Origin of the sequence: Nocardioides speluncae (genome assembly GCF_003121585.1) — a bacterium.
GTDB classification, from domain to species: domain Bacteria; phylum Actinomycetota; class Actinomycetes; order Propionibacteriales; family Nocardioidaceae; genus Nocardioides; species Nocardioides speluncae.
Genome location: NZ_QEOO01000028.1, coordinates 55,314 through 111,865 on the forward strand (window position 1 = coordinate 55,314; position 56,552 = coordinate 111,865).

The window sequence follows — 56,552 nt, forward strand, 5'->3', positions numbered from 1 at the left end:
TACGCAATCGAGACCTCACTCAGGTGCATGTCGTCGATGCACCGCTTCATCACCTCGACCGGGCACGGCGAGCCGGCCATGATGCCGGTGCGCAGCGAGGACAGGTCGTAGTCGGCGAAGCCCGGCGCGTTCTGCATCGCGATGAACATCGTGGGTACGCCGTACACGCCGGTGCAGCGTTCGTCCTGGATCGTCCGCAGCGTGATCTCCGGGTCGAAGCCGGGCGCCGGGATCACCATCGTCGCACCGTGGCTGGTGCAGCCGAGGTTGCCCATCACCATGCCGAAGCAGTGGTAGAAGGGCACCGGGATCGCCAGCCGGTCCTCCTGGCTGAACCGGATAGTCTCGGTCGTGAAGTAGCCGTTGTTGAGGATGTTGCGGTGGCTCAGGGTCGCGCCCTTGGGGAAGCCGGTGGTGCCGCTCGTGTACTGGATGTTGATGGGGTCGCCCGGCGCGAGCTCGGCCATCCGCCCGGCCAGGTCCTCCTCGCCCGTCGCCGCCGCCAGCAGCGCGGACCAGTCCGGCGTACCGAGGAAGACCACGCGCTCCACCGCAGTCTCGCCGACCACCTCGTCGACCATGGACCGGTAGTCACTGGTCTTGAACTGAGTCGCCGAGACCAGCAGCCGGACGCCCGACTGGTTCAGCGCGTAGGCGAGCTCGTGGGTCCGGTACGCCGGGTTGATGTTGACCAGGATCGCGCCGATCTTGGCAGTCGCGAACTGGGTCAGCGTCCACTCCGCGCAGTTCGGCGCCCAGATCCCGACCCGGTCGCCCTTCTCGATCCCGGCGGCCATCAGGCCGCGGGCCAGCGCGTCGACGTCGGCGTTCAGCTCGGCATAGGTCCAGCGCCGGCCGCTGGCGACCTCGACCAGCGCCTCGCGGTCGCCGTACGCCGCGACCGTGCGCTCGAAGCTGGCACCGATGGTCTCCTCGAGCAGGTCCGGGCTGGTCTCGCCGCGAGCGCAGGACTCCATGCCCCGAGACTAGTGACGCCCGGCCTCAGCCGAACAGACCGACGAAGCCTTCCAGCAGCCGCTCCGGCTCGGTCACCGTCGCGGCCGCCGCCATCGCCTTGAGGCCTTCGGCTTCCGACGGGTCGAAGTAGCCGTAGTGCTGGTACACGTCGACCCGCGTGCACAGGCCGTCGCTGTCCAGCTCCGGGTGGAACTGGGTGGCGTAGACGTTGTTCCCGAAGCGCAGCGCCTGCACCGGGCAGGTTGCCGACGAGGCCAGCACGACCGCGCTGCGCGGCATCCGCGAGATGCCCTCCTTGTGGCCGAGGAAGGCGTCGAAGTAGTCCGGGAGTACGCCGAACAGCGGGTCGGCCCGGCCCTCGTCGGTGAGCTCGATCTTCACCGCGCCGACCGGCTCGCCGTACGTCCGGTCGACCGCGCCGCCGTCACGGACGCCGAGCGCGCCGATGCCGTAGCAGGCGCCGAAGAACGGGAAGTCGCGGGCGACGACCTCGTCGAGCAGAGCCTGCGTCTCGGCCTCGACCCGGACCTGGACCGCGCCCTTGGACTCCGCCGGGTCGCTGACGTTGAACGGCCCGCCGCCGACGATGATCCCGGCCCAGTGGTCGAGGTCGACGTGGCCCAGAGGATCGCGCTCGAGACGGTGCCGGCGCAGCCTGGACTCGTCGAGCCCGGCGTAGGCCAAGATGGCGTCGTACTCGTTGTCGGCGGCCTCATCCTCGGCCCGAGTCGCGAGGAGCAAGAACGGCTTCATAAGGACATAATGCCCAATGTGACCTGGGTCACTCCACGGGCAGTCCCAGTCCTCGGGCAATCAGCATCCGCTGCACCTCCGAGGTGCCCTCGCCGATCTCCAGAACCTTGGCGTCGCGGTAGAGGCGGACGACCGGGTACTCCTCCATGAAGCCGTAGCCGCCGAAGACCTGGGTCGCGATCCGGGTGGCGGTGACCGCCGACTCGGTGGCGTAGAGCTTGGCCACCGACGCGGCCTGCTTGAACTCCTTGGCCGACGGCCCGCCCGCGCCGTCCATCGCGTCCTTCATCGCCGCGGCCTTGTAGGTCAGCAGCCGGGAAGCCTGCAGCATCACCTCGAGGTCCGCGATCTGGAACGCGACGCCCTGCTTGCGGCCGATGGGTACGCCGAAGGTCTGCCGCTCGCCGGCGTAGGTCACGCAGTGGTCGAGGCATGCCTGGATGCAGCCGACCGCTAGCGCCGCGATCGCGACCCGGCCGTCGTCGAGAGTGGCGAGGAACTGCGCGTAGCCGCGACCCCGCTCCCCCAGCAGGTTGCCGGCCGGGACGTGGGCGTCGGTGAAGGTCAGCGGGTGGGTGTCGGAGGCGTGCCAGCCGAGCTTGTCGTACGCCGGCTCCGCGACGAAGCCGGGCGTGTCCGCCGGCACGATGATCGTGGAGATCTCGGCCTTGCCGGAGTCGCTGACTCCGGTCCGGGCGGTCACGGTGACCAGCGAGGTGTTCGAGGCGCCGGAGTTGGTGATGAACTGCTTGCTGCCGTTGACCACCCACTCGCCGTCGACCAGGTCGGCCTTGGTGCGGGTGGCACCGGCGTCCGAGCCGGCGCCCGGCTCGGTCAGCCCGAACCCGGCCAGCGTCTTGCCGGCCACCAGATCCGGCAGCCAGGTCTTCTTCTGCTCGTCGGTGCCGTAGGTCAGGATCGGGTTGATGCCGAGGCCGACCGCCGCCTCCAGCGTGATCCCCATCGACTGGTCGACCCGGCCGATCTCCTCGATCGCTAGACATAGGGATGTGAAGGCGCCGTCCTCGGCTGTTCCACCGAGGCCGCCGTACTCCTCGGGCGAGGTCAGTCCCATCAGCCCGAGCTGGCCCATCTTCTGGACCACGTCGACCGGGAAGTGGTGGTCCTTGTCCCACTGCGCGGCGTGCGGCGCGATCTCGGCTTCCGCGAAGTCGCGGACGCTCCGCCGGAACTCCTCGTGCTCACGGCTCAGCTCGAACGACATGGGTTTCCTCGTCTCTGGTGACCTACGCTTACGTGCACGTCAACGGTAGTTCGCTTACGTAGCGTCAGGGCAAGGTCAGCGTGTCGGGGACGGCGAGGGAGGTGTGTCGATGGAGTGGTCGATCCGCGACCTGGCCCGTGAGTACGACGTCACGCTGCGCACGATCCGGCACTACGAGGCGCTCGGCCTGCTGACCCCGGAGCGCCGCGGCCAGACACGGGTCTTCCACAACCGGGACCGGATCCGGCTGGAGCTGGTGCTGCGCGGGCGTCGGCTCGGGTTCCCCCTCGACGAGATCGCCCGGATCGTCAACATGTACGACGACCGGCCCGGCGAGGAGGGGCAGCTGCGCTACCTGCTCGACCAGATCGGCGTACGCCGTGCCGAGCTGGCGCGGATGCGCGAGGACATCTCCCGCACGGAAGCGGACCTCGACGCCGTCGAGGCCCGCTGCCGTGAGGAGCTGGACCGGCTCAGGTAGCCGGTCGGATACGCGTTAGGCGCGGTAGGCCGCCCAGGCGTTGTTCATCCGGGTCGACTGGCCGGGGGTGAACTGGTTGTAGCAGTCGTCGTAGGAGTAGTCCATGTAGTTGTGGATCGGGTCGAGCCCGGGCAGGTTGCAGGAGTCCCGGCCGGCCGGGCAGCCCGAGGTCGAGCTGGACTGGGCCGGGGTGTCGGCGACCTCGTCGTTGGTGGTCGTGCAGCCGCCCTGGAAGGTGTGCCACAGGCCCATCCAGTGACCGACCTCGTGGGTCAGCGTCTTGCCCTTGTCGAAGTTGGTCGCGCTGCCGCCGGGGACCGAGGTGTAGTCGATGACCACGCCGTCGAGCTCCGGGTCGCTGGAGTACCACGACGGGAAGGTCGCGAAGCCGAGCCCGCCGATGTCGACCGACCAGACGTTGAGGGTGCCCGCGTCGCCGACCCGGGTCTGGGACTTCATCTCGGACTCCACGTTGGGGGTGTCGGTCCGGGAGAACCAGCGGGAGTTGTTCCAGCGCTTGGTCTGCTGCAGGTGGAAGGTGAAGCCGGTGTTGGCGGCGACGCCCGGGTTCTCCACGCCGGCGAATCCGGCGTTGAGCACGTCGATCTGCTCGGCGATGGTGGCGTCGCTGACGTTGCCCACACCCTTGCGGCCGGTGACCACGTGGAAGACCACCGGGATCGAGGCCCCGGCGGTGAGGCTCGCGCCCTCGCCGTCGGCGCGGATCTCGGCGACCTTGTCGCGCAGCTCCTTGTTCATCCGCTTCGCCGCGGCCTGGCTGACCTCGTTGCGCTCCTGGCCGGACGAGCCCGGCTTGCCGCGAGCAGCGGAGAACGCGCCGTCGGCGCACTCCTCGGCTGCGCCGGCCGGGGCAGCGGTCGTGGCGACCAGAGCGGGCTGGGCAAGCACGAAGCCGGCCAGAGCGACTGAGGCGACGGTCGGTGCGATCAACGCGCGACCGAGCTTGGGCAGAGCCATGGAACCCTCCAGTGATGAAGCCGCGCGCAGGGTCACGCGGATTGCGGCAGATCTTGCGATGAGATCACGATTCAACGCAATAGTTGGCGGCGATTTTCTTTTTCTGGCTGCCGACGTCCTGTCGTCCGTGATATAGGCACCACAAGAAAGGACGGCCCCGGCCTTAGCGGCCGGGACCGTCCTTGTCGTACGGCGCGAACCTCAGCAGGTGAGGTTCGCAGTCACCGACTGGCCACGGTCGACGGTGACCTGCTTGGTCTCCAGCACGGTGCCGGTGGCCGACTCACAGGTGAGCGTCCATGCCTCGGTGCCGCCGTCCTGCTCGACCTCGGGCCGGGTCGACGGGTTGGCGTGCCAGGTGTAGGACCCACCTGCGGGGACGACGAGGGTCGAGTCCAGCGTGTCCTGGAAGGTCGCCCCGCTCCAGGTAGCGGTGGCGAAGGTCTTCTTCAGACGCAGGGTGACCCCGGCCGGCGCCGTACCTGAGATCACCGCGTGCCGGGTCTCGTTGACGGTGCTCTCGGCGGCGGTCAGGAAGGCCTCGCGAGCCCCGCCGGTGGCCTTCTTGCCGCCCTTGTACATCGACACCACGTTCGAGAACGTCGGGTGGAAACTGTTGCCGCCGTGCTCGAAGGTGAAGCCGAGCCCGCCGGTCGCGAAGTACGACCAGTCCTCGGTAGTGCCGGTGGTGTCGTAGAGCTGGTAGCCGTACTGGCTGGTGTAGCCCATCGGGGCGGCCATCGCGTCGCCGAGCGCCTTGTAGACCGCCTCGTCGGGGGTGAGCCCGGCCGCGGCGTAGCCCGGCGGCCGCAGCACCAGGTTGGAGTAGGTGTGGTTGGTGATCAGCGTGACCACCTGGCGCGACGACACGAGCTCCTGGATGTTCTGGGTCTCGGGCTCGCTGAACGCCCCGGAGCCCCGGTAGGTCTCGCTGGTCTTCGAGGTCGAGGCGCCCGGGCCGCCCCAGAAGCCGCCGTAGTTGCGGTTCGGGTCGGTACCGAGAGAGAAGTTGGAGCTGTTCTGGCACTCACCGGCGCCGGGCAGCACCAGGTCGGTGATCCGGCAGTTCTTCCGCTTCATCTCGTAGGTCTGGGTGCGGCTCACATCGAAGCCGTCCGGGTTCACGATCGGCACGAACAGCACCCGCGACTTGTCGAGGATGTTCTTGATCCGCGGGTCCGCGGAGTTCTTCAGCAGGTCGTAGGCGAACTCGATGGTGAGCTCGCCGGACGGCCATTCGCGCGCATGGTGCACGCCCATCACCAGGAAGGTCGGCTTGCCGTCCTTGGCAGCGACGTTGTTCGAGACCTCGAGGGCCTTGACCTGCCGACCCTCCAGGCTCGGGTGGTTGAGGTTGAACAGCCGCGTCTGGCTCGGGTACGTCGCGGCGAGGCTGGCCAGGTCGGTGCCGTAGTCGGCCAGCGTCCGGTACGCCGTACGGCCACTCGGCAGTCCCGCACCCGGCGGCCTCGCCGCCCGTGCGTACTCCTTGTCGGCCTCGACGCGCAGCCGCTCCGCCTCGGCGAGGTCGGCGACCACCACCCGCCAGCTGAAGCCGGCATCACGGAGCTTGGCCCGGTCGGCCCGGCCGTAGGACACGAGGTCGACGGTCGTGCGGGTGCCGTGCTCGGTCAGGTCGAGGTCGAGCGCCTGCAGCCTTGCCTTGTGGACATGGCTCGGCGTCGAGACCCGGAGAATCTGCACTGCCTCGGGCTTGGCGACCGAAGCAGGGTCGGCTTGGGCGCCGACATTGGGGGCGACGGCAGTCGCGGCGGCAAGCGAGACGAGCGCGGCGGCGACTGCCCACCGACCGGCTCGGGCACGGACGTTCGGCACAGATCCTCCGGGGGTTCGGGGTTGAAAGTGGCTGGACCTTAACCGCGACGAGTCCCGGACCGGAAGAGTTCCGACCTGGCTTTACCGGATGGTGCGGGTGATGAAGCCGTGGATCGAGCGGTTGTTGACCTCGGCGTACACACCGGGGAAGAGCGGTACGGCGCAGCCGAGGCCGTAGCTCACGATGCCGACCTGGACCCGGCGGCCGTTGGCGAGCCTGCCGAACAGCGGCCCACCGGAGTCACCCTGGCAGGAGTCGCCCAGCAGCGCCTCGGCACACATCTCCGAGCCCGGCTTGAAACCGACCAGCCCGTTGGTCACGCAGCTCTGGTCGGCGACCGCCCTGACGTCCACAGCCTTGAGGTGCGCCGGGATGGTCTGGGACATGAAGAACTCGGTGCCCCAGCCGGCGACGGTCAACGCGGCGCCGCCGCGCTCCAGGGAGTTGTTGGTCGCCGGGACAAGCCCGATCGGAGGCGACTTGATGTCGGCCTTCACGTGGATCAGCGCGGCGTCGTACGTGCCCGTGCTGGCGTACGACGGGTGGACGACGATCCGGTCGACGAGCAGCGTCTGGCCGGTCGTGCGGCGGTCGATGTTGGTCCGGCCAACGGCGACCTGGATGTCACGCGGCTTGGTGTCGACCATGCAGTGCGCGGCCGTCAGCACCCAGCGCTTGGCGATCACCGAGCCGCCGCAGAAGTGCCCCTCGGTGCCCGGCTTCCCCTTCGTCTGGATCGACGCCATGAATGGGAACTGCCCGCTCTTGGCTTGGTAGCCGCCGACGATGCCGGAGGCCGGGGCCGGCCCGAGGGCGGCGACGAGAGACAGGATGGCGGCGGCAAGGAGAAGTTTGCGCATGTCCAGGCCAACGAGGCGGGAGTGCGCGTCGTTATGGCCGGACCGGGTCGCCGACCCGGATCGTGCCCGGGCCGCCGTCGCCAAGCAGCGGGACGAGCCGGATCCCGAACCAGGTCTTGCCGTCCCACTTGCGGTGCCTGGCCAGGGTCCGGATCGGCTCCGGGCCGCGGGCCAGTGTGTCCGGGTCGATCGTGGTGAACACGCACCGGTCGCAGATCTGCTGGAACCGGAAGTCGACCTCGCCGATCCGCACCCGCGACCAGCCGTCCTCGGCGAACGGCTCGTCGCCGTCGATCACGATGTTCGGCCGGAACCTCCGGATCGAGATCTCGACAGGCTCGATCGGCGAGGAGGTCTCGGCAACCCACTCCTGGAGCTGAGCGAGCGAGGCCCGCGAGGCGAGCAGCAGCGGCCCGGCATCGGCCAGGCTCAGCGTCTCGCCGTCGAGTCCGCCGTTGCCAGGGTTGACCGAGCGCGCGGTCGGGTCCGCCTGCCAGACCAGGCGGGCTTCGTGGCCGATGACGTCGGTGACGAACGCCGCGGCGTCGTCACCCGCGTCGGTCGCCTTGGGCAGCCGCGAGAAGTTCACCTCCACCAGCGGCCCGGCGGCGGGCGTGGGTACGGCGAGCCGGCGGCCGGCGTACTCCAGCTCGATGCCGCCACCGTCGATCGGCACCGCCGCCACCCGCAGCAGCTCGGGCGCCTCGCGCCCGGTGACCTTCTTGCCCTCCGCGCCGATCACCGCCCAGCGGCGGTCACCGACCGCTCCCCACGGCTCGAGCTCAAGCTCCGAGCAGGCCAGACCGCGACCGGACTTCAGGGGGTAGCGCCACAGCTCCTCGATCCTCACAACCGCGACGTTAGCCGGGCCCGCGCAGCGCCGCGGCGGCGTTCCCGGGACAGATCCCACAGGAAATGGTCGAAGTCGACCTCCATCGTGTGCCGGGCGGAGGCGTAGAAGCGGCGCTGGTACGCCGCGTGATCGCGCGCCGACTGCTTGCGAACCACGGCGTCGCTGGGCGGGGCGTAGTCACCGCGCAGCAGCTCGCTGATCCAGACGCTCTGCGCCTCGGCCAGCGGCATCACCGCGCCGACCGGCTGCATCAGGCCGACGAAGAACAGCCGGGGCAGATCCGGGTGGATAGCCCGCTTCCACAGCGGCAGCTCGTTGTCCTTGACCGCCAGCAGGTCGTCGTCGAGGAACGGGAACGACACCCGGTAGCCGGTCGCCCACACGATCAGGTCGGCGGGCACGCTGGTGCCGTCGACGAACACCACCCGATCGCCGTCGAGCCGCTCGATTGCCGGCTTCGGCGTGACCCGGCCGGACTTGAGCGCGTCCCGGATGCCCTCGGACTGCACGGGGTGCGACTGGCCCGGCCGGTGCGGCGGCTGCGGCAGTCCCAGCTTGGCGACGTTGCCGGAGAGAAGGCGCCCAGCCGGAGTCGCGCTGCGGTGACCCACCACGGCAGCCAGGCCGGCAGCGAGATCTGGTCCGACGGCTTCCCGAGGAGGAACTTGCGCAGCACCCACTGACCGCGCCGCTGGGAGAGCGTCGCCGTGCGGGCGTGCTCGGCGGCGACGACGGAGATGTCGAGCGCCGAGTTGCCGGAGCCGACCACGACCACGTCGCGACCGGCGAGCTGGTCGGCGGTGCGGTAGTCGTGGGCGTGGATCTGCTCGCCGGCGAAGGTCCCCGGGTAGGCGGGCTCCGGCCAGCGGGCGTCCCAATGGTGGCCGTTCGCGACGATGACGGCGTCGAACTCCTCGGTGCGCTGCCCGTCGGGCCCGGTCACCGTCACCAGCCAGCCGTTGCCGGAGCGGGCGACGTGGTCGACGGTGGTCGAGAACGTGATCCGGTCGCCGAAGCCGAAGTGCTCGACGTACGCCGCGAAGTAGGCGGCCACCTGGTGATGCATGGCGTACGGCGGGTAGTCGGCCGGCATCGGGAAGTCGGAGAAGGCCATCCGCGGGCACGAGGTGTTGATCTCCAACGTGTCGTAGCAGGCGGAGCGGCCGTTGGGGTTGTCGTAGACCCAGTTGCCGCCGACCACCGTGCCCGCCTCGTAGCACTCGAACGGGATCGCGGCCTCGTAGAGCGCCTTCGCGGCGGCGATCCCGCTGGACCCGGCGCCGATCACGCAGGTGCGCGGCAGCGCGGGGTCCGGGGCGACCGGCGTACGACGCGCGGGGGCCCGATGCTTCTCCTTCACCAGGTACGACATGCGCGACATCGTGCCAGCCCCCGGGCTGAGAGAAAGATCGCATCCGGGGTTCGCCGGACAGGGGCCACGCATTCTGGCGGCGTACTGGCCCTAGACTCCGGAAGAGTCGTCCAGGGTGCAAGGGAGCGTCATGCCCGTCAAGCCGTTGCAGAAAGTGCTCATCGCCAACCGTGGTGAGATCGCAGTCCGGGTGATCCGTGCGTGCAAGGATGCCGGCATCGGCAGTGTCGCGGTGTACGCCGACCCCGACCGGGACGCGCTGTTCGTCCGGCTCGCCGACGAGGCGCACTCGCTGGGTGGCGCGACGCCGGCGGAGTCGTACCTGTCGATCGAGAAGATCCTCGCCATCGCGGCGAAGACCGGCGCCGACAGCGTGCACCCGGGCTACGGCTTCCTGGCCGAGAACGCCGACTTCGCGCAGGCGGTGATCGACGCCGGGCTGATCTGGGTCGGCCCCTCCCCCGCGGCGATCGAGGCGCTCGGCGACAAGGCGAAGGCCAAGCACATCGCGCAGAAGGCCAACGCCCCGCTGGCCCCCGGCACCAAGGACGCGGTCCAGGACGCCGACGAGATCGTGGAGTTCGCGAAGGCCAACGGGCTGCCGGTCGCGATCAAGGCAGTCTTCGGTGGCGGCGGCCGCGGCCTGAAGGTGGCCCGCACCCTCGAGGAGATCCCCGAGCTGTACGAGTCGGCGGTGCGCGAGGCGGTCACCGCGTTTGGCCGCGGCGAGTGCCTGGTCGAGAAGTTCCTGGACCGGCCGCGCCACGTCGAGACCCAGTGTCTGGCCGACCAGCACGGCAACGTGGTCGTGGTCTCCACCCGTGACTGCTCGCTGCAGCGGCGGCACCAGAAGCTGGTCGAGGAGGCGCCCGCGCCGTTCCTCACCGACGACCAGATCACCCGGCTGTACGAGTCGTCCAAGGCGATCCTGCGCGAGGCCGGGTACGTCGGCGCCGGCACCTGCGAGTTCCTGGTCGGCCGCGACGGCACCATCTCCTTCCTCGAGGTCAACACCCGGCTCCAGGTCGAGCACCCGGTCACCGAGGAGGTCACCGGCATCGACCTGGTTCGCGAGATGTTCCGGATCGCGGCCGGTGAGGAGCTCGGGTACGACGACCCGGAGATCCGCAGCCACTCCATCGAGTTCCGGATCAACGCCGAGGACGGCGGCCGCAACTTCATGCCCGCCCCCGGCACCCTGTCCCAGTGGAACCCGCCGTCCGGGCCCGGCATCCGCGTCGACGGCGGCTACGAGGTCGGCGAGACCGTCCCCGGCTCGTTCGACTCGCTGGTCGCCAAGCTGATCGTCACCGGCCGCGACCGCACCCAGGCCCTCGAGCGGTCCCGCCGCGCGCTCGACGAGTTCAAGGTCGACGGCATGCCGACCGTGATCCCGTTCCACCGCGCGGTCGTCGACGACCCGGCGTACATCGGCGACGGCTCGAAGTTCGACGTCTACACGACGTGGATCGAGACCGACTTCGACAACCAGATCGCGCCGTACGACGGTGACGCGGCCGAGGCCCCCGAGGCCGCGGAGCGACAGACGGTCACAGTCGAGGTCGGCGGCAAGCGGCTCGAGGTCGTGCTGCCCGGCGGGCTCGGCGGCATCGCCGTCGGCGGCGGCGCGGCGTCCGCGAAGAAGCCGAAGCGCGCCGCCGGAAAGAAGGCCGGTGCCGCGGCCAGCGGCGACGCCGTCGCCTCGCCGATGCAGGGCACCATCGTCAAGGTCGCGGTCGAAGAAGGCCAAGAGGTCGAGGAGGGCGATGTCATCGTCGTACTCGAGGCGATGAAGATGGAGCAGCCGCTGAAGGCCCACAAGGCCGGCACCGTCACCGGCCTGGCTGCCGAGGTCGGCGCCACGGTCACCAACGGCGCCGTACTCTGCGAGCTCAAGTAGCCACTCTTGGCATTTGTTTGAGGGCTGCTTGGGCTTGGGGCTCGGTCAGCGAATTACGTGGTCACTGTCTGCTGTGGTCCAGTGACTTGGTTTCGGTAGGCGCCCGGCTTACGGCTGTTGGTGGTCAACGTTCATTTGGTTGCGGTTATCCACAGGCCGACGATTTTCCTTGAACCGCCTTTCGAACACGCCTATAATTGAAGACATCCAGCTGATCGCTGCGCTTCGGGGGAGGTGCCGGAAGAATGCTCGTCAATGCGCCGCATCCGGTGCTTGCCTGTGCCGCCGCTATTGAGGCTGCATTGAGTGAAGTGGTCGATACCAATCCTGCTTTCATGCCGACCAGCGCGAAGGCCGATGCCCTGCTCGCGCTGTCTCGACTGGAGGTCCAGCTGACCGCGCTGCGGCTGAAGGTGATGGCCGCCGCCGAGGACGCGGCCGTCGATGCCGGTGCTCGGGACGTGGCGGCATGGTTGGCGCATGAGTCTCGCGAGGTCCCCACTGCGTGCCGGGCCGAGCTGCACCTCGCGGTGGCGCTCGATGCCCGATGGACCCGCCTCGGCACGGCGGTCGCCGACGGCGTGGTGAACCTAGCCCAAGCCCGAGTGATCGCTCGCGCGCTGGATGAACTGCCCGGCGATCTCGACCCGGCCCTGCTGGTGCAGGCGGAGAAGTATCTGGTCGAAGCCGCCAAGGAGTATCGGCCCGATCAGCTGCGGGTGCTGGGTCGGCGGATCCTGGACGTGATCGCGCCCGAGATCGGCGAAGCCGAGGAAGCAAAGCAGCTCGCGCGCGAGGAAGAACGCGCCTGGGAGACCGCGAGCTTCACCCTGACCAGGCGCGGAGATGGCACCACCCGACTCAGCGGCCTCCTGCCCGACGCCGCGGCGACACGACTAGCGACCTACCTCGACGCGTTCACCAGCCCCCGCCAACAGGCCGCGCCGACGCCACAACACCGAGCCCGCGGGCACGCGTTCATCGCGCTTCTCGAACACCTCGACCCGGCCAAGCTTCCAGCGCACGGCGGCGACGCCACCACCGTCATGGTCACCATCAACCACGACGCCCTGACCCGCGACCTCGCGGCCGCCGGGTTGGTCGGCACTGACGACAAGATCACCGCCGCCCAGGCCCGACGACTCGCCTGCACCGCCCAGATCATCCCGGTCGTGCTCGGCGGGAAGTCCGAGATCCTGGACCTCGGCCGCACCCGCCGCCACTTCTCACCCGCCCAGCGCAAAGCGCTGCGGCTCCGCGACCAGAATTGCCGCGGCGAGAACTGCACGATCCGGGCGCAGTGGTGTGAGGCCCACCATTGGCAGCCATGGTCGAAGAGCGGAAATACCAACCTCGCCGACGGAATACTGCTCTGCAGCCATCATCACCACCGAGCCCACGACACACGTTATTCCACGGAAAGAATGCCCAACGGCGATATCCGATTCCACCGCAGAACGTAAACAAACCGCAACCATAGAACGACGACCGCAGCGGCGCGCAAGGCACACGTCTGGATTGAGTTGTACCGCAACCAAACGCCGACAGTGACCACGTAACTCGGTACTCACCGATAGCCAGGAGGCCCAGCCAGGGCGTCAGCTCAGCGGCCACCGGTGCGTCGCGTGCAACCGGTGCGCCGAGGCGACGGCGGTGAGGTCGCGGCGCGGGCTGGCGGTCGAGCCAGGTGGCGGCACCGCTGACCACCGACCCCGTCGAGCGTCCGTGAGCGCTGGATGAGGGCTCTCTCATCCGATCCGGGTTCAAACGGGAGGAAACAGCCGTACGACGCGCCAGGCGACGCAGTCGGACATTCCGGCAACATCCCGGAGCCGTGATGCAACAATGGCCACCATGCCAACGCTCCGGCCTCGGCGTACGCAACAACAGCGGCGCGAAGAAACCATCGGTCGCCTCCTGGATGCTGCCGGTGAGGCGCTCTTCGAGGTCGGCTACTCCCACACGACGGTGCAGGAGATCTGCAGCCGCGCCGGCCTGAGCCAGGGCGCGCTGTTCCGGCATTTCCCGACCCGTCGGGCGGTGCTCGCCGCGACCGCAGCCCGGGTGGCCGAGGAGCAGGTCCAGTCGTTCCGGAACCGCTTCGAAGGCGTGGTCGCCTCACCCGAGACGATGCTCCCCGCGCTACGGGAGCTGCGGGACCTGACCCGGTCGCACAACAACCAGGTGTGGCACGAGCTGGTGCACGCCGCCCGCACCGACGAGAAGCTGCAGCACGAGATCCAGCCGGCGCTGCGCGACTACCGCCGGCGCAGCGCCCAGGCCCTCATCGAGTTCGCCGGAGCGATGTTCCCGAGCGAGGAAGAGCTGCGAGCCGTCTTCCGGGTCTGCTTCCACTACTTCGACGGCGAGGCGTCGGCGAGCGCGGTGCTGAGCGACCCCGAGCGCGAGGAGCGGAGCCTCCAGATCCTGGCCGACCTGGTCCTCGCTCGCGCCGGTGTCCCCGCGCGCTGACCAGGGCTAAGCCTTCTCGGCGACGGCGCCGGACTCGGTGAGGGTCTGCCGCAGCCAGTCCTCGACGCCGGCGACGTGGACCGTCGACCACGAGCGAGCGGCTTCGGGGTCGCGGGACTCCAGCGCGCGGGTGATCGCCCAGTGCTCGGCCATGGTCCGCTCGAGCGCGCCGGTCTGGGTGAGCCCGCGCCAGGTGCGCGCCCGCTGGGTCCGGCCGGAGAGCGAGTCGAGCAGCGTGCAGAGGAACGGGTTGCCACTGCCCGCGGCTATCCGCCGGTGGAACTCCAGGTCGTTGGCAACCAGCTCGGTGACGCTCGGCTGGTCGGGCAGCGTCTCGAGATGCGCACCGAGCGCGGCGAGCTCCTCGTCGGGCATGGTCAGCGCGGCCATCGCGGTGGCCGCCGGCTCCAGGATCCGGCGTACCTGCAGGATCTGCAGGATGGTGTCGTCGCGGTGGAAGTCCACGACGAAGCCGAGTGCGTCCATCAGCAGCGACGGGTCCAGGCTGGTGACGTAGGTGCCGTCGCCCTGGCGGACCGTGAGCACGTTGATCACCGCCAGCGCCTTGACCGCCTCCCGCAGCGAGTTGCGGGACAGGCCGAGCCGGTCGGCGAGGTCCGCCTCCCGCGGCAGTCGGTCCCCCGGCCCCAGCTCGCCGGTCAGGATCATCTGCTTGATCGCCTCGATGGCGGCATCGGTGACTGACATGTCTACTTCCCCGTCTCGCTCTGCTTGCTGTCCAGCTGGCCGACCAGGCTCCAGAGGAAGGGCAGCCCGGCGTCGTCTCCGCTGTAGTCGTCGGCGCGCTCGAAGAACGGCGCCACCGTCTCCTGCCAGGCCAGGTTGGCAGGCAGGCCCCGCAGTCCCTCGCGCATCCGCGCGTAGTCATCCACGTCGACGAGATGGAAGACGTCGCGGCCGCTGCGCCAGATCCGCCAGTCGTGTACGCCGTGTGCGCGGAGCGCGGTGGCGACATCCTGCGGGATCACCTCATGCACCGCGTCGTACTCGCCCTCCCGGCCGGCCTTTAGCACCGTGTGCAGCGCGATCTGGGGCATCAGCGGCTTCCTCTCCGATCTTGGTGGACGCATTCTTGCGCGGCGGGTCAGCCAGACGCGGCAGGCGGCCGCAGACGCAGGTCGTTCATGCCGCCGTCGACGGCGATCGCGGTGCCGGTGGTGGAGCCGGAGCGCGGGCTGGCGAGGTAGGCGACGGCGGTCGCGACCTCGTCGGCCGAGACCAGCCGGCCGTGTGGCTGGCGGGCCTCCAGGGCCGCTCGCTCGGCCGCCGGATCGTCGGCGGAGTCGAGCAGCCGGCCGACCCACGGCGTGTCCGCCGTGCCGGGGTTCACGCAGTTGACCCGGATCCCCTCGCGCAGGTGGTCGGCGGCCATCGCCTTGGTCAGCGCGAGCACTGCGCCCTTGCTCGCGGAGTACAGCGCCCGCTGCGGCAGTCCGGCGGTCGCGGCGATGGAGCCCGTGTTGACCACCGCCGCCGCGGGCGACTGCCGCAAGTGCGGCAGCGCCGCTCGGGTGACCCGGACGATGCCGAGCACGTTCACGTCGAGGACCCGGCGCCACTCGTCGTCGCCATTGGCCGCGATGTCGCCCTGAGCGCCGATGCCGGCGTTGTTGACGAGTACGTCGAGCCGGCCCCACTCCGCAACCACGGCCTCCACTCCAGCCCGGACCGAGGCGTCGTCGCCGACGTCCACCTTCACCAGGAGTACGCCGTCGGGCGCGGCCGAGGGGTCGAGATCGAAGGCGGCGACCCGGGCACCGCGCGCCGCGAGCTCGGCGACGATTGCGGCGCCGATGCCGGACCCGCCGCCGGTGACCACGGCGACCAGGCCGTCGTACTCGCCGCTCACTGAGCACTCGCTGACTGGGCGTCCCGCTCGTGGGCGAGCATCACCTGGCGCTGCCGGCCGAGGCCGTCGATCTCGACCTCGACGACGTCGCCGGGCCTGAGGTACGGGAACCGGCCCGAGAGCGCGACGCCCTCGGGTGTCCCGGTGAGGATCAGGTCACCGGGCTCGAGGGTGAGGTACTGGCTGAGGTGGTGCACGACCGTCGCGACGTCGAAGATCTGGTCGGCGGTGTCGGAGTCCTGCCGCGGCTCGCCGTTGACCCAGCTGCGCAGCCCGAGCTTCTGGTGGTCGACCTCGTCGGGCGTCACCAGCCATGGGCCGAGCGGGTTGAAGCCGGGCGCGCACTTGCCCTTGCTCCACTGGCCTCCGGAGACCGCGAGCTGGTAGTCCCGCTCGGAGAGGTCGTTGGCCAGCACGAACCCGGCGACATGGTCCAGCGCCTCGTCGGCGCTCTGGAGGTACGACGCACGGCGGCCGATCACGACCCCGAGCTCGACCTCCCAGTCGGTCTTGGTGCTGCCGGGCGGGATGGTCACCTCGTCGTACGGTCCGGCCACGGTGTTCGGGGTCTTCAGGAAGATGATCGGGACCTCGGGCGGCTCGGCGCCGGACTCGGCGGCGTGCGCGGCGTAGTTCATGCCGATGCAGATCACGGCGCTGGGCCGCGCGATCGGTGCGCCAACGCGCAGGCACTCCCAGCCGGCGACGGCTTCGAGCCGGTCCGCTGCGATCGCGTCGCGGACCTGCTGCACGCCGTCGCCACTCAGGAACGCACCGTCGATGTCGGTGGTGAGCGGAGTCAGGTCGAGGGCCGCTTCGGCGCCCTCTCGCTCCACGATCACGACCGGTCGCTCCTGACCTATCGGGCCCAGTCGGGCGAATTGCACAGTGCTTACCTTTCGTCAAATTATCGGGTCAATCACCGCCCAGAACTGGCTGAGATTGCGGCGTTCCGCCATCTTGACAGTGGAAACATCGGATGTCTAGCCTGTGACCGCAGTCACCGCCCGACTCCGATCACCGAGCCACCAGGAGCCCCACCTTGAGCCGCATCATCGCGATGCACACCCACGATGTGCGCTTCCCGACGTCGATCACGCTCGACGGCTCGGACGCGATGAACCCCGACCCCGACTACTCGGCGGCGTACGTCGAGCTGGTCACCGACGCCGGCGACGGGCACAGCGGCCACGGCTTCGTGTTCACCATCGGCCGCGGCAACGACGTCCAGGTCGCGGCGATCGAGGCGGTGCGCGAACGGGTCGTCGGCCGCGAGGTCGAGGCGACGCTCGCCGACCTCGGCGGCTTCTGGCGGGACCTGGTCCACGACTCGCAGCTGCGCTGGCTCGGCCCGGAGAAGGGCGTCATGCATATGGCTGTCGGCGCGGTGGTCAACGCGATGTGGGACCTCAAGGCCAAGCGCGCCGGGCTTCCGCTTTGGCAGCTGCTGGCCCGGATGAGCCCGGCCGAGATCGTCGAGCTGGTCGACTTCCGCTACCTCAGCGACGCGCTGACCCGCGACGAGGCGCTGGAGATCCTGGAGAAGGCCGAGCCCGGCCGCACCGGCCGCGAGCAGGAGCTGCTGGATGCCGGCTACCCGGCGTACACCACGACCCCGGGCTGGCTCGGGTACGACGACGCCAAGCTGGTCCGGCTCTGCCGGGAGGCGGTGGACGCCGGTTTCGCGCAGATCAAGCTCAAGGTCGGCGCCGACCTCGACGACGACGTACGCCGGCTCCGGCTGGCCCGCGAGACCGTGGGACCCGACATCCTGATCGCCGTGGACGCCAACCAGAGGTGGGAGGTCGACGAGGCGGTGAGCTGGATGGCCGCGCTCGCGCCGTTCGACGTGGCCTGGATCGAGGAGCCGACCAACCCCGACGACATCCTCGCCCACGCCGCGATCGCCCGCGCGGTGGCGCCGATCCCGGTGGCCACCGGCGAGCACATGGCCAACCGGGTGATGGCCAAGCAGTTCCTCCAGGCCGACGCGCTGACCGTGCTGCAGATGGACGCCACCCGGGTGGCCGGCGTCAACGAGAACATCGCGATCCTGCTGCTGGCCGCCAAGTTCGGCGTCCGGGTCTGCCCGCACGCCGGCGGGGTCGGCCTGTGCGAGGCGGTCCAGCACCTGTCGATGTTCGACTTCGTCGCGGTCTCCGGGACCACCGACGGCCGGATGATCGAGTACGTCGACCACCTCCACGAGCACTTCGTGACGCCCGTGCGGATCGACGCCGGCAGCTACCTCGCCCCGACCGCGCCCGGCAGCGGCGCGGAGATGCTGGCGGCCTCGATCGACGAGTACAGGCACCGCAATGAGTGATCTTGGCTACGGCTGCGCCGGCATTGGCAACCACCGCCTGGCGATGACCGACGAGCAGGCGCGGGCGCTGCTGGACGCCGCCTGGGAGAACGGGATCCGGCACTTCGACACCGCTCCCCACTACGGCCTCGGGCTCTCCGAGCGCCGGCTGGGCGCGTTCCTGGCCACCAAGCCGCGCGACGAGTACGTCGTGTCCACCAAGGTCGGCCGGGTGCTGGTCGACAACCCCGGCGGCGGTGACGCGCTCGACGACGAGGGCTTCGTGGTGCCGGCGGTGACCCGGCGGGTCTGGGACTTCACCGAGGACGGCGTACGGCGCGGCCTGGCCGCCTCGCTCGAGCGGCTCGGCCTGGACCGGGTCGACGTGGTCTACCTGCACGACCCGGAGCGCTGGGACCTCGACCGCGGCCTCGGTGATGGGCTTCCGGCGCTGGCCAAGCTCAAGGCCGAAGGCGTCACCGGACAGGTCGGCGTCGGGTCGATGGACACCGCAGCGCTGCTCGCTGCGGCCCGCTCGGGCCTGGTCGATGTGCTGATGGCCGCCGGCCGGTACACGCTGGCCGACCAGTCGCTGGCGGCCGAGACGCTGCCGGTCTGCGACGCCGAGGGCGTGGCAGTGGTCGCGGCAGCGGTCTTCAACGGCGGCCTGCTCGCCGCCGAGCCTACCCGCGAGTCGACCTTCGACTACGCGCCGGTGACCGGCGACGTGCTGGACCGGGCCCGCCGGACCGCCGCCGTGTGCGCGCGCTTCGGCGTACCGCTGGCCGCGGCCGCCCTGCACTTCCCGCTCCGGCACCCGGCCGTGGTGTCGGTGGTTGCCGGCGGCGTCGAGTCCTCCCAGATCGCGGCCAACGCCGGCTACCTGGCGACGGAGCCGCCCGAGGCGCTGTGGGACGCGTTGCGCGAGGAAGGACTGGTGACCGGATGATCGTCGACAGCCACGTGCACGTCTGGGACCTCGCGATCAGCGACTACGCCTGGCTCGGCCCCCAGCACGGCCCGCTCAACCGCAGCTTCTCGCCGGCCGAATCCACCAACGAGCTGGCCGCGGCCGGCATCACCGCCGGGGTCCTGGTGCAGGCCGAGGACTCCACCGCCGACACCGCCTACCTGCTCGACGTCGCCGAGCGGTACGCCGCGTTCGTCGGCGTGGTCGGCTGGGTGCAGCTCGACGACCGCCGGGTCACAGCCGCCCAGCTGGCCGAGCTCGCGGCGTACCCGCAGCTGCGCGGCATCCGGCACCTGGTCCACGACGACCCGCGCGACGACTTCCTGCTGCTGCCCGAGGTGCGCACCTCGCTGGCCCTGGTTGCCGACGCGGGGCTGGCGTTCGACGTACCCGACGCCTGGCCGCGGCACCTGGCCCAGGTCGCCGGGCTGGCCGCCGAGCTGGCGCAGCTGACCGTGGTCATCGACCACCTCGGCAAGCCGCCGCGCGGCAGCGGCGAGCTGGCCGACTGGGAGCTGGCGCTGCGCACCGCGGCCGTCGTACCCAACACGGTCGCCAAGGTGAGCGGCCTGCACGTCGAGGGGCAGCCGTTCACCGCCGATGCGCTGCGGCCGGTGTGGGAGACCGCGCTGGACGCCTTCGGTCCGGCCCGGCTGATGTACGGCGGCGACTGGCCGGTCAGCGTGCTGTCCGGTGGGTACGGCGCGCACTGGCAGGTGCTGTCGGAGCTGATCGGTGAGCTGACCGCCGACGAGCAGGACCTGGTGCTCCACGGCACGGCAACGCGCGCCTACGGACTCGGGGTACTTGCCGAGAGGGGCGAAACTCATGGCTGACCTGCTGCTGGAGGTGTCCGGCGTCAGCAAGGGCTTCCCGGGCGTTCAGGCGCTCGCCGACATGCACCTGGACCTGCGCCGCGGCGAGGTGCTGGCGCTGGTCGGCGAGAACGGCGCCGGCAAGTCCACGCTGATGAAGCTGCTGTCCGGGATCCACTCCCCCGACACCGGCTTCTTCCGGTTCGACGGCCAGCCCTACTTCCCGCGCAACCCGCGGCACGCGCAGTCGTCCGGGATCAGCATCATCCATCAGGAGTTCAACCTGATGCCGGACCTCACGGTCGCCCAGAACCTCTTCATCGGCCGCGAGCCCCGTCTGGGCGGCGTACTCCTGTCCGAGCGGGCGCTCAACCGGACGGCAGCGGCCCTGGTCGAGCGGCTCGGCCTGCCGCTCAATGTCCGGGCACTGGTCGGCGGGCTGACGGTCGCCCAGCAGCAGATGGTCGAGATCGCCAAGGCGCTGTCGTACGACGCGCGCGTGCTGATCATGGACGAGCCCACCGCCGCGCTCAACGACGCCGAGGTCGCGACCCTGCACGACCTGATCCGGCGCTACGTCGCCGACGGCAGTGGCGTCATCTACATCTCGCACCGGATGGACGAGCTGAAGGCGATCAGCAACCGGATCACCGTGATCCGTGACGGCCGGTACGTCGACACCCTGGACACCCCGGCCACGTCGGTGCGCGAGGTGGTCTCGCTGATGGTGGGCCGGACCATCGACGCCGAGGCGAAGCCGGTCGGCGTCCGGCACGACCGCGACGTGGTGCTCAGCGTGCGCGGGCTGTCCACCAAGCCGCTGCTGCGCGAGGTCTCCTTCGACCTGCACCGGGGCGAGATCCTCGGCTTCGCCGGGCTGATGGGCGCCGGCCGGACCGAGGTCGCCCGGGCCCTGGTCGGGGCCGACCGCAAGAGCGCGGGCGTGGTGGTCATGAACGGCCGGCCGGTCTCGATCCGGACGCCGGCCGACGCCGCGCGACGACGGATCGGCTACCTGTCCGAGGACCGCAAGCACCTCGGCCTGCTCGTCGACCAGACCGTCGAGGAGAACATCGCGCTGCCCGCCCTCGGCGAGCGGTTCAGCACGCTCGGCTTCGTCAACGGGCGGGCCGCTCGAGCGGAGGCGCAGCAGCAGGTCGCCCGGCTCGGGGTACGGACGCCGTCGGTGCGGCAGACGACCCGGAACCTGTCCGGCGGCAACCAGCAGAAGGTGGTCATCGCCAAGTGGCTGGCCAAGGACTGCGACGTGCTGATCTTCGACGAGCCGACCCGCGGCATCGACGTCGGCGCGAAGGAGGAGATCTACGCCCTCCTCAACGAGCTGGCCGGACAGGGCAAGTCGATCATCATGATCAGCTCCGAGCTCCCCGAGGTGCTGCGGATGTCGCACCGGGTGGTGGTGATGGCCGGCGGCCGCGTGAGCGGCGTGCTCGGCCACGACGAGGCCACCCAGGAGAGCGTCATGCACCTGGCCACCGCGCGCCATCCGGCGCCGACTCCCGTCGTACCTCTCAGCAAGAGCGTGACCCCGAAGGTAGGAAGCCGATGACCATTCTGGACAAGAAGCCGGACGGCCCGGACCCGGTCGGCCGGACCACGGTGATGCGCGCGCCGACCGGCTGGGCCGGGACCGCGATGGACCAGCTGCAGCAGCTGCTCGCCTTCGCCAGCCTGATCGCGATCGTCCTCTACTTCTCGTGGGCGAGCCCGACCTTCATGACGTACTACAACATCACCAACATCCTGTTCAGCACGGTCGTGATCGGGCTGCTGGCGCTCGGCACCACGTTCGTGATCATCACCTCCGGCATCGACCTGTCGATCGGCACCGGGATGGCGCTGTGCGCGGTGATGTCCGGGGTGTTCGTGATCAACCTCGGGCTGCCGGTGCCGCTCGGCGTACTCCTGGCGATCCTGTTCGGCGGCCTGATCGGGCTGGTGAACGGCGTCAACGTGGCCGTGCTCGGACTGCCGCCGTTCATCGCCACGCTGGCGATGATGCTGGTCGCGCAGGGACTGGCGCTGGTGATCTCCGACAGCGCCCCGATCTACTTCACCGACGCCCCCAGCTACCGCAAGATCTCGACCGGGGAGCTGCTCGGCGTCGACTTCCCGAACGCCGTCCTGGTGCTGATCCTCGCGGTGATCGTGTCGGCAGTGATCCTCGGCTGGACGGTGCTCGGCCGGTACACCTACTCGATCGGCAGCAACGAGGAAGCCACCGCGCTGAGCGGCATCAACGTCCGCGGCTGGAAGATCGCGATCTACACCCTGGCCGGGCTGTTCACCGGCCTGGCCGGCGTGATGATCTCGGCCCGCCTCGGCTCCGCGCAGCCCGCCACCGGCGCGGGCTACGAGCTGCAGGCGATCGCGGCCGTGGTCATCGGCGGGACCTCGCTGGCCGGCGGCAAGGGCACCATCTCCGGCACCGTCATCGGCGCGCTGATCATCTCGGTGCTCAACAACGGCCTGCAGCTGCTGTCGATCCCGCAGGAGTGGCAGAACGTCATCCTCGGCCTGGTGATCCTGGTCGCGGTGTACGCCGACATGTTCCGCAAGCAACGAGCCTGAGCCTCTCGGGAACCACTGCAACAACCGCTGCAACACACCACTAGGGAGAGCACAACGATGAACACCAAGCGATGGGGAGCCGGCCTGGCAGCCCTCACCCTGGCCCTCGGCCTGGCGGCCTGTGCGAAGGACGACGGCGGCGGTGCGGGCTCGGGGGACAAGCCCTACATCGCGATCGTCTCGAAGGGCTTCCAGCATCAGTTCTGGCAGGCGGTCAAGCAGGGCGCCGAGGAGGAGGCCAAGCGCCAGGGCGTCGAGATCACCTTCGAGGGCCCGGCCACCGAGGCCGACATCGAGGCGCAGATGACGATGCTGACCAACGCGCTGGCCAAGCAGCCCGACGCGATCGGCTTCGCCGCCCTGGACAGCCAGGCGGCGGCACCGCTGCTCGAGGAGGCGCAGGCCGCCGAGATCCCGGTGATCGCGTTCGACTCCGGCGTCGAGAGCGACATCCCGGTCACCACCGCAGCCACCGACAACTCGGCGGCCGCTGCCGAGGCGGCCAAGCGGCTCTCCGAGCTGGTCGGCGGCAAGGGCAAGGTCGGGATCGTGGTCCACGACCAGACCAGCCTGACCGGTCAGCAGCGACGCGACGGCTTCATCGAGTGGATGGAGGAGAACGCTCCCGACATCGAGGTGCTGCCGGTCCAGTACGGCGCCGGCGACCAGGCCAAGTCGGCCGACATCGCCAAGTCGATCCTGTCGGCGAACCCCGACGTGGTGGGCTTCTACGGCGCCAACGAGGGCTCCGCGATCGGCGTACTCAAGGGCATCGAGGAGGCCGGCGCCACGGACATCGCGGTGGTCGGCTTCGACTCCGGCAAGGCGCAGATCGACGCGATCAAGAGCGGCGCCGAGGCCGGCGCGATCACCCAGAACCCGGTCGGCATGGGCGAGGAGCTGGTGAAGGCCGCGGTCAAGGCGATGGACGGCGAAGAGCTTCCGGAGACCATCGACACGGGCTTCTACTGGTACGACAAGTCCAACATCGACGACCCGGAGATCGCCGCGGTCCTTTACGAGTGAGGGAGCCTATGCGCGTCGCGCTCATGGTCACCTGCATCAACGACGCACTGTTCCCTGAGCGCGGCCGCGCAGTGGTCCGGCTGCTGCGGCGACTCGGCTGCGAGGTCGAGTTTCCGCAGGGCCAGACCTGCTGCGGCCAGCCGATGATCAACAGCGGGTACGTCGACCAGGCGGTGCCACCGCTGCGTGCCTTCGTCTCGGCCTTCGAGGGGTACGACGCGGTCGTGGCCCCGTCCGGCTCGTGCGTCGGGTCGGCGCGGCACCAGCACGCTCTGGTTGCCCGCCGGTCCGGCGACGCCTCGCTGGTGCAGCGGGTCGCCGAGGTCTCGCCCAAGGTCTACGAGCTGTCGGAATTCCTGGTCGACGTGCTGGGCGTGACCGACGTCGGCGCCTACTTCCCGCACCGGGTCACCTACCACCCGACCTGCCACTCGCTGCGGATGCTGGGAGTCGGCGACCGGCCGCTGGCCCTGCTCCGCGCCGTACGCGGGATCGAGCTGGTGGAGCTGCCGGCCGCCGACGAGTGCTGCGGTTTCGGCGGCACCTTCGCGGTCAAGAACGCCGACACCTCGGTTGCGATGGGCAGCGACAAGGCGCACCACGTCCGGTCGACCGGAGCCGAGGTGCTGGTCGCCGGCGACAGCTCCTGCCTGATGCACATCGGCGGCCTGCTGTCCCGGCAGCGGTCCGGGGTCCGGGTGCTGCACCTGGCCGAAGTGCTGGCCGCGACCGAGAAGGTGAGCGTGTGACCGGGACCTTCGTCGGGATGCCGGCCTTCCCCACCGCCGCCCGGGACGCCCTGGCCGACAGCCAGCTGCGCGGCAACCTGGCCCGGGCGACCGGCACCATCCGCGCCAAGCGTGCGGCTGCGGTCGCCGAGGTGCCGGAGTGGGAGGCGCTGCGGGCGGCCGGCGCGGCGATCAAGGACGACGTACTCCTGCACCTCGAGGACTACCTGGTGCAGCTGGAGGCGTCGCTGACCGCGAGCGGCGCGACCGTCCACTGGGCGCGGGACGCGGCCGAGGCGTGCGCGATCGTCGCCGCGGTGGCCAAGGCGCACGACGCCGACGAGGTGGTCAAGGTCAAGTCGATGGCCACCCAGGAGATCGGCCTCAACGAGGCGCTGGCCGAGGCCGGGATCGCCGCCTGGGAGACCGATCTCGCCGAGCTGATCGTGCAGCTCGGCGACGACCTGCCGAGCCACATCCTGGTGCCGGCGATCCACCGCAACCGGGCGGAGGTCCGCGAGATCTTCCAGCGGGCGATGGGTACGGCGGGCCGGCCGGCGCCCGACGGCCTCACCGACGAGCCGGCGGAGCTCGCGGCAGCCGCCCGGGAGCATCTGCGCGAGAAGTTCCTCCGAGCGAAGGTCGCGGTGTCCGGCGCCAACTTCGCGGTCGCCGACAGCGGCACGCTGGTCGTGGTCGAGTCGGAGGGCAACGGCCGGATGTGTCTGACCCTGCCGGAGGTGCTGGTCTCGGTGGTCGGCATCGAGAAGGTGGTGCCGACCTGGGCCGACCTCGACGTCTTCCTGCAGCTGCTCCCCCGCTCCTCGACCGGCGAGCGGATGAACCCCTACACCTCGACCTGGACCGGCGTGACGCCCGGTGACGGGCCGCAGGAGGTGCACGTCGTCCTCCTCGACAACGGCCGTACCCGCGCGCTCGCCGACCAGGTCGGCCGGCAGGCGCTGCGCTGCATCCGCTGCTCGGCCTGCCTGAACGTGTGCCCGGTCTACAGCCGCACCGGCGGGCACGCCTACGGCTCGGTCTACCCCGGCCCGATCGGCGCGATCCTGAACCCGCTGCTGCGCGGGGTCGGCGTCGACGATCAGGTCGACTCGCTGCCGTACGCGTCGTCGCTGTGCGGCGCCTGCTACGACGTCTGCCCGGTCGCGATCGACATCCCGTCGGTGCTGGTCGAGCTGCGATCCCAGGTCGTCGACGCCCACCGCGGTGGGCTGCCGGGCGGCGAGGCGGCAGCGATGTCGGCCGCGTCCTGGGTCTTCGGACGAGCGCGCCGACTGGCCGCGGCCGAGCGGGTGAGCGGCCTGACCGGCCGGCTGGCCACGCGGCTGGCCCGGCGGCTGCCCGGCCCGGCGAGCGCATGGACCGACGCCCGCGACCTGCCGACCCCGCCGCGCGAGTCCTTCCGCGCCTGGTGGCGGCGTACCGGAGGAGGTGGTGACGCATGAGCGCGCGGGACGAGATCCTCGGGCGGGTACGCCGGGCGCTGGCGGACGCCGACCGCTCCTCGCCGCCGGTGTCCCGGGACTATCGGGTCACGCCGCCCGACGGCGCCGACCTGGTCGCGCTGTTCGTGGAACGGGTTACCGACTACCGCGCGACCGCGGTCGTGGTCCCCGACGCCGACGTGTCCGCGGCGGTCGAGGCCGCGCTCGCGGGCCGTCGGCCGATCGTCCCGGATGGCCTCCCGTGGCCGGTCGACGGTCTCGCCGACACCGGCCAGGCCGCCGCCGAGCTGGACGCGGTCGACGCGGTGGTGACCGGTGCGGCACTCGGCATCGCCGAGACCGGCACCCTGGTCCTCGATCACGGCCCCGGCCAGGGCCGCCGGGCGCTGAGCCTGGTGCCCGACGTCCACGTCTGCATCGTCCGCGCCGACCAGCTCGTGTACGGCGTACCGCAGGCCGTCGCGCTGCTCGATCCCGCACGCCCGCTCACCTGGGTCAGCGGCCCGTCCGCCACCAGCGACATCGAGCTGGACCGGGTCGAAGGCGTGCACGGTCCACGCACCCTCCACGTTGTGGTGGCAGACTCTTTTCGTGCCTGAGGTCACGCTCGGCGGAGTGCGGATCGCCTACCACGTCCACGGCAGCGGCCCGGTCTGCCTGGTCTACCCCGGCGGTCCCGGGCTCGACTGGAGCTACCTGCGACTAGGGATGCTCGAGGAGCACCTGACGCTGGTGTACGCCGAGCCGCCCGGAAGCGGGAGCTCCGGCCTGCTGCCCGACGGCAACTACTCGATTGAGCGCTACGCGTCCTTCGCCGACCAGCTGGCCCGGCACCTCGGCGAGCCGAACGTCTTCCTACTCGGCCACTCCCACGGCGCGTTCGTCGCCCTCCAGACCGCGCTGGACTTCCCCGACCGGCTGGCCGGGATCATCGTGTACGGCGGTGCGGCCTTCTACGGACCCGAGCTGTTCGAGCGGGCCTACCGCAACATCGAGGCATGGGTCGCCGACCGCCCACCGGGGGACCCACTGTCGGAGCAGATCGTCCAGGCGTGGCACGACGACCCACCTGAGCCGGAGGCGCATCTGGACGCGTTCCGCCGGCTGCTGCCGATGTACTTCCACGACTACGCGGCGATCGAGGATGGGCTCGCCGGCTGGCGGGACGCGCTCGCCATCACCCTCGACCCGAACCGCCAGGAGGAGCGCTGGGATATCCGCGACCGGCTCGGCGAGATCGCCGTGCCGACGCTGGTGCTGACCGGCGCGGCGGACTTCATCACTCCGCTGGACTCGGCGCGGGAACTGGCCGAAGGAATCCCCGGCGCGGAGCTGACCATCCTCAGCGCGAGCGGGCACCTCGCCCACCTCGAGGAGCCGGACGCGTTCCGGGACGCGGTACGGCGGTTCACCGACAGGGACCCAGCCTGATCTCGCGCCGTCAGTCAGTGGGCCGCGACGGGTGCCAGTCGGGCAGGTTCTCCGGGTTCCGTGGGAACCCCTCCTGGTCGTCGGTGAGCAGAATGTCCTCCGCCTCGCCTTCGAGCGGCGGATTGTCGTAGTCGAACTCCGACACCAAGTTGCCGTCCTTAGTAATGGTGAAGGTGGCGTTGTACCAGGTGCCCTTGCCCGGCTGATACATCGCGGCGCGAAGATCCTCGCACGCTTCGTCGCCTTCGTCGGCGACCAGTTGCGACCCGTCGATCCGGCCGTCGTTGGACTCGATTCTGAGCTCTGATTGAGACATCGAGCGCACAGCGGAGAACTCGAGGGTGATCATTCGCCAGTCGTCGGTTGCGGAAGATGCCATTGCCTTCCCGATGCGCTCCAGCAACTCACCTTGTCCGAGCAGCGACATCAGTCGGCACGCCGGGACGGGTGCCAGTCCGGCAGGTTCTCCGGGTCACGTGGGAGCCGCTCCTGATCGTCGATGAGCAGCGCCTCGTCAGCGTCACCGTCGAACGGTGCGTTGTCATAGTCGAATTCCGACTCCAGGCTTCCGTCAGGGGTGAGCGTGAAGCGCGCGTTGTACCAACTCCCCTTGCCGGGCTGGTACATCGCCTCGCGAATCTCGTGGGCGGCCAACCGACCTGGGCGGTCGAGCGCACATGACGTGTCTATCGTCCCGTCCGACCGATGACCATCGACCGTCGTCTGGGTCATTCCCCCAGCAGAGGTGACGTGGAGCTCCATCTTGCGCCAGCCCTCAGGCGCCGTTCGCACGAGCGACTCCCCGATCTCGCGCATGAGTTCGCCAGTCGTCTCGATCATTCCGTTGACCCTTCAGGCTTGGGTTTGTTCTCGATTGTGACCCATCGAATGCGGCCACCAATCTCAGTACCGACCTCGATGATGTCCGGACGACGGTCGTCGCCGGGGTACTCCAACTCCACGAACACCTTGACCGAGCGGCCGGCCTCGATCTCCTTGCGCCACACCTTCTCGAGAGTGGCGTACTGGCCGAGGTTGACCTTGGCCCCTTCCATCGGCGTCAGGTTGATCTTGCCGAGCGGGCCTTGGAAGATCCGCGCGAACAGATGGCCGGCATGGTCACCAGGCAGCTTGCCGACCAGCGTGCGTTGAGCACTCTTGCTGCGCGGGTGCTCCAGGTCGATCAGGTCAAGCGTGGCGGTTGCCCTGACGACTCGGCCCTGCTCGTCGGTTTCGTACTGGAACCGCTCGTCGACGACGACTGTGGAGTTCGGTGGGGGCTTGTTGAGCTGACGCCGGTGAGTGGGATCCGTGGACGACAGCGCGATCGTGCCAGCTGCCGTGCTAGCAGCACCGCCGCCGACGCGGCCGGCGTCGCGCACCTCGGCGATCATCTCGTCCGTGCATTTCCGTGCCGCCTCGACGGAGCCGAGGACACCGGTGAGTGGCGCTCGGATCTCCTCGATGCGGCCGAGCAGGGGTCCTGGTCGAGCACCCTTCAGAACCATCGCCACGATGGCTTGGCTGTCGTCCAGATTCTTCGCGGTCCCAGGAAGCCGACCAGCGAGCTGCTGAAGCTCACCGGATACGAGGCCCAGGCTCGCGGCGACCTCGTCCGGCGAGGCATCGTCAGGCACCAACGCCGTACGCGTGGCCAGCTCGGCAAGCAGCTTCTGATCGGCAACCATGGCCTGACCGCATTTCGCCATCAGCTTCACGACCTGGCCCATCTCGGTGGCCATCCGCCGCAAGCCGGTGCGGCCGAGTCTCTGCTCCACCTCGCGTGCGTGCTTCTGGCCCCGTCGGGTCGCGGCCATCGCGGCGTCGAGGCCGGAGCTCGCCTCACGGAGCGACTCCAGAATCTTGCCGACCTCGGCCACGCCACCCCGTTCTCGACGGTCAACATCGGACAGACCGACCATAACGGCTCTTTGGTGCGGGGGCCTGCCGCGAACCCCTCCACGTTGTGGGCTCGCGGTGAAGCGGTGAGACCTGGGCCACTAACCTCAGGGCCATGTTCAACAAGGTGCTGGTGGCAAACCGTGGTGAGATCGCGATCCGCGCCTTCCGGGCGGCGTACGAGATCGGCGCGCGCACGGTCGCGGTGTTCCCCTACGAGGACCGCGGGTCCGAGCACCGGCTGAAGGCCGACGAGGCGTACGAGATCGGCGAGCGCGGGCACCCGGTGCGCGCCTACCTCGACCCGGAGGCGATCGTCGCGGTCGCGGTGAAGGCCGGTGTCGACGCGGTCTACCCCGGCTACGGCTTCCTGTCCGAGAACCCCGCGCTGGCCGAGGCGTGCGCGAACGCCGGGATCACCTTCGTCGGGCCGACCGCGGACGTGCTGACCCTGACCGGCAACAAGGCGCGCGCGATCGCCGCCGCCAAGGCCGCCGGCGTACCGACCCTGGCGAGCGTCGACCCGTCCACCGACGTGGACACCCTGGTCGCGGCGTCCGAGGCGCTGCCGTACCCGCTGTTCGTGAAGGCGGTCGCGGGTGGCGGCGGCCGCGGGATGCGGCGGGTGGACGAGCCCGGCCCGGACAACGAGGCGCTGCGGGAGGCGATCGAGACCTGCATGCGCGAGGCGGAGAGCGCCTTCGGCGACCCGACCGTGTTCATCGAGCAGGCGGTGGTCGACCCGCGCCACATCGAGGTCCAGATCTTGGCCGATGGCGAGGGCAACGTGATCCATCTGTACGAGCGTGACTGCTCGGTGCAGCGGCGGCATCAGAAGGTCGTCGAGATCGCGCCCGCGCCCAACCTCGACCCGGAGCTGCGGGACCGGATCTGCGCGGACGCCGTGCGGTTCGCCCGCGAGATCGGCTACCGCAACGCCGGGACCGTGGAGTTCTTGCTTGACCCGGCCGGCAACTACGTGTTCATCGAGATGAACCCGCGGATCCAGGTCGAGCACACCGTCACCGAGGAGATCACCGACGTCGACCTGGTGCAGTCGCAGTTGCGGATCGCGGCCGGCGAGACACTGGCCGACCTCGGTCTGTCGCAGGACGACGTCGTGGTTCGGGGCGCGGCGCTGCAGTGCCGGATCACCACCGAGGACCCGGCCAACGGGTTCCGGCCCGACACCGGCAAGATCACGACGTACCGCTCCCCCGGCGGCGCCGGCGTCCGCATCGACGGCGGTACGACGTACACCGGCGCCGAGGTGTCCGGCTACTTCGACTCGATGCTGGCCAAGCTGACCTGCCGCGGCCGGACCTTCGACAAGGCCGTCGAGAAGGCACGGCGGGCGGTCGCGGAGTTCCGGATCCGCGGCGTGGCCACCAACATCGCCTTCCTGCAGGCACTCCTGGACGACCCCGACTTCGCGGCCGGACGGCTGACCACCGCCTTCATCGAGAACCACCCGCAGCTGCTCAACGCCCGCGCGTCAGGCGACCGCGGCACCAAGCTGCTGACCTACCTCGCCGACGTCACCGTCAACCAGCCGCACGGCCCGGCGCCGGTCTCGGTCGACCCCGCGCTGAAGCTGCCCGACGTCGACCTCGTCGTCCCGGCACCCGACGGCACCCGCCAGCGGCTGCTGGCGCTCGGGCCGGAGGAGTTCGCCCGGCAGCTGCGGGCCGCGACCGAGGTGGCGGTCACCGACACCACGTTCCGCGACGCCCACCAGTCGCTGCTGGCGACCCGGGTGCGCACCCGCGACCTGCTGCTGGTCGCCGGCCACGTCGCCCGGACCACGCCCGAGCTGTGGTCGCTGGAGGCCTGGGGCGGCGCGACGTACGACGTGGCGCTGCGCTTCCTCACCGAGGACCCATGGGAGCGGCTCGCCGCGCTGCGGCAGGCGGTCCCCAACATCTGCCTGCAGATGCTGCTGCGCGGCCGGAACACGGTCGGGTACACGCCGTACCCGACCGAGGTCACCGACGCGTTCGTGCACGAGGCGTCCGAGACCGGCATCGACGTGTTCCGGATCTTCGACGCCCTCAATGACGTCGAGCAGATGCGGCCGGCGATCGCCGCGGTGCGCGACACCGAGCGGTCGGTGGCCGAGGTGGCGCTCTGCTACACCGGCGACCTGTCCTCGCCGACCGAGACGCTCTACACGCTCGACTACTACCTGCGGCTGGCCGAGCAGATCGTCGACGCCGGCGCGCACGTGCTGGCGATCAAGGACATGGCCGGGCTGCTCCGGGCGCCGGCCGCGCGGACCCTGGTCACCGCGCTGCGCGAGCGCTTCGACCTGCCGGTCCACCTGCACACCCACGACACCCCCGGCGGCCAGCTCGCGACGCTGCTCGCGGCCATCGACGCCGGCGTCGACGCGGTCGACGCGTGCTCCGCACCGATGGCCGGTACGACGTCGCAGCCGGCGCTGTCCGCGCTGGTCTCGGCGACCGACCACTCCGCGCGCGAGACCGGGCTGTCGCTGGACGCGGTCTGCGCGCTGGAGCCCTACTGGGAGGCAACCCGCCGGGTCTACGCCCCCTTCGAGTCCGGGCTGCCGTCGCCGACCGGACGGGTCTACACCCACGAGATCCCCGGCGGCCAGCTCTCCAACCTGCGCCAGCAGGCGATCGCGCTCGGCCTCGGCGAGAAGTTCGAGGCGATCGAGGACATGTACGCCGCCGCCAACCGGATCCTCGGCAACGTCGTGAAGGTGACGCCGTCCTCGAAGGTGGTCGGCGACCTGGCCCTGCATCTGGTCGCAGTCGGCGCGGACCCCGCCGAGTTCGAGGCCAACCCGTCCCGCTTCGACATCCCGGACTCCGTCGTCGGCTTCCTCAACGGCGAGCTCGGCGACCCGCCCGGCGGCTGGCCGGAGCCGTTCCGGACCAAGGCGCTCGCCGGCCGGACGTGGACTGCGCCGGCCGCGTCGCTGACCCCGGAGCAGAGCGAGGCACTGGCCTCGGAGGCGGCCGCCGACCGGCGCCGTACCCTCAACGAACTGCTGTTCCCGGGCCCGTCTCGCGAGTTCGCCGAGACGCGGGAGCGGTACGGCGACGTGTCGGTGCTGCCCACCCTCGACTACCTCTACGGCCTGCGCGGCGGCGAGGAGCACACCGTCGACCTCGACGAGGGCAAGCGGCTGCTGCTCGGGCTGCAGTCGATCAGCGAGCCCGACGAGCGCGGATTCCGGTCGGTGATGTGCACGATCAACGGCCAGCTCCGGCCGGTCAGCGTCCGCGACCGCAGCGTCGCCGCCGAGGTGCCCGCCGCCGAGAAGGCCGACCCGAACACGCCCGGCCAGGTCGCCGCCCCGTTCGCCGGCGTGGTCACGATCTCGGTCGCCGAGGGCGACACGGTCGAGGCCGGCGACAAGGTCGCCGTGATCGAGGCGATGAAGATGGAGGCCGCCATCACCGCCCCAGTCGCCGGCACCGTCCAGCGGCTCGCCCTTCCCGGCACCCAGCAGGTCGAGGGCGGCGACCTCGTCCTGGTCCTCAGCTAGCGTCGCCTGCCAGCGACCGGCAGGTCACAGCGTCCCTTCGATCGTCGCATGGCGAAGGTTGACTCCTGCCTGGCCGATCGATCGAATGCCGGTGCGAGTGAACTCGTCCAGCGTCTGCGGCAGGCTCACCCACAGCTCGATCGACCTGTGTGCGGGGCTGGACAGCTCCATCGAGAACCGGTCGGGGGTGATCTTCCCGTTGTGGGTGCCCAGCCAGAAGAAGTCGTCGGGCATCTCCTCGAGCACGGGATGCCAGATGCCAGCAGGATGACTCAGCCGAGAGACACTCGCCACCGGTTCACTCATCAATGACAGGTGGTAGACCTCTTCGCGTCGACGGTGGTCACGAACGGTCGCAAGCGGATCCTCACCGAGCTCCACGGTCAGCTGCCAAGTGGTTCCCGTCGGCGATGGGAACCCGGCTATGTTGCACTGCCAGGTTCGGATGTGAGTCATTCTGGTCCCGCCCCACCAGGTTCGCGCAGGCTGCGGGAGATTGTGGAACTTGACCTTGTCGGCGTCCGCGCGCCGGAGTGGAGTCCCCACCCTGTTCGCCACCGCCGCGTCCTGTTGCGGGGTCCGCAGGCGGCGAATCACGGTGCCGTCTGGCAGGCGAGCCTTGCTGGGGAACAGGCCGGCGTCCGAGGACGTGGCTGGGATGCCCGAGCCTTCGGACCTACGGTCCACGTCAGGCTGCGCGCTTCTCGTGTCAGGCCCCAACTCCTGCACGGCCGGTCGCTGGTCGCGGGCCGGGCGCAGGACAAGAGGCAAGTCAAGACCGCTGCCCTGTGCTTGCACCTGCGGTTCTGGACGCCCCTGGCTGCGCAAGGTCTCGCGAGTTCGCCGTACCAACGTGTCGAGCGTCAGAAAGTCGGCCTCCGGAGTCCGCAGATCCCCGGTCACATGGCCGAGGATCGCACCCGTAAACGCGGTATGTCGCTCACCCGCTGGCGCCATTGCGGTCTCGGAAGCCGGACTGGCCACCCAAGTCACGGCGCCTGCTGTCCCGACCGCGCCACGTACGACTGCATCGGCACTGGACATCACGTCCAGCGCCCGACCGGCGAAGCAACAGTCCAAGACCATCAACCGCACATCGGCAACCGCGCGGCGGATGACGCGCTGGACGCGTCTGAACTCGACCGAGCGCCACTCCAAGCCATCGGCCCGGTTTGGGGTCTGAGTGGTTGCCAGAAAAAGGTGGCCTTCTTCGTCGGTCTGGCCGTGGCCGGCAAAGTAGAACAGCAAGAAGTCCAGATCTCGATCGGCGAGCCTGGACAGCGGGTCAAGTACCTCATGCTCGGAATTGGGGTCGACCACCACGTCGACATTCGACGGATCCATGCCGACCAGGCTCGAGTCCGTGAGCACCTCCCGCAGGTCGTCTAGGTTGTTCCGCACTGTAGGAAGCGTGGTCATCCCGGCGTCGTTCCGGGCTGTGCCAACCAGGAGCGCCGCCCAACGCGCCCTCGTTCCGTCCGTGCTCACCTGGCTCTCCCGCCATCTGTTGGCCGTGTCCGGCGTCTCTTAAGAGCATGCCGCGAAACGGACTGATATTTCACCCGTTTCGCGGCCCGCGACGGGTGGCAGCATTGCCGCGTTTTCGCCGACCGAGTAGGCGACCGCCAACGGCGGGAGTGTCAGACTGGAGTCCGGCAGAGCAGCGAGGAGGGCATGTGGGTCTCGAACTTAGCGTTGGGGGTCAGGGTCCGCGGACCGACCTTGAGCTGGAACTGCGGACGCTGCAGGACTGGGTACGGCGGGAGCGGACGCCCGGCGTGCGCGTGGTCAGGAAGCCTCCGGAGCTCAAAGAAGGGGACCTTGGCGCACTCAGTGACGTCATCCAGGTGATCGTCGCTACGGGTGATGTGGCCGCCGCCGCGGCTGGAATCGCGACCGCCATCTATAGCTGGTTGCAGTCGCGTCGTACGAAGGTCGCGGTGACAGTCGTGGATGGAGACACCACCTACGAGTTCACCCAATCCATGCCCAAGGCGGAGATCGAGAGACTGCTTCAGCACAGCCTTCAGCCAGACGCGTGACGGTCAGGTGGCTCCTCGCACGTGCCGAAAGTGCCGGCTCGGCGCCGTGCGCGTGAACCAGAGGTGCCCAGTCCGCGCAGGTCTCGATCGGGGCACGGATCGGCAACGTCTGGGCGTGAGGGGGCGGCGCAGGTGGCGTTGATCTTCCTAGACTCAGGGCATGGTCGGCCTGATGGCGGTCCTGATCGTGCTGTGCCTGGTGGGCGTGCTCGTCGGGCGCCGTCGCCGCGCGCGTGTCCGCCGCCGGCTGATGGAGGTCCAGAAGCGTGACCTCGCCCGCAAGGCGGTCGAGGAGGACCTCGCGCGGTTCGCCGACGACCTGGCCGATCTCTACTTCGAGACACTCACCGACGAGCCCGGGTCACCGTTGTGCCAGGACTTCGAGCGGGCGGTCGAGTGCTACGAGCGGGCCCGCAGCCTGGGGCGCAGCGCCGCGGCCACCGGCACCGTCAAGGACGCCACTCGCACCCTCGAGTATGGCCGGCACACAATGGCCTGCGTGCTCGCCCGGCGTCGCGACCAGCAGGTTCCGGAGCGGCGGCCGCCGTGCTTCCTGAACCCGGCGCACGGTCCCGCCGAGGTGCGCGTCGACTGGGCACCGGAGGGCCAGCCGTCGCTGCAGGTGCCGGTCTGCCGGGCCGACGCGGACCGACTGCTGCTCGGTGTCGCGCCCGAGGTGCGGCTGGTGCGAGCGGGTGGCCGGTACGTGCCGTGGTTCCAGGCCGGCACGGCGTACCGGGCGTACGCCGAGGGCTACTTCGGCTCCCACACCCGAGCGGCCGTCCCGCACGAGGTGCTGACCTCGCTGGACTGGGGCGCCGAGCCGCCGTCGTACGACGCCGACCTCGCGGCACTGGACTGGTACGGCGCCCATGAGTGGGACCGCCGGCGGCACACCGACCGGTCGGCGGGCGTCCTCGGCTACCACCCGCCGGAGCGGCGACGGCGGCGGCCCTGAGCGCTGGCGCGACCTCTACGACCCGAGGTGCTCGCGGGCGACGGACTTGGGCACCACCATCCGCCAGGCGTCGGTGACCAGCTCGGTCATCTCCTGCTCGTCGAGCGCGGCCAGCCTGGCGACCACCCAGTGGTACCGCATGTCACCCACCGACGGCAACTGGAACTTGTCGGGCTCGCTCTCGACCAGCGCCGCGCGCTGCTCATTCGGGAAACCGAAGCCCATCAGCGTCTCATCGCGGCTGAACGCGACATACACCAGCTGCTTCACCCGGAACTTCACCCGGTCCCGGATGAGGTGCTCGGTGGTCCGCGGCAGGCTCAGCGCCAGCCGGCGTACGTCGTCCACCTCGACCATCTGGCCCCTCCCTGGTCGGCTCCCCGGCAAAGTCTGGTCACACGTCGGACACGAGGCGCCGAAGTCCATGGTCGGCAGGCGCCGCGCTGCCTACCATCGAAGCATGAGCTGGGTGATCGTCCTGATCCTGGTGATCGTCGCCGGTCTGCTGGTAGCCGGAGCCACGACCGACCAGTTGCGCAAGCGCAAGCGCGCGGTCGCGCTGGAGGCCGACTCGCTGCGCCAGGTGCGCAAGGTGGCCGACGAGGACGTCACCCAGTTCGGCGAGGAGCTCCAGGACCTCCACATCGAGACCATGACCACCGACCTGGACACCCCGATGCGCCAGGACTACCAACGTGCCCTGGACTCCTACGAGAGCGCGAAGTCGCTGCTGCGCGACGTGGCGAAGCCGGCTGACGTCAAGGAGGTCACACACGCGCTCGAGGACGGCCGCTACGCGATGGCGTGCGTGCTGGCCCGGCGCGACGACCAGCCGCTGCCCGAGCGGCGTCCGCCCTGCTTCTTCAACCCGGCGCACGGCCCGGCGCAGACCGACGTCGAGTGGGCGCCGCCGGGCGGCGTACCTCGCGAGGTGCCGGTCTGTCTCGCCGATGCCGAGCGCATCCGGCAGGGCGCGGAGCCGGCGGTCCGCAAGGTCCGCGCCGGCAACCGGATGGTGCCGTGGTACCAGGGTGGCCCGGCCTACGCGCCGTACGCCGAGGGTTACTTCGCGTCGTACGTCGTCAGCGGCATCATGCCGATCTTCCTGCTCTCCGCGATGATGCCCGTCTGGTCCGACCCGGCCGTCCAGGGCATGCCGGCCGAGACACCTCCTGATGGCTGGGACGGCTTTGGCGGCGATCCCGGTGGGAGCGGCGATCCGGGCGGCGGCGAGTGGACGGGCGGTGGCGGCGATGTCGGCAGCGGGTTCGACATGGGCGGCGGCGGCTTCGACGGCGGCGGCTTCGACGGCGGCTCCTTCTAGCAGGGTCTGAGCCCGGCTGCCCGATCGGGCAGCACGGGCTGCCCCGGCTCGTGCGTGGCGGCTGCGGCTCGAACGGCACCGGATCGGCGACCCTCGAAGCATGGCCGGCGCCCGACAGAATGCCGACGCCGCCAAGGCCGAGGCGACCAACGCTCTCGCCGACGGTCGCCGTCGCGCCGCCGGCGCGTCCGGGCCTGCCTCCACACCGGCCCTGGGCGGCCGCGCGGGCGCCGTACTCGCCCTGCAGCGGAACGCCGGCAACTCGGCGGTGTCCGCGTTGATGATGGCGAAGTTGCGGTCTCCTGATGGGGAAGCCCTGAGCGACATCGACGGCGCTCTCAAGGAGCTCAAGAAGGACGAGCCGGTCATCGAGACCGTCGACAAGGGGATGAAGCGGGCTGAGGCCGCCGGGGTCCCGGTCGAGCAGGAGGCTCCGAAGCCGCCTGCGGAGGCGCTGGCGGCGAACAAGACCGGGTTCGGCCCTGGCTCGGTTGCGCCGAAGAAGCCGGTGCCGCCGACCAAGCCGGTGCCAGCCATCCCGGCCGCGGCGAAGGCCGCAGCCGCGAAGCCAAAGATCGCCGGTGGCGCACCCGCTGCGAAGGCGGGCCCGGTTGGTCCGGCACCAGCTGGCGGGGGTGGCGGTGCCGGTGCGGCGATGGCTGCTCCGGAGCCGATGACGGCGGACAAACTGCTCCAGCCACCGGTAGCGCCGACCGGCGTGAAACCGGACGAGGACCCGGCGTTCGCGCAGGTCAAGGGCAATGTGAAGGGCTTCGCGAAGGCCAAGAAGGCGCACCCGCCGGCGTCGTCGAAGGCGAAGGAGGCGCAGGACGCCGCGCTGGCTCCGGCCGACGACATCTCTGGTCAGGCCAAGGCGGCCAAGGCCGACACGATGGACGCCCAGCAGGCCGGGACCTTCGACAAGAAGGCGTTCATCGCGGCGGTCAAGACCGCGATCGAGGCCAAGGCGCCCAAGAACCTGAAGGAGGCCAGCGACCCGAAGGCCAGCAGGGCGGGCGAGGTCAAGGGCGAGGTCAAGGGGATGGTCACCCAGGGCAAGGATGGTGCGTCGCAGGCCATCGAGGCGGCGACCGAGGCGCCCCCGGACCAGTCCAAGGCGATCGCCAAGCCAGTGACCCCGATGGCTCAGGAGAACCCGGGCGCGGCGCCACCGATCCCCGCGACCGGCGCCGTACCCAAGCCGGCACCCGCCGAGCAGACCAACCTGGAGGCCGGCAAGCACGAGGCCAACCAGGAGATGGCCGACGCGAACGTGACCGACGAGCAGTTGGCGAAGTCCAACGAGCCGGAGTTCCAGGGTGCGCTGGCCGACAAGCAGAAGGCCGCCGAGCACGCCGACACCGCGCCCGCGGCGTACCGCGAGCAGGAGCAGGCCACCATCGCCAAGGACAAGCAGGCCGCTGACGCCGAGGCGAAGGCCGGCGTCGCGGGCATGCAGGGCGCGAAAGGTGCGGCGCTGGCCAAGCTGGTCGCGGCCAAGGGCAAGACCAAGTCCAAGGACGAGCAGAAGCGGGCCGAGGTCACCGGCAAGATCCAGTCCATCTTCACCGCCACCGAGGCGGACGTGAAGAAGATCCTCGAGGGAATCGACCCGAAGGTCGACAAAGAGTTCGAGGCCGGGGAGAAGCAGGCCAAGCAGGCGTTCGAGACCTATGTCGCGGCAAAGATGTCGGCGTACAAGGCGGACCGGTACAGCGGCTGGCGGGGCAAGCTGCGCTGGGTCAGGGACAAGTTCAAGGGGATGCCGGACAAGGTCAACGAGTTCTACGTGGCCGGCCGCGAGCTGTACCTACAGCAGATGGACGGCGTGATCTCCCGGGTCGCCGACATCGTCGGTGGCGACCTGACCGCGGCCAAGCAGCGGATCGCGAAGGGCAAGAACGAGATCTCGGCGTACGTGAAGTCGCTGCCGAAGGATCTGGCCAAGGTCGGGTCGGAGGCCGCCAAGGACATCGGCGACAAGTTCGAGAAGCTCGAGTCCGACGTCACCGACAAGCAGAACGAGGTCGTCGAGTCGCTGGCGACCAAGTACGTCGAGTCCCGCAAGGCCCTCGACGAGCGGATCGAGGAGCTGCAGGCCGAGAACCGAGGGCTGATCGACAAGGCGATCGGCGCGATCAAGGCGGTCATCAACACGATCCGCGAGCTGGTCGCGATGCTGAAGAACACCCTGGCCCGCGCGGCCAGCGCGATCGGCGACATCATCAAGGACCCGATCGGCTTCCTCGGCAACCTGATCGGCGCGATCAAGGGCGGCATCAACAAGTTCTTCGCCAACATCGGCGTACACCTGAAGAAGGGCCTGATGGGCTGGCTCTTCGGTCAGCTCGGCGACGCCGGCATCGAGATCCCCGACAGCTTCGACATCAAGGGCATCATCAAGCTCCTCGCCTCGATCTTCGGCCTCACCTGGGCCAACATCCGCAGCCGGATCGTCAAGCAGATCGGCGAGAAGGCGATGGCGGCGATCGAGAAGGGCGTCGACATCTTCCAGAAGATCGCCAGCGGCGGCATCGGCGCGGTCTGGGAGATGCTGATGGAGAAGCTCGGCGACATCAAGACGATGATCATGGAGCAGATCCAGGACTTCGTGATCACCAAGATCATCACCGCCGGCATCACCTGGCTGATCTCACTGCTCAACCCGGCCGCCGCGTTCATCAAGGCCTGCAAGCTGATCTACGACGTGGTGATGTTCTTCGTGAACAACGCCGCCCGGATCATGAAGTTCGTCAACACCGTGATCGACGGCGTCGTCGACATCGCGAAGGGCAACGTCTCCTCGGTGGTCGACAAGATCGAGGACGCGCTCGGCCAGATGGTGCCGATCCTGATCGGCTTCATCGCCAGCGTGCTCGGCATCGGCGGCATCGGCGAGAAGATCCGCTCGATCATCCAAGCCATCCAGAAGCCGTTCAACAAGGCGATCGACTTCGTGATCAAGCAGGGCCTCAAGATCGCCGGCCCCGTCATCCGCGGGCTCACCAAGCTAGGCGGCAAGATCAAGGGCGGCGTCAACAAGCTCAAGGACAAGGCGCTGGCGAAGGTCCGCGGTGGCGACGACTCGCCCGCGGGCAAGCAGAAACGGTTGGACAGTGCGCTGGGGGCGGGCCAAGCGGCGGTGGACAAGCTGCCTGGCGCAAACTTCAAGGCTGCCCTCGCCCGGCCGGTCCTCGCGGCGATCAAGGCTCGGTACGGCCTGACCCGGCTGGAGCTGGTGGCGCGGGAGACGCACTGGGCGGTGGAGGGAGAGATCAATCCCAGGGGCAGCAGGACTACCGCGAGGCCGGTCTCCGTCGTTAGCTCCAAGTACGTCGTGCCTGGCACGAACAAGCTCCGCCCGTATGTATTGAGAGACGGCGTTCGCGAGTGGTTCTACAAGAAGAACTTCCGGCTCACCAACAAGACCACCGTTCTGAATGAAGCTGCGAAGGGAGCATCGGTCGGCTGGGTTTGGTGCGCGGGTCACGGTCGGTCAGCTCACCAGATCAGGCGCAACCAGGTCACTATCGATCACCGAGACACCCCCGTGGCCAAGCACTGGAACAGCAAGGGCCGCAAGACAGACCAGGCGACGCGCTATGCGTGGTATGACGATCCGAAGAACCTCGTCGTCCTGTGCGGACCGTGCAACAGCTCGAAGGGATCGGGCGGAATCACCTACGTCGACACCGTCGAGCCGACCTTCAAGGGATACCGCGAGTAGCGGAAGGTGACATCAGATGGAGACCTACTCACTCTGGAACGGCGTGCTCGACGACAAGGCGGTGCTGCTCTACGCCACCGCGATCAACGTCCAGGAGCTCGGTGCTGGCACGGCGAAGTTCATCGAGACCGTGCTCTCCGACTACGGTCTGCCCGACGAGGCCTCCGACTGGTCCATCTCCGAGCCGTTCGCGACCAGCTACCTGTGCCAGGACGACGAGTCCACCGAGTGGCGGGACCGGTGGTGGCTCACCTGGGACATCCGGATCGAGCTGGCGACGAACGAGCCGGTCCACCTGCCCGATCGATTGGTCGACACCTTCGCGTACGACGACTCGTGGTCCGGCGAGGAGGCCAGCCCGGAGGCGCTCGTCGTCATCGCAGAAGCCCCGGACTCGGCGCGGGCCAAGGAGCTGAAGGCGGACCTGACCGCGGGCGTCGCCAAGAAGCTCGGGGCGCGGCGCGCGCGACGGGCGCAGGTAGCGAACAGTCGCTCGCCCGGGCTGATCGAGGTGCGTGTCGAACCCGGTCGCCGGCCGATCTCGGACGCCGTCGCCACGGCAGACCTGGTGGAGCAGCTCGCGCGCAGTCTCGGCGCCGACACGCGGCTGCGACCCGGCTGACGCGGGCATGACTGCTTGGTGGGACCCTCCCGACCTACACGATGGTTTCGACACGCCGACTGGACGGCGTGTCGCCGAGATCGTGCCAGTCGAGGCGGCCCCTCAGACTCGGTGCAGGCGGCGGGCGGCCTCGGCGATCGAGCCACTCATCGACGGGTACACCGTGAACGCCTGGGCGAGCTGGTCGGCGGTGAGCGACTCGGCGACGGCGATCGAGACCGCGTGGATCAGCTCGGAGGCACGTGGGCCGACGATCACGCCGCCGACGATGATCCGGGTGCCGGGGCGGATGAACAGCTTCACGAAGCCGTCGTGAACGCCCTGCATCTTCGCGCGCGGATTGCCCGACAGCGGGAGCATCACGACCTCGGCGACGATCTCGCCCTCGTCGACGGCCTGCTGGGACCAGCCCACGGTGGCGATCTCGGGGGCGGTGAAGACGTTGGAGGCGACCTTCTTCAGGTCGAGCGGAGTGACCGCGTCGCCGAGGTGGTGCCACATCGCGATCCGGCCCTGCATGGCCGCCACACTGGCCAGCATGAGTACGCCGGTGCAGTCGCCGGCGGCGTACACGCTGCGGGCGGAGGTGCGCGAGACCCGGTCGACGGAGATGAAGCCGCTGTCGCCGAGGTTGACGCCGGACTCCTCCAGGCCGACGCCGGTGGTGTTGGGGACCGAGCCGAGCGCCAGCACGCAGTGCGAGCCCTCGACCTTGCGGCCGTCGGTGAGGGTGACCGTCACCGTGTCGCCGGAGCGGGTCACCGACTCCATCCGCGACTTCGAGAGCACCTCCATACCGCGCCGGGTCAGCACCTCCTCGAGTACGACGGCCGCGTCGGCGTCCTCGCCCGGCAGCACCCGGTCGCGGCTGGAGACCAGGGTGACCTGGATGCCGAGTGCAAGGTAGGCGCTGGCGAACTCGGCACCGGTCACGCCGGAGCCGACCACGATCAGCTTCCGCGGCACCTCGGTGATGTCGTAGACCTGCTCCCAGGTCAGGATCCGCTCACCGTCCGGCTGCGCGGTGGGCAGGGTGCGCGGCGCGGCACCGGTGGCGATCAGGATCGCGTCGGCGTCGTACACGTGCTCGCCGGCCTCGTTGGTCGCGATCACCCGCTCCGGACCGTCGAGCCGGCCGCGGCCGCGGACGATCTGCACGCCCTCCTTGGTCAGCCGGCGCTCGATGTCGGCGGACTGGTCGGCCGCGAGCTTCTTCACCCGCTCGTTGACCCGGGCCAGGTCGACCTGGATCGAGGTGGCCGCGTCGCCCTCGTGGTCGTGGAAGTTGACGCCGAGCTCGGCCGAGCCGGCCACCTCGGTCATCAGCTCGGCGGTCGCGATCAGGGTCTTGCTCGGCACGCAGTCGGTGAGTACGGCGGAGCCGCCGAGGCCGTCGCTGTCGACGACGGTCACCTCCGCCCCCAGCTGCGCGGCCACCAACGCAGATTCGTAGCCTCCGGGCCCACCACCGAGTATCACCACGCGACTCATGGCGCTCATTGTTGCAGTGCCGTTCTTTACGACCAGGAGTGACCAATGAACCAGCAACCTCCGCAACCGGGATGGTGGCAGGCGTCTGATGGCCGGTGGTACCCGCCGCAGCCGCCGCAGCAGGGGTACGGCGCGCCGGTCATGCAGGCCGGCCCGCCCAGGCGGTCCAGGTCGGGCAGCGGCTGCCTGGTCGGCTGCCTCGTCGCTCTCGTGGTGGTCGTCGCGGTCGGCGCCGCCGCCGCCTTCTTCGCCTACCGCTTCGTCGTCGACACCGCGGACAAGCTGATGAGCGACGTCGAGTGCCCATCGGCGTCGACGGTGTCCGACATCGTCGGCTCCGAGGTGAAGACGGTCGCGGAGGGCACGATCTTCGTTGCCTCGGGCTGCAGCTACGAGGCCGTCGACGCGGACTCCGGCGTCAACGTCCAGATCACCAGCGGCTCGTCGATCATCGAGGACGACGTGCGCGGCGAGTTCGAGACCACCGCGGAGGGCCAGGGCGCCTCGGTCGAGTCCGCCGATGTCGGCGAGGACGGCAAGAAGTTCGGCAGCGAGATCCGCAGTGGCGCGCTCGCCGGCAGCGGCGGACAGGTCGTCGAGGTCGAGGTCTGGTCGGCGAACCTGGCCAAGCCGATCGGCGACAAGTCCGACGCTGCCGTGGAGCTGCTCCGCGAGGTGGTGGAGTAGCCCGGGCCCGGGTCACCCGATCCGGGTGTGGGCGGTCGTCCAGTTGGTCTCCCAGGTGCTGCCGTCGTCGGTCGAGAACGCCTGCTCCCAGGTCGCGTTTTCGTCGTCGAGGACGGTCCACCGGAACCGGACCACCACTGGCCGTCCCTCCTGCACCTCCTCGCAGAAGAACTCACCCACCCCGTCCCGGAACCTCCCACGCACCGGCTCACCGAGCTCGGGCGCTCGGCTGTCGACCCAGTAGATCGCCCAGGTGCCGACGAGGAACCCGAAGTCGGACTCGGTCCTGCTGGTCGTGCTGGTCGTGTGCGTCAAGCTCAGGCGACCTTGGTGTGGAAGCTGCGCCAGTTGGTCTCCCAGGTCTCGCCGTCGTCGGTCGAGAACGCCTGCTCCCAGGTGGGGGCGGCCGGGTCGCGGACGTCCCAGCGGAACCGGACCCGCACCGGCGTGCCCTGGTGCTGGTCGTCGCCGTAGAACTCGCCGACGCCGTTCTCGAACCGGCCGCGGACCGACTCGCCCAGCTCCGGGTTGCGGTGGTCGATCCAGTGGATCGCCCACTCGTCGGCGGCGATGTCGTACGCGCGGAAGGTCAGGCCGGTGTAGAGGCCGGGCATCACGTTCTGGTCGACGCTGACACCGCCGTTGAGGTGCGGCCGGCCGTGCTGGGTGTGCTCGAACCGGGTCCACTCGGTGCACCCGGCGAGCCTCTCCTTGAGCCGCTCGTTGCGGACCTTGATGGTGCCGTTCATGAAGTCGAAGTCACCGGCGACCTTGGGCAGGTACGACGTGTCCAGCAGGACCGGCTCCTCCGCCGTGCGCCGGAACTCCATCTCCCAGTCCAGGTCCCATCTCTGGCCGTCGTTGGAGACCTGCTGCTGCCAGCGGGCCAGGTCGGGGCTGAGGTCGAACCACTCGTACGTCACGTGCCGCGACGCGCCGTCCGCCTCCTCGACGCCGACCAGCCGGCATCCGTCGGGTCCGACATCGCCGACCACCGGCGCGTCGATCACGCCGGAGCGGCTGCTGATCCAGTGCACCGACCACTGCTGGGTCTCCGGTGAGTAGATGCGCAGCGCCATTCCCGCGAAGTCGCGGTCCGGCACCGAGAGCTCCTCGACGCTGACCGCCCCGCCGAGGTAGGTCCACGCGGACGAGGTCCCGGAGAAGCTGTCGGTGCTCCCCTCGTGGAAGCGTCGCTGGGCCACGTCCCAGGTGCCGACGAGGAAGTCGAAGCCGGTGCTGATCTTGTCCGTAGGTTCTGCTGTCTGTGTCATGGCGACCATGCTGGCCGCGATACCTGACAGAGAGTGTCAGTGTTTATCGCTACTCTCGGCTGTGTGCGCTCGTCCCGGTTGGTCTCGATCCTGCTGCTGCTCCAGGCGCGCGGCCGGCTGACCGCGCAGGAGCTGGCCGACGAGCTCGAGGTCTCCCTGCGCACCGTCTACCGCGACATGGACGCGCTCTCGACCGCCGGCGTCCCGGTGTACGCCGAGCAGGGCCGGGCCGGCGGCTACCGGCTCGTCGACGGTTACCGGACCCGGCTCACCGGCCTCACCGACGGCGAGGCGCGGTCACTGTTCCTGGTGGGTCTGCCCGGCGCCGCCCGGGCGCTCGGTCTCGAAGGCGACGCGGCGGCCGCCGAGCTGAAGCTGCTGGCCGCGCTCGGCGGCGACCAGCGAGCACGCGCCGGCCGGCTCAGGGAGCGGTTCCACGTCGACCTGCCCGGCTGGTACCGCGACGCCGACGACACCCCGCACCTCGCCGCGCTGGCCGAGGCGGTGCTCGGCGACCGCTGGGTCTCGGTGACCTACCGGCGGTGGGAGGCGCCGCGCGAGGTCGAGCGCACGCTCGCGCCGTACGGCCTGGTGCTGAAGAACGGCACCTGGTACGCCGTCGCCGCCACTCGCGACCGAGACGGCACCCGCACCTACCGGGTCTCCAACATCCTGGCCCTGCAGCCGACGTCGGAAGCGTTCAAGCGGCCCTCCGACTTCGACCTCGCCGACCACTGGACGCGTCACCTCGCCGCCTTCGACGCCAGGCGCATCACCGGCACCGCGACGATCCGGATCGCTCCGACCCTGGTCCGGCGGCTGTCCGACTTCGGCGACCCGGAGCTCCGGCGCGCGGCGGCCGGCGGCGCCGTTGGCGACGACGGCTGGACCCGCGCCGTACTCAACATCGAGTCGGTCGACCACGCCGCCCGGCAGCTGATCGGCCACGGCACCGAGGTCGAGGTCGTCGACCCTCCCGAGCTGCGCGCTGAGCTTGGTCGGCGCGGTGCGTCACTTGTTGAGACCTACGCCGGAGCGCACGGCACGTAGGTCGTGCGCTCAGTCCCCAAGCCCGTCTAACGTGTACGCGCGGTGGCAGTTGCCTGACGGGGGGATCCAATGTTGCTGACGTATGTGGACGAGTCCTACACCAAAGAGCGGTACTACATAGCCGGGCTCGCGGTCCACCACGACGCTATTCGCTCACTGGAGAGTGAGCTTGCCGGCGTGGTGACGAAGGCGCGACGCACCTGCCGCGGTGTCACGGCCGGTAGTGAGCTCCATGGGCATCCGCTGTTCCATGGGAAGGAAGACTGGGCGCAGCTTCAACCGCGCCAGCGGATCGGCGTGTACGGCGATGCCTTGCAGGCGATAGCCGACCATGACGTGCGAATCTTCCTGCGGGGGTTGGACATACCAGCTCAGCGCAAGCGATACGGGCGCCCGATTCCCCCTCACGACGTGGTGCTCCAGCATCTGCTTGAGCGGGTCAACGGCTATGCAGCAAGAACCGACCAGGCGGCTCTGATCATTGCCGACGAGCTACAGGAAGACGACCGGCACCGGAAGAATCTGACCGACTTCCGGATGTATGGAACGCCGGGCTACCTCAGCTCGGAACTCCCACGGATCGTGGACACGATCCACTTCGCACCCTCACACCACAGCCGACTCTTGCAGGCTGCGGACTTGGTGGCCTTCCTCCATCGCCGACTCGAGACGCATACGGAGACAGACCTGCGTGCGACGAGGGCCAACGCTGCGCTCTGGGCGCGGATCCGCGCGAGAGTTGAGCATCAGCACTGCTGGCGTCCCTGACACGCACGAAGGCCCCGTCAGTGACGGGGCCTAAGGCTGGACGGGAGGCCATCGCTGGCGTCCACGTGTACAAGTCTAGAGGCGAGCTCTGGCAGCTCCAAGCATTGCGGCGCGTGTCACAGGTTGATCATGTGGCCGGCGATGCCCTCGACGGCTTCCTTCATGGCCTCACTGAGGGTGGGGTGGGCGAAGACGTTGCGGGCAACCTCGTCGGCGGTGAGGTCCCACTGCTGGGCCAGCGTGAGCGCCGGCAGCAGCTCGGTGACCTCGGGGCCGATCATGTGGGCGCCGACGATCTCGTTGTGCTCGGCGTCGGCGACGATCTTGACGAAGCCCACGCCCTCGGCCATGCCGCGGGCCTTGCCGTTGGCGGAGAACGGGAAGGAGGCGACCTTGACGTCATACCCCTTCTCCTTGGCCTGCGCCTCGGAGTAGCCGAACGACGCGATCTGTGGCTGGCAGAACGTCGCCCGCGGGATCATGTCGAAGTTGATCTCCATGGTCTCGGCACCGGCGATGGTCTCGGCGGCGACGACACCCATCGCCTCGGCGGTGTGCGCGAGCATCAGCTTGCCGGTGACGTCGCCGATCGCGTAGATGTTCGGGATGTTGGTGCGACCGCGGGCGTCGACCTCGATCGCGCCACGGTCGTTGAGCGCGATCCCGACGGCCTCCAGCCCATAACCCTCAACCCGCGGCGCGAAGCCGAAGGCGGCCAGGAACTTGTCGGCCTCGAGCACCTGCTCACCCTGCTCACCACTGGCGCCGGCCGCCGGGGCGACGGTGACCTTGACCACGCCGCCGGTGTCCTCGACGGTCTTGACCGCCGTCGAGAGCAGCACCTTCACGCCCAGCTTCTTGTACTGCTTGAGCAGCTCCTTGGACACGTCGGCGTCCTCGGTCGGCACCATCCGGTCCAGGAACTCCACGATCGTGACGTCGACGCCGAAGTTCTTGAGCACGTAGGCGAACTCCACACCGATCGCGCCCGAGCCGCCAATGACGATCGAGCCGGGGAGCTCGGCGTCGAGGATCTGCTCCTCGTAGGTCACCACGTTGTCGCTCAGCGACAGCCCGGGGATCAGCCGGACCTTGGCGCCGGTGCCGATGATCAGGTTGTCGAAGGTGTAGGAACTAACGACGCCGTCGCCTGTGCCACTTGGCTTCACGTCGAGCGAGGTGGCGCTGGTGATGGTGCCCCAACCGTCGAGCTCGGTGATCTTGTTCTTCTTCATCAGGTAGTGGACGCCCTTGGCGCTGGCGTCGGCGACCCCGCGGCTGCGCTTGTGGGTCGCGCCGAAGTCCATCGTGGCGTCGCCGCTGATCCCGAACGTCGCCTTCTCGTGGGTGATGATGTGGGCGATCTCGGCGTTGCGCAGCAGCGCCTTGGACGGGATGCACCCGACGTTGAGGCAGACGCCGCCCCAGTACTTCTCCTCGACGACGGCCACGGTCTGACCGAGCTGGGCCGCGCGGATCGCCGCGACGTACCCTCCGGGACCTGCACCAAGAACAATCACATTGAAGTGGGTCACGCCGGTCAGCCTATCTGTCGCCTCTCGGCCCGATACTCTCTGGCCTGTGACGCTGTACGCCGCTTACGGGACCAACCTCGACCCGCTACGCATGGCCGAGCGGTGCCCGCACTCGCCGCTGCGGACCACCGGCTGGCTCACCGGGTGGCGGCTCACCTTCGGTGGCGAGGACCACGGCTGGGACGGCGCGCTGACCACGATCGTGCAGGACCCGTTCGAGCAGGTCTTCGTCGCGGTGTACGACGTCACGCCGGAGGACGAGTCCGCGCTCGACGGCTGGGACTCCGCCGACACCGGCCTCTACCGCAAGACCAAGGTCCGTGTCGCCACGCTCACCGGTGAGCTGGTCACCTGGACCTACGTGCTGGATGCCTACGAAGGCGGCCTGCCCTCCGCGCTCACCATCGGCGCCCTCGCCGACGCGGCCGAGGCAGCCGACGCACCCGACGACTACGTGACCGCTCTGCGCGCGCGTCCCTGCCGATCGACCGGCCTGTAGCGACGTAACGCACCGCGCGCCGATTCGTTGGTCAAGTGACCAACCTCGGCCTTCCTGGAGTGCGCTATGGCCCGCAGACCCACCCTCCTCGCCGCCCTCGCCGCGGTAGCGCTGACCGCCCTGTCGCCCGGCGGAGCCACCTCGGCGAGCAGCCGTGCGCCGGCGCCTGAGGCCGCCCCAACCGGACTCCGAGACGTGATGTTCGTCGGCAACAACTGGGCGGGCACCGCCAGCATCGTCGACGCACGCAGTCCATTCCGGGTCCTCAAGCGCGGGGTCAACCTGATCCCCGACAAGGCGCAGGAACTCGCCGACATCCATGCCGACCCGGTTCGGCTGGCCTACTACCTCGCGATCCAGCAGGGGCCGGGAGAGGGGCACGACCAGTACGTCGACGACATGTTCACCACCCGCGGCGGTCGCTACCTGGCGGTCTCCCGACCGAGCTTCGCCGACGTGGTCTGGATCGACATCGCGAAGGCGACCGCCGGACGCCGCGACAGCATCGTCCGTGAGCAGCCCATGGACGGTTACCGCACCGACCACATGGGCCTGTCCCCCGACGGCCGGCGGCTGCTGGTGTCGGACTCGACCGACCGCAAGGTGATCGAGTACTCCATGGTCAGCCAGACGCTGCCGTCCGGACGCCGGGTGCGGCTCGGCGACCGGCTGCGAACCTTCCCGTCTGGGGAGACGCCGCACGAGAGCAACTACACCCGCGACGGCGCCCGGATCTTCCATGCCTCGATCGGCCGGGTCTACACCCCCGGTGACAGCACCGAGATCGGCCCGGTGCCGCTGGACCCGGTGCACGACGCTGTCAAGGGCGACCGCTGGTTCCAGATCGTGCGCAACCGCGACCTCAGGGTGATGCGCCGCTGGGACATGGGCAAGGAGCTGGCCGAGTCCGGCTACCCGCGGATGAGCAGCGCGGTTCGGCCGATGGCGGTCGCGCCGGGCGGCCGGTTCGTCTACTACCAGGTGTCGTTCTTCCACGGCCTGATCGAGTTCGACACCCAGGCAGCCGACCACAACGGCAAGGTCGACTACACCCGCGGCGGCCTGCCCGAGCCGCGTACCGGCGCGGTGCGCCGCGTCGTACCTCTGCCGAACCGAGTGCCAGACATGCCGCGTGAGCAGTACGTCAACGACTCCGCCCACCACGGTCTGGCCATCAACAGCAGCGGTACGACGCTGTGCGCCGCCGGCACCATGGACGACTACGCCGCGCTGGTCGACCGGGCGAGCATGAAGCGGGTCATCTTCGACAAGCGCCGCACGGGTCACCACTACGGCAAGCCCTACTGGACCACCGAGGGCTTCGCCGACACCTGCTGGGTCTCGCTCAGCGAGAGTGACGCGGTGGCGGTCCTCGACTTCACCCGAAAGCGGGAGCTGGCGTTCCGCAAGGTCGGCGACCACCCGCAGCGGATCCGGCACGGCGTCGTCCGCAACGCAACGGTCGCCACCTGGTGAGCAGGCGCCCTACTCCCACTCCCACCGGAAGCCGTAGCAGCCCGGTCCGAAGTTGAGCGCGATCGCGTGGGTGGAGTGGGAGTCGTCGAGGTACGCCTCACGAACCCGCTCCGGCTCGCCCTCCAGCCGCGAGTGCTGGACGATCCGGGCTGGCAGCGCGGCCGGGTCGAAGCTCACCTCGACCACGAACTCTCGGACGGGCAGCCGGAACTTGCGCTCGTAGTTGGTCGCGAGCGGGTACGGCGCCCGGTTGACCAGCTCGTGCTCGGTGATGATCGTCTCGCCCCGGGCCAGTGGCCGGTCGAATAGCAGCTCGGTGACCAGCAGGCCGTCCGCGGGACGGCTGACCACCCGGCCCAGCCGGCAGTGCTTGCGTGGCCGCACCAGCGGCAGCACCCGGTCGTGCTCGTCGAGGTGCAGGATCACCACCCACCGGTCGGCGCCGTCCTCCTCGGCGCGCAGCACCTGGCGGGACAGGAACGACAGCTCCTCCCGGGCGGGCCCGATCCGGGCCAGGTCGTGCTGGCTGATCCGGGTCAGCCGCTCGTCCCAGCGCATGTTGACCTCGTCGAGCGCGTCGTCGACGGCGGCCTGGTCCGGCCACCAGACCGAGGTGCCCGTGGGGGTGGGCTGCGGCTTGCCGAACCACCGGCCCCGCGGCCGCGGCGGCCCGAGCAGTGAGCTGAGCGATCCCGCCGGCACCTCGAGCACCTTCTCCAGCTCCGCCAGCGCGAGGAGCGAGTCGCGGCGCTCCGGCCGGCTGCGGCCGGACTGCCAGTAGCTCAGGGTCGCCAGGCTGACCGTGACACCAGCGCGGGTCAGCCGGTCGTGGATCCGGGTCAGTCCCAGTCCACGGGCCGCGATGGCGGCCCGCAGCGCAGCCTCGAACGGGCCGGTTGCCAGCAGGGCGTCCAGCTCGGCCGAGCCAGAGTCACCCCCAGAATCGGATACAGCGGCGTCACCGGGGGCGGGTGCGATGTCTTGGGGCGGGGCGGTCATGTCGACTCCATCGTCAAACTTTCAATCCCCCGAGAACTCGACGATAAGTCTTTACGTGGACAACGTGAAGTGCGTCACTGGACGACGAAAGGCCCAAAACCGACAGTTCAACTGTTAACTGTTAAGACGGATGGTGCTCGGTCCACCACCGGTAGAAGCTGGGGTTCCGGTCCACGAAGCCGAGGTAGGCGTCCAGTGCGGCCTTGCGGAGCTCCGCCGGGTCGACCGGGCAGCGCTCGGTCCAGGCCAGGCTGTAGCGCTGCACGATCGGGTCGCCGGCCAGCGGTCGCACCACCACCCCGAACCCCTCCGGCGCCATCGCCATGAACATCCCGACGTACCGGCCGCTGCTGACATAGGCGCGGGCCGTGGCGCTGTCGCTGACCTCGTGCGCGATCTGCGGCTCGAACCCGGCCTCCCGGCACGCCTTCCGCAGGTACGGCGTACCGGAGAGGTCGTCGGTCGGGTCGATCAGCCACTGCTCGTCGGCCAGGTCACTCAGGTTGACGACCGCCTGCGCCGCGAGCGGGTGGTGGTCGGCCAGCCCGATGAAGATCGGCTCGACCGGGATCAGCACCTCCCGCTGCACGCCGGGGGGCGTGGGCGTCTCGTAGTCGTGGAAGTCGACGATGAACGCGGCGTCCAGCTGGCCGTCCTGCACACGGCGCAGCAGCGCGGGCATCGACGTCTCCGAGTGTGTCCGCAGGGTCAGCTCGCCGGGTCTGGTCCGGCTCAGCTGGTGGATCACGGCCGGCAGCAGCGGGCCGGTCATCCCACCGAGCCGCAGCTCGATCGCACCCGCCGCGGCGTACGAGGCAACGTCCAGGCTGCGCAGCTCGTCCATGTCGGCCAGCACCAACCGCGCCTTGGCGAGCACCGCCCGGCCGCGCTCGGTGGGTACGACGCCGGTCCGGGTCCGCTCGAACAGGGGCGACCCGAGGTTCCGCTCGATCCGCCCGAGCTGGGCGCTCAGGGACGGTTGCGACTGCCCGAGTGCTACCGCCGCCTTGGTGACACTGCCGTGCTCGGCCACCGCGACCAGCACCCGCAAGTGCCGGATCTCCAGCTCCATACTCGCAATGCTATGGGCCATTCGGATGCGCATCTCCGCTAGTTCGTCGGTTCCCTTGGGTGGGCGCTTGCCCACGGGCAGGCTGGACATGGTCAGAACACCGACCATCCGGTGCGCGTGGAGAACGCCTCGAGCGCCGCCACGCCGGCCACCGAGTTGCCGCTCGCGTCGAGTCCGGGGCTCCACACGCACAGCACACAACGCCCCGGTACGACGGCCACGATCCCGCCACCGACACCGCTCTTGGCCGGTAGCCCGAACCGGTACGCCGCCTCCCCCGCGCGGTCGTACATGCCGCAGACCAGCATGGTCGCGTTCAACCGCTTGACGTCGGCGGCCGGCAGCAGCCGGGAGCCGTCGGACCGCAGCCCGCCAGTCGCCAGGAAGCGGGCGGCCAGCGCCACGTCCGCGCAGCTCATCGCGAGCGCGCACTGGCCGACGTACTGCTCCAATACCAGGTGCACCGGATGGTCGAGGTTCCCGAAGTCGGCGATCAGGTGGGCGAGCGCAGCGTTGCGATGACAGCTGGCCAGCTCCGACGCCGCGACGGCGTGATCAAGGTCGACGTGCGGGTTGCCTGACTCGGCCCGCACGAACCTCAGCAGCTCGTCGACCGCGTCGCTGCCAGGCAAGCTGAGCCCGAGCAGCCGGTCGGTGGTCACCAGCGCGCCGGCGTTCAGGAACGGGTTACGCGGGATCCCGCGGTCCCGCTCCAGCTGGATCAGGGAGTTGTAGGGGTCGGTGGACGGCTCGTGCCCGACCCGTTTCCAGATCTGGTCGTCGGCGGCCAGCACCAGGCCGAACGAGAAGACCTTCGAGATGCTCTGGATCGAGAACGGCACGTTGTACTCGCCCGCGCCGAACACCTCACCGGCCGGCGTCGCCAGTGCGATGCCGAACCGGTGCGGGTCGACCACGGCCAGCGCGGGAATGGAGCGGGCGACGACGCCCTGGCCGATCAGGGCCAGGACGTCGTCGTACACCGCATCGAGCACGCGCTGGTACGGCGGCTCACTCACGACTCGCCTACCGGACGGATATCGAGTCGTAGCTGGTGTACACCGGGTCGTCGGGATGGTTGTCGTCCCGGTTCACCAGGGTCAGCGTGTAGCTGTGCCCCGGCGTCACAGTCGCGGTCACCTCCTTCCAGCCGGCGCCGCTGGTGCAGGTCTTGCCCAGCGGCGTGGTGGTCTGCCCCGAGGTCCTGTCGAGCAGCACGACCTTCGCCCAGGCGTAGCGGACCGTGTCCGGGCAGGTCATCGAGTAGTAGACCGACAGCCTGCTGCTGCCCGCGGGTGCGGTGAAGGTCTGGCTCAGCGTCGACTCGCCGTTGGTCTGCTGGGTCGAGCCGAGCCGGGCGGCGCGGGTACCGGCCTGCGCCCCGGTGGACAGCAGCGTCGCCGTCCGTGCGGTACCCGCGACCGTCCAGCCCGACAGGTCACCGGCCTCGAACCCACCGTTGACCACTCCACCCGGCGGATCGGGATCCGGGTCCGGATCGCCGCCGAGCTGCTCCTCGATCAGCGCCGCGTACGTCGTCAGCTCGCTGGCGATCTGCGGGCCGGCGCAGTTGCTGTCTCCGGACTCGATCAGCCCGACCTGCCGGCGCCCGGCCGCGGTGCTGACCACCAGTGGCGCCCCGCTGTCTCCCGGGCAGACCCCGAGCTCGTCGTTCTTGGTCGGCCCGATGCACAGCTGCTTGGTGGCCGTGAACTGCCAGCCGAGCTCGGTGCACTTGCTGTCCTCGATCACCGGCAGCGTCGCCTTCTGGATGATCGAGGTGAAGCTGTTGCTGCCGCTCGGGCCGGTGAACCCGTAGGTGCTCAGCGTGGTGTCGGTCCCCGGCGCGTTGGTCGCGGTGTCGGTGGCGATCGTGATCAGCGACTCCCGCGTACCGATGTTGCGGTCCAGGGTCAGCACCGCCACGTCGTCACCGTCCAGGCCACCCCACTCGTAGTCGGGGTGCTTCCAGTAGCTGCTGATCTTGGCCACCTGTCCCTCGGTCGTGCGCAGGTCGGTGCGGCCCCAGATCACCTCCTTGTCCGCGATCGCGCCGTACGTCGGGTCCATGCAGTGCGCGGCGGTGACCACCTTGTTCGGCCGCACCAGCGAGCCGCCGCACGACACCTTCTGCGGGTGCGAGCTGCCCGGCCGGGTGATCACCACCGTGTACGGGTGCTCGGCGTGGGTGGTGTCGGTGCCGCCCTTGACCTGCTGCACCGGACCACCCTCACCCTGCTGCTGGCGCTGGCCGTCGACGCCGGTCGCCCCCGTTCCGGTCGTAGCGGTAAGGCTCCCCGCCACGACCAGACACCCGGCCAGCGCGACCGCCGCTCGTGTCCTGCTCACGCTCAGCTCACCTTCACTGCATCGAAGAGCGTGTAGACCGGGTCGTCGGGGTGGTTGTCGTCCCGGTTGACGAGGGTCAGCGTGTAGCTGCGGCCCGGGGTGACGGCCGCGGTGACCTGCTTCCATCCGGCACCGTTGGTGCAGGTCTTGGCGAGCGGGGTGCTGGTCTGGCCGGTCGTGTTGTCCTTCAGCACGACCCTCGCCCAGGCGTAGGTCACGGTGTCCGGGCATGTCATCGAGTAGTGCACGGACAGCTGGCTGCTGCCCGCCGGCGCGGTGAAGGTCTGGCTCAGCGTCGACTCGCCGTTGGTCGCCGAGGTCGAGCCCAGGCGTGCCGCCCGCGAGCCCTCGTGCGCACCCGAGGTCAGCACCGACCCGGCCTGCGCCGTACCACCGAGGGTCCAACCCGAGAGGTCCCCGGCCTCGAACCCGCCGTTGGTCAGCACGCCGCCGCTGTCACCGTCGGTCGTCACAGACACCGGATCACTCGCCGGCGACTCCAGACCGGGCTGGTCCTTCGCCTTCACCGTGAAGGTGTACGACGTACCCGCCGTCAGGCCGGTCACCGTCGCCGAGGTGCCGGCCACCGTGGTCGCCAACGAGCCACCGTTGTAGACGTTGTAGCCGGTCACCCCCTGGTCGTCGGTCGAGGCATCCCACGCCAGCGACACACTGGTCTGCGTCTTCCCGGTGCTCCGCAGGTTCCCCGGCTTGCTCGGGGGCTGGTTCCCACCGGGTTCGACCGCGAGCCGCCAGATCGCGTAGGCCTGGGCGTCGGCGGCCCGGTTCAGCGCCGTGGCGTTGATGTTGTCCGGGTACCTGTCGCACGCCTGGTGGTAGCAGGGGTCGAAGGCCCGGCCCGACGTGCCGCCCCACTTCTGCGCCTGGGCGGCCGTCATGGTCGCGCTGGCGCCGCTGGCGAAGCCCGAGGTCGGGATGCCGGCGTTCTTGAACGTGGCGTCGTCGGAACGGCCGGCGCCCTCGACGTTCTCCTCGGTCTGCACCGAGATGGTGTCGAAGTACCCCTTCAGTTGCGACCCGGCGGTCGTGGTGATGTTGTTGATGAAGTAGCCGGCGTTCGTCGAGGCCACCATGTCGAAGTTGAAGTAGTACTTGATCTTCGACCGGTCGGTAGACGAGAGGTTGTTGACGTAGAACTCAGAGCCATTGAGGCCCTGCTCCTCGTCGGTCCACCACCCGAACCTGACGTGCTTGGCCATGGTCGGGTTCTTCGCGGCGAGCGTCAGCGCGGTCTCGAGCAGGGTGCCCGAGCCGGAGGCGTTGTCGTTGCTGCCCGGGCCGGCCGAGACGCCGTCGAGGTGCGCTCCCAGCATCACGACCTGGTTCTCGTCACCACCCGGCCAGTCAGCGATCAGGTTGTCGGACTGGTAGACGCACCCGCTGGTGCAGGTCTGCCGCCGTACCGTGAACCCGGCGTCGCGCAGCTTCTGCTCGACGTACTCGACCGACGCGGTGTAGCCCGCGCTGCCCGCCCGCCGGTTCCCGCCGTTCTGGGTGGCGGCGTTCTGGAACTGCTGCAGGTGCTGCTTGACGTTGTCGACCGAGACGTCCGGCGGCTCGACGGGGTCGCTGCCGCCGGGGTCGGTCGTGACGCTGACCGCGGCGCTCGCCGGTGACACGTTGCCCGCGGCGTCCTTGGCCTTGACCGAGAAGGAGTACGCCGTGTTCGCGGTCAGGCCGGTGACGGTGGCGCTGGTGCCGGTGACCGTGGTGGCCAGTGTGCTGCCCCGGTAGACGTCGTACGCCGTGACGCCAGTGTTGTCGGTCGCGGCGTCCCACGCCAGCGAGACGCTGGTTGCCGTCTTGCCGGTGGAGCGCAGGTTGCCCGGCGCGGTCGGCGCCTGGGTGTCGCCGCTGCCGGTGCAGGTCGGGTCCGCGGTCTGCGCCGGCACGCTGACCGCGTCCCAGGCCGCCTTGACCTTGTTGAACTGGGTGCAGGTCGGGTCCAGGTCCTTGGCGGCGGCGAGGGTCCAGGTCCGGTACTTCTGGTAGTTCGCGCCGGAGGTCTTGCGCAGCAGCGCGTTGTAGACGACCTTCGTCGCCGCCTTGATGCCGATGCCGGTCAGGGGGCCGCTGTTGTTGCAGGTCGGGCTGGTGGGCTTGGTGCCGCCGGGGTTGGTGCCCTCGGCGAGCAGGTAGAACCAGTGGTTGCCGGGGCCAGCCGCGGAGTGCACAGAGCCAGGCAGCGAGGTGGACCAGCAGTTCGGGTCGTTGTTGACCTTCGACGGCTCGGCCATGTTCCGGATCGGGCCGCTGCCGGTCAGGTTGACGGTCTCACCGACCAGGTAGTCGCCGGGAGTGTCGTACGGCGACGGCTCGTTGGCGTACTC

General features: G+C 69.7%; 52 protein-coding genes (2 of these 52 cut by a window edge). 25 read left to right on the forward strand and 27 right to left on the reverse strand.

Going from position 1 to position 56,552, the window contains the following annotated elements; genetic code table 11:
* The 3 genes in view from DDV73_RS15755 to DDV73_RS15765 are tightly spaced (at most 28 nt apart) and all read right to left on the reverse strand, a layout consistent with a single transcriptional unit that may run on beyond the window.
* Positions 1-977, reverse strand: the 5' portion of a protein-coding gene (locus tag DDV73_RS15755; RefSeq protein ID WP_109508212.1) for an AMP-binding protein. 643 nt of this gene lie to the left of the window's left edge; only the first 977 of its 1,620 coding nucleotides appear in the window; it begins with the start codon at positions 975-977; its stop codon lies beyond the left edge, outside the window.
* 25 nt (positions 978-1,002) lie between these two features.
* Entirely contained in the window at positions 1,003-1,731 is a 729-nt protein-coding gene (locus DDV73_RS15760; RefSeq protein ID WP_109508213.1) for a glutamine amidotransferase, read from the reverse strand.
* A gap of 28 nt (positions 1,732-1,759) precedes the next feature.
* Positions 1,760-2,956 (reverse strand): acyl-CoA dehydrogenase family protein, encoded by a 1,197-nt coding sequence (locus DDV73_RS15765; RefSeq protein ID WP_109508214.1) that lies wholly within the window; start codon positions 2,954-2,956, stop codon positions 1,760-1,762.
* A gap of 109 nt (positions 2,957-3,065) precedes the next feature.
* Between DDV73_RS15765 and DDV73_RS15770 the strand changes: the two genes are divergently transcribed.
* Positions 3,066-3,437, forward strand: coding sequence for a MerR family transcriptional regulator (locus DDV73_RS15770; protein WP_109508266.1), 372 nt, complete (start codon positions 3,066-3,068; stop codon positions 3,435-3,437).
* A 15-nt stretch (positions 3,438-3,452) separates the two neighbouring features.
* Here DDV73_RS15770 and DDV73_RS15775 read toward each other — a convergent pair whose 3' ends face one another.
* From DDV73_RS15775 to DDV73_RS15795, 6 genes are all read right to left on the reverse strand, one after another.
* Complete coding sequence (locus DDV73_RS15775; RefSeq protein ID WP_109508215.1) at positions 3,453-4,415, reverse strand: zinc metalloprotease; 963 nt, start codon at positions 4,413-4,415, stop codon at positions 3,453-3,455.
* Positions 4,416-4,616: 201 nt separating this feature from the next.
* On the reverse strand, positions 4,617-6,251 hold the full coding sequence (locus tag DDV73_RS15780; protein ID WP_109508216.1) for a M14 family metallopeptidase: 1,635 nt from the start codon (positions 6,249-6,251) through the stop codon (positions 4,617-4,619).
* A gap of 81 nt (positions 6,252-6,332) precedes the next feature.
* Complete coding sequence (locus DDV73_RS15785) at positions 6,333-7,112, reverse strand: S1 family serine peptidase (protein ID WP_109508217.1); 780 nt, start codon at positions 7,110-7,112, stop codon at positions 6,333-6,335.
* A gap of 31 nt (positions 7,113-7,143) precedes the next feature.
* Positions 7,144-7,962 carry an MOSC domain-containing protein gene (locus DDV73_RS15790; RefSeq protein ID WP_109508218.1) on the reverse strand — a complete coding sequence of 273 codons (819 nt, stop codon included), beginning with the start codon at positions 7,960-7,962 and terminating at the stop codon, positions 7,144-7,146.
* Positions 7,959-8,459, reverse strand: a complete 501-nt coding sequence (locus DDV73_RS29490) for an NAD(P)/FAD-dependent oxidoreductase (protein WP_276310119.1) — start codon at positions 8,457-8,459, stop codon at positions 7,959-7,961. The genes DDV73_RS15790 and DDV73_RS29490 overlap by 4 nt, the downstream gene beginning before the upstream one ends.
* Positions 8,351-9,337, reverse strand: a complete 987-nt coding sequence (locus DDV73_RS15795; RefSeq protein WP_206050902.1) for a flavin-containing monooxygenase — start codon at positions 9,335-9,337, stop codon at positions 8,351-8,353. The genes DDV73_RS29490 and DDV73_RS15795 overlap by 109 nt, the downstream gene beginning before the upstream one ends.
* 130 nt (positions 9,338-9,467) lie before the next feature.
* On the opposite strand from DDV73_RS15795, the gene DDV73_RS15800 reads away from it, so the two are divergent.
* From DDV73_RS15800 to DDV73_RS15810, 3 genes are all read left to right on the forward strand, one after another.
* Positions 9,468-11,237, forward strand: coding sequence for an acetyl/propionyl/methylcrotonyl-CoA carboxylase subunit alpha (locus tag DDV73_RS15800; protein WP_109508219.1), 1,770 nt, complete (start codon positions 9,468-9,470; stop codon positions 11,235-11,237).
* A 335-nt stretch (positions 11,238-11,572) separates the two neighbouring features.
* On the forward strand, positions 11,573-12,700 hold the full coding sequence (locus tag DDV73_RS15805) for an HNH endonuclease signature motif containing protein (protein ID WP_240617315.1): 1,128 nt from the start codon (positions 11,573-11,575) through the stop codon (positions 12,698-12,700).
* A gap of 391 nt (positions 12,701-13,091) precedes the next feature.
* A complete protein-coding gene (locus DDV73_RS15810) occupies positions 13,092-13,709 on the forward strand; it encodes a TetR/AcrR family transcriptional regulator (RefSeq protein ID WP_161962420.1) in 618 nt (205 codons plus the stop codon).
* 6 nt (positions 13,710-13,715) lie between these two features.
* Here the strand turns inward: DDV73_RS15810 and DDV73_RS15815 are convergent, their stop codons facing one another.
* The 4 genes from DDV73_RS15815 to DDV73_RS15830 are packed head-to-tail and all read right to left on the reverse strand — an operon-like array spanning position 13,716 to position 16,421.
* Positions 13,716-14,417 (reverse strand): FadR/GntR family transcriptional regulator, encoded by a 702-nt coding sequence (locus DDV73_RS15815; protein WP_109508222.1) that lies wholly within the window; start codon positions 14,415-14,417, stop codon positions 13,716-13,718.
* Between the two features lie 2 nt (positions 14,418-14,419).
* Entirely contained in the window at positions 14,420-14,767 is a 348-nt protein-coding gene (locus tag DDV73_RS15820; RefSeq protein WP_109508223.1) for an L-rhamnose mutarotase, read from the reverse strand.
* A gap of 47 nt (positions 14,768-14,814) precedes the next feature.
* Positions 14,815-15,579: an SDR family NAD(P)-dependent oxidoreductase gene (locus DDV73_RS15825; RefSeq protein ID WP_109508224.1), complete on the reverse strand. Its 765-nt coding sequence runs from the start codon at positions 15,577-15,579 to the stop codon at positions 14,815-14,817.
* Positions 15,576-16,421: a fumarylacetoacetate hydrolase family protein gene (locus DDV73_RS15830; protein ID WP_240617316.1), complete on the reverse strand. Its 846-nt coding sequence runs from the start codon at positions 16,419-16,421 to the stop codon at positions 15,576-15,578. The genes DDV73_RS15825 and DDV73_RS15830 overlap by 4 nt, the downstream gene beginning before the upstream one ends.
* Positions 16,422-16,621: 200 nt before the next feature.
* Between DDV73_RS15830 and DDV73_RS15835 the strand changes: the two genes are divergently transcribed.
* The 10 genes from DDV73_RS15835 to DDV73_RS15880 are packed head-to-tail and all read left to right on the forward strand — an operon-like array spanning position 16,622 to position 26,912.
* Positions 16,622-17,905 (forward strand): enolase C-terminal domain-like protein, encoded by a 1,284-nt coding sequence (locus DDV73_RS15835; protein ID WP_109508226.1) that lies wholly within the window; start codon positions 16,622-16,624, stop codon positions 17,903-17,905.
* Positions 17,898-18,833 (forward strand): aldo/keto reductase, encoded by a 936-nt coding sequence (locus DDV73_RS15840; RefSeq protein WP_109508227.1) that lies wholly within the window; start codon positions 17,898-17,900, stop codon positions 18,831-18,833. The genes DDV73_RS15835 and DDV73_RS15840 overlap by 8 nt, the downstream gene beginning before the upstream one ends.
* Positions 18,830-19,690 (forward strand): amidohydrolase family protein, encoded by an 861-nt coding sequence (locus DDV73_RS15845; protein ID WP_109508228.1) that lies wholly within the window; start codon positions 18,830-18,832, stop codon positions 19,688-19,690. The genes DDV73_RS15840 and DDV73_RS15845 overlap by 4 nt, the downstream gene beginning before the upstream one ends.
* Positions 19,683-21,239, forward strand: a complete 1,557-nt coding sequence (locus tag DDV73_RS15850; protein ID WP_109508229.1) for a sugar ABC transporter ATP-binding protein — start codon at positions 19,683-19,685, stop codon at positions 21,237-21,239. Before DDV73_RS15845 ends, DDV73_RS15850 begins: the two co-directional genes overlap by 8 nt.
* Positions 21,236-22,261: an ABC transporter permease gene (locus DDV73_RS15855; RefSeq protein ID WP_206050903.1), complete on the forward strand. Its 1,026-nt coding sequence runs from the start codon at positions 21,236-21,238 to the stop codon at positions 22,259-22,261. The genes DDV73_RS15850 and DDV73_RS15855 overlap by 4 nt, the downstream gene beginning before the upstream one ends.
* A gap of 57 nt (positions 22,262-22,318) precedes the next feature.
* The gene (locus DDV73_RS15860) at positions 22,319-23,287 is read left to right on the forward strand and encodes an ABC transporter substrate-binding protein (protein ID WP_109508230.1); all 969 of its coding nucleotides are present in this window, start codon (positions 22,319-22,321) and stop codon (positions 23,285-23,287) included.
* Positions 23,288-23,295: 8 nt separating this feature from the next.
* The gene (locus tag DDV73_RS15865) at positions 23,296-24,036 is read left to right on the forward strand and encodes a (Fe-S)-binding protein (protein WP_109508231.1); all 741 of its coding nucleotides are present in this window, start codon (positions 23,296-23,298) and stop codon (positions 24,034-24,036) included.
* Between the two features lie 17 nt (positions 24,037-24,053).
* Complete coding sequence (locus DDV73_RS15870; RefSeq protein ID WP_109508268.1) at positions 24,054-25,481, forward strand: lactate utilization protein B; 1,428 nt, start codon at positions 24,054-24,056, stop codon at positions 25,479-25,481.
* Positions 25,478-26,080 carry a LutC/YkgG family protein gene (locus DDV73_RS15875; protein WP_109508232.1) on the forward strand — a complete coding sequence of 201 codons (603 nt, stop codon included), beginning with the start codon at positions 25,478-25,480 and terminating at the stop codon, positions 26,078-26,080. Before DDV73_RS15870 ends, DDV73_RS15875 begins: the two co-directional genes overlap by 4 nt.
* Positions 26,073-26,912 carry an alpha/beta fold hydrolase gene (locus DDV73_RS15880; protein ID WP_161962421.1) on the forward strand — a complete coding sequence of 280 codons (840 nt, stop codon included), beginning with the start codon at positions 26,073-26,075 and terminating at the stop codon, positions 26,910-26,912. Before DDV73_RS15875 ends, DDV73_RS15880 begins: the two co-directional genes overlap by 8 nt.
* Positions 26,913-26,922: 10 nt before the next feature.
* On the opposite strand, the gene DDV73_RS15885 is transcribed toward DDV73_RS15880, so the two are convergent.
* From DDV73_RS15885 to DDV73_RS15895, 3 genes are read right to left on the reverse strand one after another with little or no spacing between them, the layout of a single operon-like run.
* Positions 26,923-27,339, reverse strand: coding sequence for an antitoxin YezG family protein (locus tag DDV73_RS15885; RefSeq protein WP_154402779.1), 417 nt, complete (start codon positions 27,337-27,339; stop codon positions 26,923-26,925).
* The gene (locus DDV73_RS15890; RefSeq protein ID WP_109508235.1) at positions 27,339-27,752 is read right to left on the reverse strand and encodes a hypothetical protein; all 414 of its coding nucleotides are present in this window, start codon (positions 27,750-27,752) and stop codon (positions 27,339-27,341) included. The genes DDV73_RS15885 and DDV73_RS15890 overlap by 1 nt, the downstream gene beginning before the upstream one ends.
* A complete protein-coding gene (locus tag DDV73_RS15895) occupies positions 27,749-28,792 on the reverse strand; it encodes a DNA/RNA non-specific endonuclease (RefSeq protein ID WP_161962422.1) in 1,044 nt (347 codons plus the stop codon). The genes DDV73_RS15890 and DDV73_RS15895 overlap by 4 nt, the downstream gene beginning before the upstream one ends.
* 134 nt (positions 28,793-28,926) lie before the next feature.
* Here DDV73_RS15895 and DDV73_RS15900 point away from each other — a divergent pair, with 134 nt between their 5' ends.
* Complete coding sequence (locus DDV73_RS15900) at positions 28,927-32,328, forward strand: pyruvate carboxylase (RefSeq protein ID WP_109508237.1); 3,402 nt, start codon at positions 28,927-28,929, stop codon at positions 32,326-32,328.
* Positions 32,329-32,352: 24 nt separating this feature from the next.
* Here DDV73_RS15900 and DDV73_RS15905 read toward each other — a convergent pair whose 3' ends face one another.
* Positions 32,353-33,816, reverse strand: a complete 1,464-nt coding sequence (locus DDV73_RS15905) for a caspase family protein (protein WP_276310118.1) — start codon at positions 33,814-33,816, stop codon at positions 32,353-32,355.
* Between the two features lie 188 nt (positions 33,817-34,004).
* On the opposite strand from DDV73_RS15905, the gene DDV73_RS15910 reads away from it, so the two are divergent.
* Both DDV73_RS15910 and DDV73_RS15915 read left to right on the forward strand, forming a co-directional pair.
* A complete protein-coding gene (locus tag DDV73_RS15910; RefSeq protein WP_109508239.1) occupies positions 34,005-34,370 on the forward strand; it encodes an effector-associated constant component EACC1 in 366 nt (121 codons plus the stop codon).
* 160 nt (positions 34,371-34,530) lie between these two features.
* A complete protein-coding gene (locus DDV73_RS15915) occupies positions 34,531-35,328 on the forward strand; it encodes a hypothetical protein (protein WP_109508240.1) in 798 nt (265 codons plus the stop codon).
* A gap of 15 nt (positions 35,329-35,343) precedes the next feature.
* On the opposite strand, the gene DDV73_RS15920 is transcribed toward DDV73_RS15915, so the two are convergent.
* Entirely contained in the window at positions 35,344-35,685 is a 342-nt protein-coding gene (locus tag DDV73_RS15920; RefSeq protein ID WP_109508241.1) for an MmcQ/YjbR family DNA-binding protein, read from the reverse strand.
* Between the two features lie 103 nt (positions 35,686-35,788).
* On the opposite strand from DDV73_RS15920, the gene DDV73_RS15925 reads away from it, so the two are divergent.
* From DDV73_RS15925 to DDV73_RS15935, 3 genes are all read left to right on the forward strand, one after another.
* Positions 35,789-36,652 (forward strand): hypothetical protein, encoded by an 864-nt coding sequence (locus tag DDV73_RS15925; protein ID WP_109508242.1) that lies wholly within the window; start codon positions 35,789-35,791, stop codon positions 36,650-36,652.
* Between the two features lie 100 nt (positions 36,653-36,752).
* The gene (locus tag DDV73_RS15930) at positions 36,753-40,379 is read left to right on the forward strand and encodes a phage tail protein (protein WP_206050904.1); all 3,627 of its coding nucleotides are present in this window, start codon (positions 36,753-36,755) and stop codon (positions 40,377-40,379) included.
* Between the two features lie 16 nt (positions 40,380-40,395).
* Positions 40,396-41,001 (forward strand): hypothetical protein, encoded by a 606-nt coding sequence (locus DDV73_RS15935; RefSeq protein WP_109508243.1) that lies wholly within the window; start codon positions 40,396-40,398, stop codon positions 40,999-41,001.
* A gap of 102 nt (positions 41,002-41,103) precedes the next feature.
* Here DDV73_RS15935 and DDV73_RS15940 read toward each other — a convergent pair whose 3' ends face one another.
* Positions 41,104-42,492 carry an NAD(P)H-quinone dehydrogenase gene (locus tag DDV73_RS15940; protein ID WP_109508244.1) on the reverse strand — a complete coding sequence of 463 codons (1,389 nt, stop codon included), beginning with the start codon at positions 42,490-42,492 and terminating at the stop codon, positions 41,104-41,106.
* A gap of 45 nt (positions 42,493-42,537) precedes the next feature.
* Between DDV73_RS15940 and DDV73_RS15945 the strand changes: the two genes are divergently transcribed.
* Entirely contained in the window at positions 42,538-43,179 is a 642-nt protein-coding gene (locus DDV73_RS15945; protein WP_109508245.1) for a cysteine-rich/transmembrane domain-containing protein, read from the forward strand.
* Positions 43,180-43,191: 12 nt separating this feature from the next.
* Here DDV73_RS15945 and DDV73_RS15950 read toward each other — a convergent pair whose 3' ends face one another.
* The gene (locus DDV73_RS15950) at positions 43,192-43,494 is read right to left on the reverse strand and encodes a hypothetical protein (protein ID WP_109508246.1); all 303 of its coding nucleotides are present in this window, start codon (positions 43,492-43,494) and stop codon (positions 43,192-43,194) included.
* A gap of 2 nt (positions 43,495-43,496) precedes the next feature.
* Positions 43,497-44,453, reverse strand: coding sequence for a hypothetical protein (locus DDV73_RS28775; protein WP_206050905.1), 957 nt, complete (start codon positions 44,451-44,453; stop codon positions 43,497-43,499).
* Positions 44,454-44,516: 63 nt separating this feature from the next.
* Between DDV73_RS28775 and DDV73_RS15960 the strand changes: the two genes are divergently transcribed.
* A complete protein-coding gene (locus DDV73_RS15960; RefSeq protein WP_109508247.1) occupies positions 44,517-45,503 on the forward strand; it encodes a helix-turn-helix transcriptional regulator in 987 nt (328 codons plus the stop codon).
* Positions 45,504-45,572: 69 nt separating this feature from the next.
* Entirely contained in the window at positions 45,573-46,271 is a 699-nt protein-coding gene (locus DDV73_RS15965) for a DUF3800 domain-containing protein (protein WP_109508248.1), read from the forward strand.
* 116 nt (positions 46,272-46,387) lie between these two features.
* On the opposite strand, the gene lpdA is transcribed toward DDV73_RS15965, so the two are convergent.
* Positions 46,388-47,806, reverse strand: coding sequence for a dihydrolipoyl dehydrogenase (lpdA, locus tag DDV73_RS15970; RefSeq protein ID WP_109508249.1), 1,419 nt, complete (start codon positions 47,804-47,806; stop codon positions 46,388-46,390).
* Positions 47,807-47,852: 46 nt separating this feature from the next.
* Between lpdA and DDV73_RS15975 the strand changes: the two genes are divergently transcribed.
* Entirely contained in the window at positions 47,853-48,305 is a 453-nt protein-coding gene (locus DDV73_RS15975; RefSeq protein ID WP_109508250.1) for a gamma-glutamylcyclotransferase family protein, read from the forward strand.
* 66 nt (positions 48,306-48,371) lie between these two features.
* Positions 48,372-49,781 carry a YncE family protein gene (locus DDV73_RS15980; RefSeq protein WP_109508251.1) on the forward strand — a complete coding sequence of 470 codons (1,410 nt, stop codon included), beginning with the start codon at positions 48,372-48,374 and terminating at the stop codon, positions 49,779-49,781.
* 9 nt (positions 49,782-49,790) lie between these two features.
* On the opposite strand, the gene DDV73_RS15985 is transcribed toward DDV73_RS15980, so the two are convergent.
* The 5 genes from DDV73_RS15985 to DDV73_RS29195 form a co-directional block, all read right to left on the reverse strand.
* Positions 49,791-50,780, reverse strand: a complete 990-nt coding sequence (locus tag DDV73_RS15985; RefSeq protein WP_109508252.1) for a DinB family protein — start codon at positions 50,778-50,780, stop codon at positions 49,791-49,793.
* A 121-nt stretch (positions 50,781-50,901) separates the two neighbouring features.
* Positions 50,902-51,852: a LysR family transcriptional regulator gene (locus DDV73_RS15990; protein ID WP_161962423.1), complete on the reverse strand. Its 951-nt coding sequence runs from the start codon at positions 51,850-51,852 to the stop codon at positions 50,902-50,904.
* Positions 51,853-51,944: 92 nt separating this feature from the next.
* On the reverse strand, positions 51,945-52,871 hold the full coding sequence (locus DDV73_RS15995; RefSeq protein WP_109508254.1) for a glutaminase: 927 nt from the start codon (positions 52,869-52,871) through the stop codon (positions 51,945-51,947).
* Positions 52,872-52,878: 7 nt separating this feature from the next.
* Entirely contained in the window at positions 52,879-54,201 is a 1,323-nt protein-coding gene (locus DDV73_RS16000) for a trypsin-like serine protease (RefSeq protein ID WP_161962424.1), read from the reverse strand.
* 2 nt (positions 54,202-54,203) lie between these two features.
* Positions 54,204-56,552 carry the 3' portion of a M28 family peptidase gene (locus DDV73_RS29195; RefSeq protein WP_109508256.1) on the reverse strand. The gene runs 1,110 nt beyond the window's last position, so 2,349 of the gene's 3,459 nt are visible here — the last part of the coding sequence; its start codon lies off the right edge, out of view — the gene reads right to left on this strand; its stop codon occupies positions 54,204-54,206.

Excerpts from the sequence above, each read along its gene's own strand:
- DDV73_RS15765 (WP_109508214.1), bottom strand. The coding sequence starts at position 2,956 with ATGTCGTTCGAGCTGAGCCGTGAGCACGAGGAGTTCCGGCGGAGCGTC.
- DDV73_RS15915 (WP_109508240.1), top strand. The coding sequence starts at position 34,531 with ATGGTCGGCCTGATGGCGGTCCTGATCGTGCTGTGCCTGGTGGGCGTG.
- DDV73_RS15810 (WP_161962420.1), top strand. The coding sequence starts at position 13,092 with ATGCCAACGCTCCGGCCTCGGCGTACGCAACAACAGCGGCGCGAAGAA.
- DDV73_RS15775 (WP_109508215.1), bottom strand. The coding sequence starts at position 4,415 with ATGGCTCTGCCCAAGCTCGGTCGCGCGTTGATCGCACCGACCGTCGCC.
- DDV73_RS15815 (WP_109508222.1), bottom strand. The coding sequence starts at position 14,417 with ATGTCAGTCACCGATGCCGCCATCGAGGCGATCAAGCAGATGATCCTG.
- DDV73_RS15845 (WP_109508228.1), top strand. The coding sequence starts at position 18,830 with ATGATCGTCGACAGCCACGTGCACGTCTGGGACCTCGCGATCAGCGAC.
- DDV73_RS15980 (WP_109508251.1), top strand. The coding sequence starts at position 48,372 with ATGGCCCGCAGACCCACCCTCCTCGCCGCCCTCGCCGCGGTAGCGCTG.
- DDV73_RS15870 (WP_109508268.1), top strand. The coding sequence starts at position 24,054 with ATGCCGGCCTTCCCCACCGCCGCCCGGGACGCCCTGGCCGACAGCCAG.
- DDV73_RS15850 (WP_109508229.1), top strand. The coding sequence starts at position 19,683 with ATGGCTGACCTGCTGCTGGAGGTGTCCGGCGTCAGCAAGGGCTTCCCG.
- DDV73_RS15890 (WP_109508235.1), bottom strand. The coding sequence starts at position 27,752 with ATGATCGAGACGACTGGCGAACTCATGCGCGAGATCGGGGAGTCGCTC.
- DDV73_RS15940 (WP_109508244.1), bottom strand. The coding sequence starts at position 42,492 with ATGAGTCGCGTGGTGATACTCGGTGGTGGGCCCGGAGGCTACGAATCT.
- DDV73_RS15885 (WP_154402779.1), bottom strand. The coding sequence starts at position 27,339 with ATGTCGCTGCTCGGACAAGGTGAGTTGCTGGAGCGCATCGGGAAGGCA.
- DDV73_RS15945 (WP_109508245.1), top strand. The coding sequence starts at position 42,538 with ATGAACCAGCAACCTCCGCAACCGGGATGGTGGCAGGCGTCTGATGGC.
- DDV73_RS15990 (WP_161962423.1), bottom strand. The coding sequence starts at position 51,852 with ATGGAGCTGGAGATCCGGCACTTGCGGGTGCTGGTCGCGGTGGCCGAG.
- DDV73_RS15770 (WP_109508266.1), top strand. The coding sequence starts at position 3,066 with ATGGAGTGGTCGATCCGCGACCTGGCCCGTGAGTACGACGTCACGCTG.
- DDV73_RS15840 (WP_109508227.1), top strand. The coding sequence starts at position 17,898 with ATGAGTGATCTTGGCTACGGCTGCGCCGGCATTGGCAACCACCGCCTG.
- DDV73_RS15760 (WP_109508213.1), bottom strand. The coding sequence starts at position 1,731 with ATGAAGCCGTTCTTGCTCCTCGCGACTCGGGCCGAGGATGAGGCCGCC.
- DDV73_RS15860 (WP_109508230.1), top strand. The coding sequence starts at position 22,319 with ATGAACACCAAGCGATGGGGAGCCGGCCTGGCAGCCCTCACCCTGGCC.
- DDV73_RS15925 (WP_109508242.1), top strand. The coding sequence starts at position 35,789 with ATGAGCTGGGTGATCGTCCTGATCCTGGTGATCGTCGCCGGTCTGCTG.
- DDV73_RS15900 (WP_109508237.1), top strand. The coding sequence starts at position 28,927 with ATGTTCAACAAGGTGCTGGTGGCAAACCGTGGTGAGATCGCGATCCGC.
- DDV73_RS15800 (WP_109508219.1), top strand. The coding sequence starts at position 9,468 with ATGCCCGTCAAGCCGTTGCAGAAAGTGCTCATCGCCAACCGTGGTGAG.
- DDV73_RS15785 (WP_109508217.1), bottom strand. The coding sequence starts at position 7,112 with ATGCGCAAACTTCTCCTTGCCGCCGCCATCCTGTCTCTCGTCGCCGCC.
- DDV73_RS15930 (WP_206050904.1), top strand. The coding sequence starts at position 36,753 with ATGGCCGGCGCCCGACAGAATGCCGACGCCGCCAAGGCCGAGGCGACC.
- DDV73_RS15805 (WP_240617315.1), top strand. The coding sequence starts at position 11,573 with ATGCCGACCAGCGCGAAGGCCGATGCCCTGCTCGCGCTGTCTCGACTG.
- DDV73_RS15795 (WP_206050902.1), bottom strand. The coding sequence starts at position 9,337 with ATGTCGTACCTGGTGAAGGAGAAGCATCGGGCCCCCGCGCGTCGTACG.
- DDV73_RS15935 (WP_109508243.1), top strand. The coding sequence starts at position 40,396 with ATGGAGACCTACTCACTCTGGAACGGCGTGCTCGACGACAAGGCGGTG.
- DDV73_RS15875 (WP_109508232.1), top strand. The coding sequence starts at position 25,478 with ATGAGCGCGCGGGACGAGATCCTCGGGCGGGTACGCCGGGCGCTGGCG.
- DDV73_RS15855 (WP_206050903.1), top strand. The coding sequence starts at position 21,236 with ATGACCATTCTGGACAAGAAGCCGGACGGCCCGGACCCGGTCGGCCGG.
- DDV73_RS15985 (WP_109508252.1), bottom strand. The coding sequence starts at position 50,780 with ATGACCGCCCCGCCCCAAGACATCGCACCCGCCCCCGGTGACGCCGCT.
- DDV73_RS15965 (WP_109508248.1), top strand. The coding sequence starts at position 45,573 with ATGTTGCTGACGTATGTGGACGAGTCCTACACCAAAGAGCGGTACTAC.
- DDV73_RS15920 (WP_109508241.1), bottom strand. The coding sequence starts at position 35,685 with ATGGTCGAGGTGGACGACGTACGCCGGCTGGCGCTGAGCCTGCCGCGG.
- DDV73_RS28775 (WP_206050905.1), bottom strand. The coding sequence starts at position 44,453 with ATGACACAGACAGCAGAACCTACGGACAAGATCAGCACCGGCTTCGAC.
- DDV73_RS15865 (WP_109508231.1), top strand. The coding sequence starts at position 23,296 with ATGCGCGTCGCGCTCATGGTCACCTGCATCAACGACGCACTGTTCCCT.
- DDV73_RS15820 (WP_109508223.1), bottom strand. The coding sequence starts at position 14,767 with ATGCCCCAGATCGCGCTGCACACGGTGCTAAAGGCCGGCCGGGAGGGC.